57 protein-coding genes and 1 tRNA gene (1 of these 58 only partly in view) are annotated in these 55,221 nt (G+C 61.3%); 33 read left to right on the top strand and 25 right to left on the bottom strand.

Annotated features, from left to right (window positions below; translation table 11 throughout):
* Positions 1 to 70: 70 nt before the first annotated feature.
* Positions 71 to 155: transfer RNA gene (locus V7S54_RS22495), tRNA-Leu, on the top strand.
* A gap of 327 nt (positions 156 to 482) precedes the next feature.
* On the top strand, positions 483 to 1,667 hold the full coding sequence (locus V7S54_RS22490) for a serine hydrolase domain-containing protein (RefSeq protein WP_065376181.1): 1,185 nt from the start codon (positions 483 to 485) through the stop codon (positions 1,665 to 1,667).
* Positions 1,668 to 1,722: 55 nt separating this feature from the next.
* Here the strand turns inward: V7S54_RS22490 and V7S54_RS22485 are convergent, their stop codons facing one another.
* Both V7S54_RS22485 and V7S54_RS22480 read right to left on the bottom strand, forming a co-directional pair.
* Positions 1,723 to 1,992, bottom strand: a complete 270-nt coding sequence (locus V7S54_RS22485) for a hypothetical protein (RefSeq protein ID WP_065376180.1) — start codon at positions 1,990 to 1,992, stop codon at positions 1,723 to 1,725.
* A gap of 51 nt (positions 1,993 to 2,043) precedes the next feature.
* The gene (locus V7S54_RS22480) at positions 2,044 to 2,553 is read right to left on the bottom strand and encodes a peptide deformylase (RefSeq protein WP_065376179.1); all 510 of its coding nucleotides are present in this window, start codon (positions 2,551 to 2,553) and stop codon (positions 2,044 to 2,046) included.
* A gap of 390 nt (positions 2,554 to 2,943) precedes the next feature.
* Here V7S54_RS22480 and mgtE point away from each other — a divergent pair, with 390 nt between their 5' ends.
* Together mgtE and V7S54_RS22470 are read left to right on the top strand one after the other, a co-directional pair.
* Complete coding sequence (gene mgtE, locus V7S54_RS22475; RefSeq protein WP_065376178.1) at positions 2,944 to 4,365, top strand: magnesium transporter; 1,422 nt, start codon at positions 2,944 to 2,946, stop codon at positions 4,363 to 4,365.
* Between the two features lie 175 nt (positions 4,366 to 4,540).
* Positions 4,541 to 4,927, top strand: a complete 387-nt coding sequence (locus V7S54_RS22470) for a MerR family transcriptional regulator (protein WP_065376177.1) — start codon at positions 4,541 to 4,543, stop codon at positions 4,925 to 4,927.
* Positions 4,928 to 5,013: 86 nt separating this feature from the next.
* On the opposite strand, the gene V7S54_RS22465 is transcribed toward V7S54_RS22470, so the two are convergent.
* The 3 genes from V7S54_RS22465 to V7S54_RS22455 all read right to left on the bottom strand — a co-directional run bounded on the left by V7S54_RS22465 (position 5,014) and on the right by V7S54_RS22455 (position 7,324).
* A complete protein-coding gene (locus V7S54_RS22465; RefSeq protein ID WP_065376176.1) occupies positions 5,014 to 5,487 on the bottom strand; it encodes a methyltransferase family protein in 474 nt (157 codons plus the stop codon).
* 3 nt (positions 5,488 to 5,490) lie between these two features.
* Positions 5,491 to 6,501 carry a heparan-alpha-glucosaminide N-acetyltransferase gene (locus V7S54_RS22460; RefSeq protein ID WP_065376175.1) on the bottom strand — a complete coding sequence of 337 codons (1,011 nt, stop codon included), beginning with the start codon at positions 6,499 to 6,501 and terminating at the stop codon, positions 5,491 to 5,493.
* Between the two features lie 130 nt (positions 6,502 to 6,631).
* A complete protein-coding gene (locus V7S54_RS22455; protein ID WP_065376174.1) occupies positions 6,632 to 7,324 on the bottom strand; it encodes a DUF599 domain-containing protein in 693 nt (230 codons plus the stop codon).
* Between the two features lie 746 nt (positions 7,325 to 8,070).
* Here V7S54_RS22455 and V7S54_RS22450 point away from each other — a divergent pair.
* Together V7S54_RS22450 and V7S54_RS22445 are read left to right on the top strand one after the other, a co-directional pair.
* Complete coding sequence (locus V7S54_RS22450; protein WP_065376173.1) at positions 8,071 to 9,471, top strand: L-serine ammonia-lyase; 1,401 nt, start codon at positions 8,071 to 8,073, stop codon at positions 9,469 to 9,471.
* Between the two features lie 74 nt (positions 9,472 to 9,545).
* Entirely contained in the window at positions 9,546 to 9,983 is a 438-nt protein-coding gene (locus V7S54_RS22445) for a DUF1489 family protein (protein ID WP_065376172.1), read from the top strand.
* Positions 9,984 to 10,108: 125 nt separating this feature from the next.
* Here V7S54_RS22445 and V7S54_RS22440 read toward each other — a convergent pair whose 3' ends face one another.
* From V7S54_RS22440 to V7S54_RS22415, 6 genes are all read right to left on the bottom strand, one after another.
* Entirely contained in the window at positions 10,109 to 10,378 is a 270-nt protein-coding gene (locus V7S54_RS22440) for a hypothetical protein (RefSeq protein WP_058320548.1), read from the bottom strand.
* A 78-nt stretch (positions 10,379 to 10,456) separates the two neighbouring features.
* Positions 10,457 to 11,998, bottom strand: coding sequence for an SPOR domain-containing protein (locus tag V7S54_RS22435; protein ID WP_065376171.1), 1,542 nt, complete (start codon positions 11,996 to 11,998; stop codon positions 10,457 to 10,459).
* 182 nt (positions 11,999 to 12,180) lie between these two features.
* Positions 12,181 to 12,915: a hypothetical protein gene (locus tag V7S54_RS22430; protein ID WP_065376170.1), complete on the bottom strand. Its 735-nt coding sequence runs from the start codon at positions 12,913 to 12,915 to the stop codon at positions 12,181 to 12,183.
* Positions 12,916 to 13,295: 380 nt separating this feature from the next.
* Complete coding sequence (locus tag V7S54_RS22425) at positions 13,296 to 13,904, bottom strand: transglutaminase-like cysteine peptidase (RefSeq protein ID WP_058328550.1); 609 nt, start codon at positions 13,902 to 13,904, stop codon at positions 13,296 to 13,298.
* A 676-nt stretch (positions 13,905 to 14,580) separates the two neighbouring features.
* Complete coding sequence (locus tag V7S54_RS22420) at positions 14,581 to 15,189, bottom strand: PilZ domain-containing protein (protein WP_057255615.1); 609 nt, start codon at positions 15,187 to 15,189, stop codon at positions 14,581 to 14,583.
* 108 nt (positions 15,190 to 15,297) lie between these two features.
* The gene (locus tag V7S54_RS22415) at positions 15,298 to 15,927 is read right to left on the bottom strand and encodes a PAS domain-containing protein (RefSeq protein WP_065376193.1); all 630 of its coding nucleotides are present in this window, start codon (positions 15,925 to 15,927) and stop codon (positions 15,298 to 15,300) included.
* A gap of 362 nt (positions 15,928 to 16,289) precedes the next feature.
* On the opposite strand from V7S54_RS22415, the gene V7S54_RS22410 reads away from it, so the two are divergent.
* Together V7S54_RS22410 and V7S54_RS22405 are read left to right on the top strand one after the other, a co-directional pair.
* Positions 16,290 to 17,021 (top strand): rhomboid family intramembrane serine protease, encoded by a 732-nt coding sequence (locus tag V7S54_RS22410; RefSeq protein WP_065376168.1) that lies wholly within the window; start codon positions 16,290 to 16,292, stop codon positions 17,019 to 17,021.
* A 263-nt stretch (positions 17,022 to 17,284) separates the two neighbouring features.
* Positions 17,285 to 17,713, top strand: a complete 429-nt coding sequence (locus V7S54_RS22405; RefSeq protein ID WP_065376167.1) for a CBS domain-containing protein — start codon at positions 17,285 to 17,287, stop codon at positions 17,711 to 17,713.
* A gap of 288 nt (positions 17,714 to 18,001) precedes the next feature.
* Here V7S54_RS22405 and V7S54_RS22400 read toward each other — a convergent pair whose 3' ends face one another.
* The 3 genes from V7S54_RS22400 to folE all read right to left on the bottom strand — a co-directional run bounded on the left by V7S54_RS22400 (position 18,002) and on the right by folE (position 20,460).
* Positions 18,002 to 18,967 carry a patatin-like phospholipase family protein gene (locus V7S54_RS22400; RefSeq protein WP_065376166.1) on the bottom strand — a complete coding sequence of 322 codons (966 nt, stop codon included), beginning with the start codon at positions 18,965 to 18,967 and terminating at the stop codon, positions 18,002 to 18,004.
* Between the two features lie 398 nt (positions 18,968 to 19,365).
* Positions 19,366 to 19,818 carry a phosphoribosyl-AMP cyclohydrolase gene (gene hisI / locus V7S54_RS22395; protein WP_065376165.1) on the bottom strand — a complete coding sequence of 151 codons (453 nt, stop codon included), beginning with the start codon at positions 19,816 to 19,818 and terminating at the stop codon, positions 19,366 to 19,368.
* A gap of 24 nt (positions 19,819 to 19,842) precedes the next feature.
* Positions 19,843 to 20,460 carry a GTP cyclohydrolase I FolE gene (gene folE, locus V7S54_RS22390; RefSeq protein WP_065376192.1) on the bottom strand — a complete coding sequence of 206 codons (618 nt, stop codon included), beginning with the start codon at positions 20,458 to 20,460 and terminating at the stop codon, positions 19,843 to 19,845.
* Between the two features lie 340 nt (positions 20,461 to 20,800).
* Here folE and V7S54_RS22385 point away from each other — a divergent pair, with 340 nt between their 5' ends.
* The 6 genes from V7S54_RS22385 to V7S54_RS22360 all read left to right on the top strand — a co-directional run bounded on the left by V7S54_RS22385 (position 20,801) and on the right by V7S54_RS22360 (position 25,726).
* On the top strand, positions 20,801 to 21,247 hold the full coding sequence (locus V7S54_RS22385) for an iron-sulfur cluster assembly scaffold protein (protein ID WP_065376164.1): 447 nt from the start codon (positions 20,801 to 20,803) through the stop codon (positions 21,245 to 21,247).
* 1 nt (position 21,248) lies between these two features.
* The gene (gene yidD / locus V7S54_RS22380; RefSeq protein ID WP_065376163.1) at positions 21,249 to 21,623 is read left to right on the top strand and encodes a membrane protein insertion efficiency factor YidD; all 375 of its coding nucleotides are present in this window, start codon (positions 21,249 to 21,251) and stop codon (positions 21,621 to 21,623) included.
* Positions 21,620 to 22,048, top strand: a complete 429-nt coding sequence (locus V7S54_RS22375; RefSeq protein WP_065376162.1) for a DUF2267 domain-containing protein — start codon at positions 21,620 to 21,622, stop codon at positions 22,046 to 22,048. The genes yidD and V7S54_RS22375 overlap by 4 nt, the downstream gene beginning before the upstream one ends.
* Before the next feature lie 11 nt (positions 22,049 to 22,059).
* Positions 22,060 to 22,599: a DUF1697 domain-containing protein gene (locus V7S54_RS22370; RefSeq protein WP_065376161.1), complete on the top strand. Its 540-nt coding sequence runs from the start codon at positions 22,060 to 22,062 to the stop codon at positions 22,597 to 22,599.
* Between the two features lie 225 nt (positions 22,600 to 22,824).
* Positions 22,825 to 24,807, top strand: coding sequence for a threonine--tRNA ligase (thrS, locus tag V7S54_RS22365; protein WP_065376160.1), 1,983 nt, complete (start codon positions 22,825 to 22,827; stop codon positions 24,805 to 24,807).
* A gap of 79 nt (positions 24,808 to 24,886) precedes the next feature.
* The gene (locus V7S54_RS22360) at positions 24,887 to 25,726 is read left to right on the top strand and encodes a lysophospholipid acyltransferase family protein (protein WP_065376159.1); all 840 of its coding nucleotides are present in this window, start codon (positions 24,887 to 24,889) and stop codon (positions 25,724 to 25,726) included.
* Between the two features lie 34 nt (positions 25,727 to 25,760).
* Here the strand turns inward: V7S54_RS22360 and V7S54_RS22355 are convergent, their stop codons facing one another.
* On the bottom strand, positions 25,761 to 26,765 hold the full coding sequence (locus tag V7S54_RS22355; protein ID WP_065376158.1) for a hypothetical protein: 1,005 nt from the start codon (positions 26,763 to 26,765) through the stop codon (positions 25,761 to 25,763).
* A 100-nt stretch (positions 26,766 to 26,865) separates the two neighbouring features.
* Between V7S54_RS22355 and V7S54_RS22350 the strand changes: the two genes are divergently transcribed.
* A complete protein-coding gene (locus V7S54_RS22350) occupies positions 26,866 to 27,450 on the top strand; it encodes a nitroreductase family protein (RefSeq protein ID WP_065376157.1) in 585 nt (194 codons plus the stop codon).
* Positions 27,450 to 28,052, top strand: a complete 603-nt coding sequence (locus V7S54_RS22345) for a flavin reductase family protein (RefSeq protein WP_065376156.1) — start codon at positions 27,450 to 27,452, stop codon at positions 28,050 to 28,052. Before V7S54_RS22350 ends, V7S54_RS22345 begins: the two co-directional genes overlap by 1 nt.
* A gap of 27 nt (positions 28,053 to 28,079) precedes the next feature.
* Here the strand turns inward: V7S54_RS22345 and V7S54_RS22340 are convergent, their stop codons facing one another.
* The gene (locus V7S54_RS22340) at positions 28,080 to 28,778 is read right to left on the bottom strand and encodes a hypothetical protein (RefSeq protein ID WP_065376155.1); all 699 of its coding nucleotides are present in this window, start codon (positions 28,776 to 28,778) and stop codon (positions 28,080 to 28,082) included.
* Between the two features lie 74 nt (positions 28,779 to 28,852).
* Here V7S54_RS22340 and V7S54_RS22335 point away from each other — a divergent pair, with 74 nt between their 5' ends.
* Positions 28,853 to 29,986 carry a DUF2336 domain-containing protein gene (locus V7S54_RS22335; protein ID WP_065376154.1) on the top strand — a complete coding sequence of 378 codons (1,134 nt, stop codon included), beginning with the start codon at positions 28,853 to 28,855 and terminating at the stop codon, positions 29,984 to 29,986.
* Between the two features lie 270 nt (positions 29,987 to 30,256).
* On the opposite strand, the gene V7S54_RS22330 is transcribed toward V7S54_RS22335, so the two are convergent.
* On the bottom strand, positions 30,257 to 30,670 hold the full coding sequence (locus tag V7S54_RS22330) for a hypothetical protein (RefSeq protein ID WP_065376153.1): 414 nt from the start codon (positions 30,668 to 30,670) through the stop codon (positions 30,257 to 30,259).
* Positions 30,671 to 30,897: 227 nt separating this feature from the next.
* Between V7S54_RS22330 and V7S54_RS22325 the strand changes: the two genes are divergently transcribed.
* Positions 30,898 to 31,368 carry a GNAT family N-acetyltransferase gene (locus V7S54_RS22325; RefSeq protein WP_065376152.1) on the top strand — a complete coding sequence of 157 codons (471 nt, stop codon included), beginning with the start codon at positions 30,898 to 30,900 and terminating at the stop codon, positions 31,366 to 31,368.
* A gap of 129 nt (positions 31,369 to 31,497) precedes the next feature.
* Here V7S54_RS22325 and parE read toward each other — a convergent pair whose 3' ends face one another.
* Entirely contained in the window at positions 31,498 to 33,567 is a 2,070-nt protein-coding gene (gene parE, locus V7S54_RS22320) for a DNA topoisomerase IV subunit B (RefSeq protein ID WP_065376151.1), read from the bottom strand.
* 241 nt (positions 33,568 to 33,808) lie between these two features.
* On the opposite strand from parE, the gene V7S54_RS22315 reads away from it, so the two are divergent.
* The 6 genes from V7S54_RS22315 (at position 33,809) to V7S54_RS22290 (ending at position 40,585) form a co-directional block, all read left to right on the top strand.
* Positions 33,809 to 34,693, top strand: a complete 885-nt coding sequence (locus V7S54_RS22315) for an alpha/beta hydrolase (RefSeq protein ID WP_065376150.1) — start codon at positions 33,809 to 33,811, stop codon at positions 34,691 to 34,693.
* 126 nt (positions 34,694 to 34,819) lie between these two features.
* Complete coding sequence (locus V7S54_RS22310; RefSeq protein WP_065376191.1) at positions 34,820 to 36,262, top strand: UbiA family prenyltransferase; 1,443 nt, start codon at positions 34,820 to 34,822, stop codon at positions 36,260 to 36,262.
* On the top strand, positions 36,259 to 37,581 hold the full coding sequence (locus V7S54_RS22305) for an FAD-binding oxidoreductase (protein WP_336408785.1): 1,323 nt from the start codon (positions 36,259 to 36,261) through the stop codon (positions 37,579 to 37,581). Before V7S54_RS22310 ends, V7S54_RS22305 begins: the two co-directional genes overlap by 4 nt.
* Before the next feature lie 93 nt (positions 37,582 to 37,674).
* Positions 37,675 to 38,115 carry an EamA family transporter gene (locus tag V7S54_RS22300; protein ID WP_065376148.1) on the top strand — a complete coding sequence of 147 codons (441 nt, stop codon included), beginning with the start codon at positions 37,675 to 37,677 and terminating at the stop codon, positions 38,113 to 38,115.
* Positions 38,112 to 39,122 carry an NAD-dependent epimerase/dehydratase family protein gene (locus V7S54_RS22295; protein WP_065376147.1) on the top strand — a complete coding sequence of 337 codons (1,011 nt, stop codon included), beginning with the start codon at positions 38,112 to 38,114 and terminating at the stop codon, positions 39,120 to 39,122. Before V7S54_RS22300 ends, V7S54_RS22295 begins: the two co-directional genes overlap by 4 nt.
* 11 nt (positions 39,123 to 39,133) lie before the next feature.
* On the top strand, positions 39,134 to 40,585 hold the full coding sequence (locus V7S54_RS22290; RefSeq protein WP_065376146.1) for an aspartate aminotransferase family protein: 1,452 nt from the start codon (positions 39,134 to 39,136) through the stop codon (positions 40,583 to 40,585).
* A 34-nt stretch (positions 40,586 to 40,619) separates the two neighbouring features.
* On the opposite strand, the gene V7S54_RS22285 is transcribed toward V7S54_RS22290, so the two are convergent.
* Together V7S54_RS22285 and V7S54_RS22280 are read right to left on the bottom strand one after the other, a co-directional pair.
* Entirely contained in the window at positions 40,620 to 41,219 is a 600-nt protein-coding gene (locus V7S54_RS22285; protein ID WP_065376145.1) for a YceI family protein, read from the bottom strand.
* Positions 41,216 to 41,836, bottom strand: a complete 621-nt coding sequence (locus tag V7S54_RS22280) for a cytochrome b (protein WP_065376190.1) — start codon at positions 41,834 to 41,836, stop codon at positions 41,216 to 41,218. The genes V7S54_RS22285 and V7S54_RS22280 overlap by 4 nt, the downstream gene beginning before the upstream one ends.
* Before the next feature lie 109 nt (positions 41,837 to 41,945).
* On the opposite strand from V7S54_RS22280, the gene V7S54_RS22275 reads away from it, so the two are divergent.
* From V7S54_RS22275 to V7S54_RS22250, 6 genes are all read left to right on the top strand, one after another.
* Positions 41,946 to 42,527 (top strand): hypothetical protein, encoded by a 582-nt coding sequence (locus tag V7S54_RS22275; protein WP_141679517.1) that lies wholly within the window; start codon positions 41,946 to 41,948, stop codon positions 42,525 to 42,527.
* A gap of 191 nt (positions 42,528 to 42,718) precedes the next feature.
* Positions 42,719 to 43,204 carry a GNAT family N-acetyltransferase gene (locus tag V7S54_RS22270; RefSeq protein WP_065376143.1) on the top strand — a complete coding sequence of 162 codons (486 nt, stop codon included), beginning with the start codon at positions 42,719 to 42,721 and terminating at the stop codon, positions 43,202 to 43,204.
* Between the two features lie 59 nt (positions 43,205 to 43,263).
* Complete coding sequence (locus V7S54_RS22265; protein WP_065376142.1) at positions 43,264 to 44,586, top strand: GNAT family N-acetyltransferase; 1,323 nt, start codon at positions 43,264 to 43,266, stop codon at positions 44,584 to 44,586.
* A 128-nt stretch (positions 44,587 to 44,714) separates the two neighbouring features.
* The gene (gene tpiA / locus V7S54_RS22260) at positions 44,715 to 45,485 is read left to right on the top strand and encodes a triose-phosphate isomerase (protein ID WP_065376141.1); all 771 of its coding nucleotides are present in this window, start codon (positions 44,715 to 44,717) and stop codon (positions 45,483 to 45,485) included.
* 130 nt (positions 45,486 to 45,615) lie between these two features.
* Positions 45,616 to 46,098 (top strand): preprotein translocase subunit SecG, encoded by a 483-nt coding sequence (secG, locus tag V7S54_RS22255; protein ID WP_065376140.1) that lies wholly within the window; start codon positions 45,616 to 45,618, stop codon positions 46,096 to 46,098.
* 138 nt (positions 46,099 to 46,236) lie between these two features.
* Positions 46,237 to 47,874, top strand: a complete 1,638-nt coding sequence (locus tag V7S54_RS22250; RefSeq protein ID WP_082616291.1) for a CTP synthase — start codon at positions 46,237 to 46,239, stop codon at positions 47,872 to 47,874.
* 98 nt (positions 47,875 to 47,972) lie between these two features.
* On the opposite strand, the gene V7S54_RS22245 is transcribed toward V7S54_RS22250, so the two are convergent.
* From V7S54_RS22245 to V7S54_RS22225, 5 genes are all read right to left on the bottom strand, one after another.
* Entirely contained in the window at positions 47,973 to 49,160 is a 1,188-nt protein-coding gene (locus V7S54_RS22245; RefSeq protein WP_065376139.1) for a DUF418 domain-containing protein, read from the bottom strand.
* Positions 49,161 to 49,397: 237 nt separating this feature from the next.
* Positions 49,398 to 50,054, bottom strand: a complete 657-nt coding sequence (locus tag V7S54_RS22240) for a CDP-alcohol phosphatidyltransferase family protein (RefSeq protein WP_336408784.1) — start codon at positions 50,052 to 50,054, stop codon at positions 49,398 to 49,400.
* Positions 50,038 to 50,442, bottom strand: a complete 405-nt coding sequence (locus V7S54_RS22235) for a hypothetical protein (RefSeq protein ID WP_065376137.1) — start codon at positions 50,440 to 50,442, stop codon at positions 50,038 to 50,040. The genes V7S54_RS22240 and V7S54_RS22235 overlap by 17 nt, the downstream gene beginning before the upstream one ends.
* Entirely contained in the window at positions 50,439 to 51,389 is a 951-nt protein-coding gene (locus V7S54_RS22230) for a phosphatidate cytidylyltransferase (protein WP_065376136.1), read from the bottom strand. Before V7S54_RS22230 ends, V7S54_RS22235 begins: the two co-directional genes overlap by 4 nt.
* Positions 51,386 to 52,033, bottom strand: coding sequence for a lysophospholipid acyltransferase family protein (locus V7S54_RS22225; RefSeq protein ID WP_176707601.1), 648 nt, complete (start codon positions 52,031 to 52,033; stop codon positions 51,386 to 51,388). Before V7S54_RS22225 ends, V7S54_RS22230 begins: the two co-directional genes overlap by 4 nt.
* Before the next feature lie 545 nt (positions 52,034 to 52,578).
* On the opposite strand from V7S54_RS22225, the gene V7S54_RS22220 reads away from it, so the two are divergent.
* The 3 genes from V7S54_RS22220 to kdsA all read left to right on the top strand — a co-directional run.
* Entirely contained in the window at positions 52,579 to 53,385 is an 807-nt protein-coding gene (locus tag V7S54_RS22220; protein WP_065376135.1) for a class I SAM-dependent methyltransferase, read from the top strand.
* A gap of 548 nt (positions 53,386 to 53,933) precedes the next feature.
* Positions 53,934 to 54,824, top strand: a complete 891-nt coding sequence (locus tag V7S54_RS22215; RefSeq protein WP_065376134.1) for a VOC family protein — start codon at positions 53,934 to 53,936, stop codon at positions 54,822 to 54,824.
* A protein-coding gene (gene kdsA / locus V7S54_RS22210; protein WP_176707600.1) for a 3-deoxy-8-phosphooctulonate synthase crosses the window boundary here: on the top strand, positions 54,824 to 55,221 show its start. Its footprint extends 445 nt past the window's final position; only the first 398 of its 843 coding nucleotides appear in the window; its start codon is at positions 54,824 to 54,826; its stop codon lies off the right edge, out of view. The genes V7S54_RS22215 and kdsA overlap by 1 nt, the downstream gene beginning before the upstream one ends.

The raw sequence follows: 55,221 nt of genomic DNA, 5'->3' as shown, positions 1-55,221 counted from the left end.
CCATCTCTTGTGCCCTGCGGGGGCTTTTGCTACATGCAGCCCGCCGGCGCAGGCCGGCATCTACCACGATGCGGTCGTGGCGGAATTGGTAGACGCGCAGCGTTGAGGTCGCTGTGGGGCAACCCGTGGAAGTTCGAGTCTTCTCGACCGCACCAAAAACCGGCTTCGGCCGGTTTTTTCGTTTTTATGTCCGGCGCTTAGCTCTTGAGCCCATCGCGCGCCTCAGCCTCGGGCCGAAGCTGCAAGCCCGCAAACCTCAACACACATTCCGACCGCACTTCGGCGTGCATAGCGTTTGCCCGCCGCGGAAAAAGAGTGAACGAGCACCGCCACGTTGCAGGCGAAATGGCTTGGAATGTTATTTGGTGCTAACCTTTGTGGGGTATTCCAGAACGAGGGGCGGGCTGGAAGCAATTTTCTGGGCGCGGCGGTGGTTGGGCGACCTGCACCAATGACGAAGCCCGTTTGCTTGGGAGGTTCCTTTGGGCGGCGATCTCAAGACTGTAGCCGATGCAATCCTCAATACCGTCGTCAGCGTCGCGGATGGCGTGCCCGGCGTCGTCGCGATTGCCACAGATAGACGGGGCGACATCTACACGGGTGCAGCCGGAAAGCGAGCATTGGGTGGCGATGCGGACATGACCGCCGACAGCGTCTTCGGGCTCTTCTCGATGACGAAAGCGATCACCGGCACTGCCTGCCTGCAACTGGTCGAGGAGGGCAGGCTCGATCTCGATGCTCCAGCGAGGCGATACGCTCCCGATATCGGCAAGCTGCAGGTGATCGATGGCTTTGATTCCTCCGGGAACCCGAAGCTCCGCCCGCCCAAACGGGATATCACAACACGCATGCTGCTTTTGCATACGGCTGGCTTTGGATACGACTTCTTCAATGAAACCTACGCCAGGTTGGCCCGCCAACATGGGCAGCCGAGCGTGATCACGAGCTCCTATGCATCCATCCGAACGCCATTGCTGTTCGACCCAGGCGACGACTGGGAATATGGAAGCAACCTGGACTGGGCTGGACAGGTGGTGGAGGGAATAGCCGGTAAGCGACTGGGCGAGGTGATGACGGAGCGAATCCTTCAGCCGCTCGGTATGGACGATACCGGTTTCGCATTGACCCCAGCGATGGCCTCACGCGTGGTCACGCTGCATCAGCGGGACGATGCCGGGCGATTGCAGCCGTTGCCCGATTTCCGGTTCCCCCAGGAACCCGAGGTCCAAATGGGTGGGCATGGCCTCTACTCGACAGCTACCGATTACTCAAAATTTATTCGCATGTGGCTGAACGACGGGATGGCACCCGGCGGACGCGTGCTGAAACCCGAAACCGTCGAAATGGCGGAAAAGAACGGCCTCGGAGAAAAGAAGATCAAAAAGCTTCCCGGGGTGATACCGAGCCTTTCGCACGACGCCGAATTTTTCCCCGGAATGCCGAAATCCTGGGGCCTTAGCTTCATGATCAACGATGAAGTCGCGCCGACAGGTCGACCGGCCGGCGCGCTGGCTTGGGCTGGGCTTGCAAACCTCTATTACTGGATAGACCGCCAAAATGGTCTCGGCGGCCTATGGGCGACGCAGATATTGCCCTTCGTCGACCCGGCCTCGATCGGGGGCTACCTCGACTTCGAAACGGCGGTCTACTCCGCCCTTCCAAGGTAACCGGCCCGAAACGCCAAGCTTAGGCCATGCGCTTGCCCGCTCTGCGTCCGCGTCGTCAGCTGTTGCCTTGCGGTCCACTCTGGTCCATGCGGCGGCGGATAAGCTTAAAGCTGTGATCGGGCTGGACCTCGTAGCTTTCGTAGACCATCTGCCCCTCATACATGAAACGGTGCTGGATCATGGTGCCGGGGGCGGCCTGCGTCTTTCTTTTGCTGACGTTTTCGCCGTAGGTCAGGCTCTCGGGCAGGGGCTCGAGGCTTTGTTGGGCAGTGTTGCAACCGGCGAGGGCCAGGAGGCCGATGACTGCAAGATATGCTGGCTTCATTGTTCGATCCTTGGTGAACTGGGAGTCATTTGATGCTGTCCGCGGGAAGTCCTAGACGCGCGTCTGTTCCCTTGTCAGCTTTTCGAATTTCTTGATCGCCCGATCGCGTTTCAGGCGCGAGAGGCGTTGGGTCCAGAAAATGCCGTCGAGCTGGTCGATCTCGTGTTGCAGGCAAATGGCCATCAGCCCTTCGGCTTCCTCTTCGATCGTTTCGCCTGAAAGGGTCTGATAGCGAACGCGCACCGTCTGCGGTCGCTCGATGTCTTCCGAAACCCCAGGCATCGAAACACTGCCTTCCGCATGTCTCATGACTTCGGCGGAGTTCCAGACAATCTCGGGATTGATGTAAATCCCGACGCCGCTCTCCCGGTCAAGCTCGATCACCGTCACCCTTTGCAGGACACCGACATGCGGAGCGGTGATGCCGATACCCGGTGCCGCTCTCATCGTGTCGAGAAGGTCGTCCGCAAGGGCTTCGAGCGCCGCATCAAAGTGGGTAACGGTGTCCGCCTTCTGGCTCAGTAAGGGACTGGGAAAACGGACAATGGGACGGATCGCCATCAGAAGTTCCTCGGCTGCAGCGTTTGCGGTGCCGTGCCTCCCGTTGAGGAGCGCAAGAGGCGCCGTAAACCTTGGGCTGCTGTTTCGTTCTCTGATATCGATTCCGGTTCCAGGGAACGAAGAGAAGTGCTAGCCGATCGCGCGATCGATGTCGACACTGTCGAGATGCAGCCGGTTTTTCATGTATTTGCAACAGCTTGAATAAATCTGTTGTCGCCGCTCACAGGGTGCTATCTGTGCTGTGGACCTCGACGGGGCTTTGCGCTAGCAGGGCTGTAGGACCCAACTTCCGGAGCACGGCAGCGGAAGAGGGCACCAACCGTCAGTGACGCATTCTTTCCGGCCCGTATGATGGAGCACCGGAAAGCAGCAATCGTTTCGAGGGCGCCCATGAGCAATATCGGCGACGACGACAGCGGTATCGAAGACGTCAAGACCTTTGACGGCTCGGACATCTATGCCGACGACGGCTCGGTCCGTTCCGATTTCCTCATGCATGTCGGCGCCGCGATCGCCGATCGCGATACGATCTATCTGCGCCAGCACGTCGCCGGTCTGCATTCGTCGGAACTCGGCGACCTGCTTGAAGCGATCCAGTCTGACCAGCGCCTGGCGCTGGTCTCACTGCTCGGCAAGGAATTCGACCTTTCGGCACTGACCGAGGTCGACGAGGCCATCCGTCTCGATATCGTCGAGCATATGCCGAATGAGCAGATCGCCGAGGCCATCGGTGAAATGGACTCGGACGACGCCGTCTACATTCTCGAGGACCTCGACCAGGAAGATCAGGACGAGATCCTGGCGAAGCTTCCCTTTACGGAACGGGTTCGCCTTCGCCGCTCGCTCGATTATCCGGAGAGCACGGCCGGCCGGCGCATGCAGACCGAGTTCGTGGCGGTGCCGCCGTTCTGGACCGTTGGCCAGACGATCGACTACATGCGCGAAGACGAGGACCTGCCCGAGAGCTTCACGCAGATCTTTGTCATCGACCCGACCTTCAAGCTGCTCGGTGCCATGGACCTCGACCGCATTCTACGGACCAAGCGGTCGATCAAGGTCGACGCGATCATGCACGACACGAGCCATGCCATTCCTGCCGAAATGGACCAGGAAGAGGCAGCCCAACTGTTTGAGCAATACGACCTTCTCTCCGCGGCGGTCGTCGATGACAACGGAAGGCTCGTCGGCGTGCTTACCATCGATGACGTCGTCGACGTCATTCAGGAAGAAGCGGAAGAAGACTTGCTGCGCCTCAGCGGCGTTGGCGATGAGGAGCTCTCGGACTCGGTTACCGAGGCATCGCGCTCGCGCGTGCCGTGGCTGTTCATCAATTCGATGACGGCGTGCATGTCCGCCTCGGTCATCGGTCTGTTCGATGCGACCATTCAGCAGATCGTGGCGCTCGCCATTCTGATGCCGATTGTCGCCGGTATGGGCGGCAATGCCGGTTCGCAGACCATGACGGTTACCGTCCGGGCGCTGGCAACCCGTGGCCTCGACATTCACAACGCGCCGCGCATCATTCGGCGCGAAGCCGGGGTCGGGCTCTTGAACGGCATGATCTTCGGCACGCTGATCGGCCTGCTCGCCGGTCTCTGGTTTCAGGACCCGAACATCGGCGGTATCATCGCCACGGCCATGCTGATCAATATGATGGCCGCAGCACTTGGCGGCATCCTCGTCCCGCTCTGCCTGGACCGCTTCGGTGCCGATCCGGCCGTGTCTTCTGCCGTTTTCGTGACGGCCATCACCGACATAACCGGTTTCTTCAGTTTTCTCGGCATCGCCACGTGGTGGTTTCACGTCACGTGAGGTGAACGCCGTTGTTTGACTTTTACGTCAAGGTCAACGATAGTGTATACGCATTACAGCGCGCGCGTCGTCCATGACACGCTGAGATCGCTGTAACACTTTGACCTGCTGCATAATTTTGACCTTAGATCGATACCGATTTTAGGAACGATGCAGTAAATCATGGAATGGCAGCGTGAATAAATATTATAGCATCACCGAATTGACGCGGGAATTCGGCATTTCCACCCGAACGCTGCGGTTCTATGAGGACGAGGGCCTCATTCATCCTGAACGCCGTGGACGCACGCGCCTGTTCCGGCCTGCGGATCGGCGGCTGATCCAGGAAATTCTGCGTGGCCGGCGCATCGGCTTCACGATTGCCGAAATCCGCGAAATCATCCAAGTCTACAAGGATCCGCCCGGCGAGATGGGCCAGCTTCAGCTCTTGATGAGCCGTGTCGAGGAAAAGCGCGAGGAACTTCGGCAGAAGCGCAAGGATATCGAAGACACGCTGGCAGAGCTCGACAATGTCGAGGAGGCGTGCCTGACGCGTCTCGCAGAGATCGGCGTCGGTACCTGAGCAGGCAGGCGTATTCTTAAAAGCGAAGGTTTCGAAGGGTGGCGTCCGCGCTGCCCTTTTTTGTTTTGGGTTTTACGGTCTCTTGGTCAGATCCAGCGGCTGGTGTGCCGGCAATAACGCTCGAACTCGAAGCCGAAGCGCGACAGCAGATGCCGCTCTTCGTTGCGAATGGCAAAGAGAGTCGTCAGCATCACCGCTGCGATCGCCGTGATGAAGAACCACGGATTGAGCGTCGCCAGACCGAAGCCGACCATCATCAAGGTGTAGCCGAGATAGATCGGGTTGCGTGTGAAGCGGAACGGGCCGTAGGTGACGAGGCACGTCGCCGACCGGTAGGGCATCACGGCCGTGTGCCGGTCGAGTAACGTCTTGACTGCCCAGAGATCCAGCCAGATGGCGACGATGATCAGAGTGCCGCCGCTGATCCAGGGAAACCAGCTGTGTCCGTGTGCGACGGGGATGGGCGAATATCGTGCCAGAACAAGGGCCGCGAGCGTGGCGACGCCGTAGAGCAGGGCGGGCCACGGGAAATTCAGCGGCTTGGCACGATAGGCATTCATGTCCTAGTCCCCTGATTGCACGTCCATTGTGCACTGTCGCGCGATTCGCGCAATGCGTTCATCGGTGCTGACGTTGATCTCTCCCCTGTTCAGGCTGTCGAACAGGTTCTGTTGCACCAGAAGGTCGAGCGTGCAGCCGCAAAAAGCGTCGCACGGCACGGCCGGGTTCCCCAGGTTGCAGGCCGCGACGCAATTGCTGCGGTAGGCTTGCTTGGGATCCGGCAATGTCGGCGGTGAAATCAGCGAGAAGAGATAGACCAGTCCGATGAGCACGGGCTGGTGAATGAGGTATATGGCCAGACTGTGACGGCTGCCGAAGACGAAGGGTCTCGTCCACAGCTTGCCTTTGTCGCCTGTGGACGGACGGTTTGCGAGGGCCGCAACGAGCCGCGCGTGGAAGAGCTTGGCTGCGGCAAGGCCGAAGAGGAAAGGCCCGATCCACGGCAGCAGCGGCACATAGTCGTTGGAACGTGGCAGTGTTTCCGACAGTCCGACCCACCAGAGCCAGGGTGCATCGAAGGCCGGCGAGCGCAGGTAAAGGGGCGCGGCGATGGCCGCGGCCGCCGCAAGCAGCGAGACGACGGCCGGAAGCCGCAGAAACACGAGGCCGATCACGCTTGCCGCGGCGATCGCATGCAGGATGCCGAAGAAGATGAAGGTGTCCGGGAACGCGAAATAGGTCGCGATGGTGATCAGCGCTGCCGCACCGGCGATTTTGGCAAAGCGCCGCATGAACGGATCGAGGCGAAGCTTCGGCCATTGTCCGAGCACAAGGCTGTACCCGGCGAGAAACAGGAAACTGCTGGCGATGAGCCGGGCAAAGATCTTCCAGCCGCCGGTGCCGGCGGTTCCCGCGGCGACGTAGCCGAAGAACTCGAGATCCCAGACGAAGTGATAGGTCGCCATAGCGAGCAGTGCCAGGCCGCGCGCGACGTCGATGAAGGCGAGCCGCCCCCGTGCGGCAGATTGAGCCGGTATCTGTGTCGTCGGTGAAGTCACATTGCTGTCGGACATGGGCATTCGCCATCCTGTGGGCGTGAGGTAGAGTGACATGTTTGGCTTGTGCCAAACACGCGTCGTTGGCTCATGGTGGAACTGGAGAGGCTCGGTCTGTTTCCGTTCAGCGCGATGGATGCGCGTGCTGTCAGGGCGTTGCGTCCGGCAGCAGCGCCGCGCGTGCCTCCGAGAAGAACTGCCTGCGGGTCAGCACGAAGATGACGAAGACGGTGAGCCCGACGAAGACATAGGGGCTGATGAACCAGCCGAGATATCCGATCGACAGGAAAATCGCCCGAAGGCCGGCGTTGAAGTGCTTGGCGGCCAGCACGTTCATGCGGATCGCCCGTTCGGCTGCCTTCTCCGCCGCCTGCGGGTCGCGTTGCATGTCGGCGGTCATTGGGATACCGCCCATCAGGATCGAGCAATAGTTGAACAGCCGGTAGGACCAGCCGAACTTGAAGAAGGAATAGCCGAAGAGGCAGGTGAGGCCGCCGACCTTCAGTTCGAACGCGGTCCGACCGCCATGGAAGACATAGGGCATGTCCGCGAAGATCATCTGCACCTGTTCGGTTGCGCCGAGCAGAGCGAAGCAGCCACCGAGGGCGAAGATCGTCGTCGAGGCAAAGAAGGCGGTGCCGGCCTGCAGCCCCGCGATGATCTGCGTATCGATCATCTTCAGGTCGCGGTTGAGCGAATTGCGGATCCAGCGGCCGCGATGCTCGTTCATGAGGCGGGTGAGACTCACCCGCTTGAAGCCGCGCGTGCCGTCGGTCGCCCAGCTGAAGCCCGCCCAAAGCAGAATAAACACGACAAGCGCTATGTAATCTTCGAAGGTCATACACGTGTTTTTGGCATGGCTTTTGGAAATTGCAAGGTGGCCGCGGTGGCCCGGGAATCGGCGGCGCGTCAACTACTGTGATGAAATTGCGGCGGAATTTCTCATCGCCCCGCCCGGTGGTTTGCGCGGTTTTCACCAGTTTACCGATCGGCGCGGCCGAGGTTTGACACCTTTCCGCCACATTTCCCCATTGCGCATTCACACTTTCTTCAATATGCAAGGCTCCAGACGCGGGCGCCACATGTGCTGCCCGCGGCCGTTGAGAGTGTTTTCGGAGACATCATGGACAATACAATTCAGAAGTCTTGCTGGGGCGTGACTGCTCGCGCCGTAGCTGGTTTCGTTGGCGTTCTTGTTCTTGCTTATCTTTTCGGCGGCCTTTGATATCTAGTATCTAAAAAAGTCCACTGATTGACGGCGCGGCTTGCCAAAAGCCGCGCCGTTTTTGATTCCGGGCAACCGGTGGCGGCACGCCGGAGCCTGCCCGAACGGTAATGTCGCACGGATGGGATCGAATGTCGGTGGACCGCCTGACCGTTTGCTATGGGATCGCTTAGGCTTCGTTCCTATATTTGTTGCGGATTTCCTTAAATCGGGACCGATCTGAGGATAATATCGTGCAGCAAATATGAGGATAGCGCGCCGGTTCGCACAGACCGTGAAGCGTGATATCGAGGCAATCGTGAATGCGGTGCTCGGGCGATCATGCCTGTGCGCCGCTGGTCAGTCTCCGGGGCAGGCAGCTTATGTTTCTTTCCGTCTTCGACGTGTTCAAGATCGGTATCGGGCCTTCGAGCTCGCATACGATGGGGCCGATGTCGGCCGCCAACCGCTTTCTCGATCTCATTCTTTCCGACGACTGGCCGCGCCCGTCCCATGCTGCCGTTGCGGCGATCAAGGTCAGCCTGCACGGTTCGCTGGCCCATACCGGTATCGGCCACGGCACGGGCAGGGCGGTGATCCTTGGTCTCGTCGGCGAACGCCCCGATCTGGTCGATCCTGATCGCATGGACGCGTTGATCGACGAGGTCGAGCGCAGTGGCCGCATTTCGCCGCCTGGGCATCCGTCCTATGAATTCCAGCCGAAGACGGACCTGGTCTTCGACAAGAAGGTGCCGCTGCCTGGCCATGCCAACGGCATGTCCTTCTCCGCGCTCGACCGCGACGGCCGGCTGCTGTTGAAGCGGATCTATTATTCGATCGGCGGCGGCTTCGTCGTGACCGATACGGAACTCGAGGCGATGCGCGCCTCGAAGAACAAGGCGACTGGCGTCAAGGTGCCATTCCCGTTCTCCTCGGCGCAAGAGATGCTGGACATGGCAGCCCGCTCCGGAATGACGATCGCCCAGATGAAACGGGCGAACGAAGAAGCGACCATGTCGCCGGATGAGCTGAATGCCGGGCTCGACCGCATCTGGGGCGCGATGAGCAACTGTATCGACCGTGGGCTGAGCCAGGAGGGCATCATGCCCGGTGGCTTGAAGGTCCGCCGCCGCGCACGTTCGATCCACGACAAGCTGCAGGAAGAATGGCGCTCCAACAAGACCAACCCGCTGCTCGCCAATGACTGGCTGAGTGTCTACGCGATGGCGGTCAATGAAGAGAATGCCGCCGGCGGCCGCGTCGTCACGTCGCCGACCAACGGTGCAGCAGGCGTCGTCCCCGCCACCATCCGCTACTACATGCATTTCCATGACGACGCGGATCAGGAGGGCATCCGCGACTATCTGCTGACGGCTGCCGCAATCGGTGGCATCATCAAGCACAACGCCTCGATCTCCGGTGCCGAGGTCGGCTGTCAGGGCGAAGTCGGCTCGGCGTCCGCCATGGCCGCTGCCGGCCTTGCTGCCGTCATGGGCGGTACGCCCGAGCAGATCGAAAATGCCGCCGAGATCGCACTCGAGCACCACCTCGGCATGACCTGTGATCCGGTCGCCGGCCTGGTTCAGGTGCCGTGCATCGAGCGCAACGCGCTCGGTGCGGTCAAGGCGGTGACGGCAGCCTCGCTGGCGCTCAAGGGCGACGGCAAGCATTTTGTGCCGCTCGATGCCTGCATCGAGACGATGCGCCAAACCGGCGTCGACATGAACGAGAAGTACAAGGAAACATCGACCGGCGGTCTCGCGGTCAACGTCGTCGAATGTTGAGCCGCCACGGTGATTGTGGATGAACAGCGTCTGGCCGCTTGACCGCAACGGCCGGACGGGTGTTCAAAACAGCTATGTCTCTGCATCTCATAAAGCTCTGCGTCGGAGCGGAATCGATCGAGGACCTGCGCGAATGGGTTTCGCGCAAGGCGATGGCCGCCATGGCCGCTGGCCTCGAGCCCCATTCCTTCCACACGACCCGCATGGTGCCGAAACGGGTGGAGGAACTGCTGAACGGCGGTTCGCTCTACTGGGTGATCAAGGGGACCGTGCAGGCGCGGCAGCCTTTGATCGGTATCGAGACCTTCACGGATGGCGAGGGTATCGGCCGCTGCAATCTGCTGCTTGGCCCGGAAGTGGTCGAGACGGAGTTGCAGCCGCGGCGTGCCTTCCAGGGCTGGCGCTATCTCACCGACAAGGATGCGCCGCGCGACCTGGCGTCGCTTTCCGCTGGCGGTGCCGAGATGCCGCTCGAGCTGCGCCGCGAACTGGCGGAACTCGGACTTCTCTAATCTTCAATATGGATGAGCTGACGGCCCATCATAGCGCTTGTTGCGATGCTGGCACGTGCATGGTTGCGGCGGCATCGCAACAAGAAAAAGGCGGCACAGGCCGCCTTTTGCAATCTCATGAACGTTCAGGTGATCCGCATCTTCAGGGGATGGCGCCGGTTCGGCCCCGTCACGTGAAGATGAATGCCGGCACGCGGCTGCGTCGATCGCCAGGCGCGGGCTCCGTGCGTCAGGAGCATCCCGACCAGATCGCGCGTCTTCGCCTTCGATCGGTTGAGCCCGAGATCGGCAATGCGCATGGCCGCCTCGTGCAGGGGATGCAGGTTGATGCGCGACGGCTTAGCGCGCCGTCCCGGCAGCGGGGTGACACCCGGAACGTTTTCGTTCATCGCCATGATTAACCTCGTTACGCTGTACAAATCCGAGGAAGGCGGCCGGAAAACAAACACATCCGGTCGCCAAAACTTTTGACCTTACTGCTGGCTCGCCCAGCAGGAGATGCCTTTCTTCTTCAATGCCTTGCAGGCGTTGACGGCTGCATTCTGGTCGTCAAAGCCGCCGAAACGGGCGCGGTAGACCTGGCCGAAGGCCACGGTGAAGGGCGTTGCTTTGCGCAGGGCCTTGCCGCCCTTGTCCTTGGCATTGCCAAGAAGGGTCATGGCTTGGTCCTTGTCCGGCGTCGCGCCGATCTGGATTACCCAGCCTTGCGGCTGAGCCGGCATCGCTTCGGCCTTTGCGACCTCGACCGGCTCTGCCTTGGCGGTGGTGTCGGCTGCGTCGGCCTTCTTCGGAACGGAGTTGGTGATCTGGGCGTCGACCATGCCGGCGGCAACAGGCTGACGGAGCTTCAGGCTCTGGGCGTCGAGCGTGTTGGGAACGATCTTCGGGGAAAGAACGGGGTTGTCCGACGCGCGCCTGTTGCCGGCATAGGCCATCTGCACGCTGCTCGCGCTTTCGCCGTTATAGCGGATGCCAGGAACCGGGCCGGTGTTGGGCAGGTCGTGACCGCTGGCAGCGGCCGCGACGACGGGCGTTTCCGCAACGGGAGCCGCCGCTGCAACCTGGGTCTCTTCGGCCGGAACGGCGGTAGGCTTGGTCTCGGCAATCAGATTGCCGTCGCCACGCCGCGATGCGGACGGCATGTACTTTGCGACGAGCCGGCGCATCTGCGCATCACGGCTGGCGCCGGAGGTGCCGCCCATGACGACGGCGACGATGCTGCGACCCTCGAGCTGAGCCGAGGTCACGAGATTGAAGCCCGACGCGCGGGTATAACCGGTCTTGATCCCGTCGACGCCGCGGACATTGCCGAGCAGACGGTTGTGATTGCCGATCGTCTGCTTGCCGAAACGGAAGCTGCGGGTGGAGAAGTAATCGTAGTATTGCGGAAAATGCTGGCGAAGCGCGAGGCCGAGGCGGGCCTGGTCGCGCGCGGTCGTGCGCTGTTCCGGGTTGGGCAGGCCGTTGGCATTGCGATAGGTCGTGCGTGTCATGCCGAGCGCCCGGGCCTTGTTCGTCATCATGCGGGCAAAACGCTGCTCCGAACCGCCGAGATATTCACCGAGCGCCGTCGACGCATCGTTCGCCGAGCGGGTGACGAGCGAAAGGATCGCCTGTTCGACGGTGATCGACTGTCCGGCACGCACACCAAGCTTCGATGGCGGCTCGGCGGAAGCGTTCTTCGAGAAGGGGATGGGGGTAGACTTGGTGATCCGGCCGGCTTCGAGCGCTTCGAAGGTCAGATAGAGCGTCATCATCTTGGTGAGAGACGCGGGATAGCGCAATTCGTCGGCATCCTCGCCGTAAAGAACCTTGCCGGTCTTGGCATCGACGACGATGCCCGAATATTTCGGATTGGCGTAATTCGAGGCTGCGAAGGCCGGCGCTGCAAAGGCGGCCGATGCAATGGCGCCTGCAAGGACGACCCGTCCTACCATCTTTGAAAGAGCACCTAACGGGCGCTTCGCGAGATCAAAAAAACCGGATTGGGACACTACGCTACTCTTTATTCTCATGTCATGGGGTTGTCCGGACGCCGCCTCCGGGAACGACCGTTCTCGAGACAGTATCGGCATAGCGTTACCAATCGGTTTATGATGAATGATTGGTTTCCGGAATCGAACGCATTTGTACCAGGGCGATGCCGGTGTAGCGCAATGGCGCGGCGGCCTGCCTGCACCACACCAGTTAGACGAAATCAGGGCACGAGACGGTTTTTGACGAAGGTCGCGATCGCTTGATCGATTTCGCGCCACTGCGGCAGCAGTTTGTTGGAGAATCTGTAGAGCACGGCGAGGTCCTTTCCGGCGTGAATGTCGCGCTGGCAATCGGCGCTGGTCGAGATGGATTGTGGGCCGGACTTGAGGCAACGCACGACATAGGGCGCTTGGGTGGGCGTCTCAGCGGTAAAGAACACTTCGCCCGCATAGCTGGATGTCGGCTTGACTGCGTGCTCCGTCAGGCCGCCCGGGCCGGCCGCAGGCGCGCCGTCGAAGACCTGCGAATAGATCGGCCCAAGCCGCCCGGACATGTCGCGCGACATCGTGCTTTGGGAAATCTGCAGGAAAATGAGGCTTTCGGGTGCGTCGATATTGTTGAAGAGGGCCCGGCTCTGGTCGCTGTAACCTTCGAGCCCCGGCCAGGTCAGGTAGAGATCGACGCGCTCGACGATCGAGGTGGCGCGCTGAGCCTCGAAGCGGATCATGTTGGCCGGCAGGCGCAAGTGATCCTGGCCGATGAAGATGTCGAAAACCTCGTTGCTCGCGGTGTGGCCGGCAAGGGCGAGATTTTCGCCGAACCAGCGCCCTGCAAATGAGATGGCAGCGGTCAGCGCCGCAAGCACCGCGACCGCTGCCATAACCCGGTAGACGAAGCCGGGCGACAGCAGCGGTCGGAGTTCCGGTTCGTGAATGTCGTTTGAAGAACTGCTCATCGTTGGGCTGTCCCGTCGCGATGGCCGAACCCCGGCGGTCCGTTGTTCGGCTCACGCATTCCCGCGCATCGTAGGATGGACGACGTCGCTTGCCCGACGCTGGTCGAGGATGGTTAATTTTCTGTGAACTCCTCTTCGATCTGCAAAAGCGTGTCGCGCAAAAGTGCGCAGCGTTTTGCGAAAACGGCATGCGAAACATCAAAAACTTAAAGAAAGATCGCGACGCGGTTTGGCGCCGGGAATGCCGCTCATAAAAACGGCCGGTTCCGAGGGGCGCGGAACCGGCCGAGGCTCGGTCTGGACGGGGATGTTTATGACCGGAGCCCTGTAATGGTGGAGGCTGCTGCGAAAGGCGCGCCCGCCTCCCATGTCTTCTGTGCTTACTGCGTCCGTACGCTGCCGACGGCGACGGTGCGGCCGTCCTGGAGCTTGACCCAGCGACCGGAGTGTTCGGTCGATTGGCGTTTGAGGTAGGTGTATTCGGTGTCCGACCACAGCAGCACCTTGTTGCGCATGTTGTCGAGAATGAAGTCGCCCCGGTCGGTGCGCACGGTGAGAACGGCATGGCCGTCACCGTTCGGCTGCAGAACGACTGTGATCAAGAGGTCCGATGGAGAGAAACCGTTCTCGATCAGCTTGCGGCGCTTCAAGAGGACATAGTCTTCACAGTCGCCAACCGTGTCCGGATAGGACCACTTCTCCTCGACACCATGAATTTCCATGTCGGTCATCGGGGTGACCGCCTGATTGACGTCGTAGTTGACCTCGAGAATCTTCTGCCAGCCTTCGCGCGTCAGCATCATTGGGCCTCGGTCCTTGCCGTTGGAGGTGCACTCCGACGGATAGATCTTGCAGAACTCGTAGTGACCGATCGGCGGGTTGGTTGCACCGGTGACGACCATGTTGGCCGGAAGCGCCAGCGCCGTTTCGATCAGGCCGCCGGTGAAAAGGACCGCAACCGCGATCATCTTGGTGATTGTCTTGAGCATGATTGTCTCCCCGTTGTGGTTCGACAATGGCACAGACGTTTTTATCGCTCGCGAACTTGCGAACTAAAAACAAGTACAAATGAAAGTCGTATAAGAATAAAATAAGAATAGAATTTGATTTTTATTTAAATCGAATTTGAGTCAAATTTTATCGATTTCCCGACGGAGCGATCTTCCGTTCATGTTTGCTTGACGATCTAAGTGATTGTAATCAATGGACCTATGTCGATCCGCAGAGCGACAGGAGCAGTGGCTGCCGGAAAACCGCGGTCGCGATGCGTGGCGCCAGGGGCGGATGACGTCGATCTTGTTGCTGCTTTTCGACTTCAAATATGCGTCGCGCCTTGAATTTGTTCGGAAAAATATTTGTAGCGGTCAGAAGTCGAGTTTGGATCGAGATGTTCCGAAATGAGGCAGTCGCCGTCGACGAGGCGATGCCGGTCGCCCAGCCCGCGCGGACAGCTTCGTCGCGGGGCAGGTCTACTGTGAAAGCCGAGGTTGGTTTCGTGCCGCAGGATCGGGCCAGCGATTGGCTGGTCTGTCGTTGCGCATGTCGGGGCGGCCGGCAATCACGCGCAAGAAGTGGCGCGGCGCCTCAGGAGGCTGGTGCGCGATCGGGGTGACAAGGCAACGTTCTTGATCGGGGCAGGCCAGCGAGGGTCGCGCGTACACGCCCTTAGAGGAATTCCGTCAGTGCTTCGCGCGACTGTACGCCCGAGAACTCGATGGCGCAGCCTTCCTGGAAATGGCGAACGATCTTGCCCTTCATGTTGCCGAGCAAGACCGGTGTGCCGATCGGCGGGCGGTTCTCGATATCGACGGCCGCGCCGGAGAGCGAGAGGTCGATGATGCGGCAAGGGAATTTTTCGCCGGTGTCCAGCGTCAGCTCGGTTGACGTCTTGCGCGGCGCAAGGCGGTCATGGCGCCGATCCTCGGGCAGACCGAGTTCGTGTTTGTTGGCGATCCAGGTAAGCTGCGCAGCCAACTTCTCGCGCTTGCGTTCGGTGGCGTTGAGCTGAATCACGAAGGCATCGTCGGCGATGCGCGACACGGTGCCTTCAAGGCGGCCGACATGGTCGATATAGGCGATGATGCGCTCACCCGCCCGCGGCCGTGCCGGGGAGGAAAGCAGCACGTCACCCGGCGACATGTCGACGGCGGTGCAATCATATTCGTCGCGATTGGCCAGCATCAGCCGTCCAGCAAGGTTCACGGAAACGCGCTGGAACGCACCTTCGTGATGCGGCTTCGGAGCGGTATTCTGAGCGTGCTGGAATGAGAACATTGTGACTCTGCATGGCGTATTTTGGCAGGCAGAGTTTAGAACGTTCGGGTTAATAGAATGTTCGTCCTGCGGTTGGTCCCGGTGGCCAACTCGGGACACAGGCGGCGATCATTCGCGTCGTCCGCCCTCCAGAATGCGAAGATGTCCGACACGACGGGACTCTCCCAAAAGCCCTTCGCCAGCGCGGGATTCTGCACGCGGGGAGACATGTTCCACCGCCGGCTCTTCGCGAAACACGGCTGTGCGGTCGGGGTCGAGGATTTTCATGCCGGTGACGTCGAGGCCTTCCACCGATGTCGCATGCAACCAGTACGGGCGGGAAAGTGGCGAGAGCGCGCCAAGGATTCGGTCGCTTGCACCCTCGGTTGAGGCGAGCGGCAACAGCAGCATTTCGACCTCGACCTCGCGCGCATCGGCCGTGCGCCCCTTGGCGGACAGCATCACCGGCACCCGGTGCGTCATCACCTGGCCGGCGATGCGCTGGGTCTTGGCCGCCTGCGAGTTCAGCCACAGCATGCCGAACTGTCGCCCGCGCAGTTCAAGACCGAAGAGTGCGCAGACATGGGTCCCGGCCAGACGAAACGAGATGCCGGCGTTGCGATCACGCTCGAGAATGAACAGGTTGGGCAACAGTGCGCGAATGTCCCCCGGCTCGAGTTCGTCCCGACAGGGGAGGTCGCGCTTGCCGCGAATTGTGTTCCAGTATCGGAAAAGCTCCGTCGTCGTCTTGCTGCGCATCTTGCGTTCATTCCACTTCTGCGGCCCGCTTGTGCCGGTCTGGCACATGTTTGGCCGATCAATTGCAGTCTTGAGATCAATGGAGCGAAAAGCATGCCAGCTCGAAATTAAGGTTAACGAATGGTTTCGATTGCGCTGGAGCACTGCGACTGGCACTGAAAGACATGACTTCACGAAGCGTTGGCTTCGGCACTTGAACTGGAGCTCGGATCTGAGCTTGGCGACCGTTCAGTTTTTACTGGACGGTCTTTTTTTGTTTGCTTATGGCTGGTCGCCCCAGTCCGGTCGGAATTCGGCGATGTCATGCCATCGCCTCGATCGAATGCGATCGAACGGACCAATCGATGGAGAAAGCAGCAACCATGGAACGAGATCAGACGGCAACGCCACCGGAGACGGACCGGGACAGCGCCGCCAATCCGTCACGTGAGCCTGCTTTCAATCTGCCGGCCGGGCTTACCGGCATTCTGCTGTTTCTGATCGCCATTCATGCCTTGCGCACCTATGTTCTGCCGCCTGCGATCGATCAGGAGATCATCTTCAACTTCGCCTTTCTGCCGGCGCGCTACGATCACCCCCTGGCCGAGCAGGGGCTCGCCTGGCTCTGGAGTCCCATCACTTATTCGTTCCTGCATGGCAGCTGGGAGCACCTGATCTTCAATATCTTCTGGATGGTCGCTTTCGGTGCGCCGGTCGTGCGCCGCATCGGCATGGGACGGCTGGCGGTATTCTGGTGTCTTTCGGCTGCGGCCGCAGTTGCGCTGCACACGGCATTTCACTGGGGCGAGATGATCGTGGTCGTCGGTGCCTCCGGCGTCGTTTCCGGTTTCATGGGCGCGGCGGCGCGTTTCGTCTTTTCGCCAAGCGGGCGGATCAGCCGGCAATTTGCCCATCTCAACCGGCGGCTGCCCGTCAGTGAGGCGCTGGCAAATCGCTCTGTCGTGATTTTCGCCGGGATCTGGTTCCTCACCAACTTTCTGATCGGGCTCGGCATGTTCACGCCTGGGGGTGCGGGTAGCATCGCCTGGGAAGCGCATATCGGTGGGTTCCTCTTCGGCTTCCTTCTCTTCGGCCTTTTCGACCCCCGCGACTGACGACGTCGAAAGATCGGCGGACGGCGCTTGTGAGCGCTTGATTTCCCCGGAGCGCTGGCGCACCATTTGTTACGGTCGCCGATTGTCGAAAGGCTAGGCGGCCCGTGAAGGCCGGGTACAGAAAGCCCGTCCGCGTCTGAGGAGCACGCGGGCAGGCGATCATAAGCGGCCAGGGTACAGGTTCCATCGCCCGACCGTACCGCACGAGAGACGGCTGGACCTTGCCCTGCCGACCCGGAGTTGTCGCAACGGGAGATGTGCGCATGTCAGTAAAAGCAATACTCGATGAAAAGGGTCGCAACGTCGTAACGGTCGGCCCGCAGATGACAGTCCAACAGGCTGCCATTCTCTTGCGTGACAATCATATCGGTGCGGTCATCATCGTCGATGCGGATGATCAGATCGCAGGCATCCTCACCGAGCGCGACATCGTCGCAGCGATCGCCAAGCAGGGAGCGACCTGTCTCGAAAGGTCGGTCGCGGCCGTCATGTGGCAGAATGTCTACTGCTGCACCGAGGAAATGTCCGTCCAGTCCCTGATGGAAATGATGAGCAAGCTCAGGGCCCGCCACCTGCCTGTCGAAAAAAATGGCCAGCTCGCCGGCATTGTTTCGATCGGCGACGTGATCAAACACCACATCCGTGCGATCGAGCACGAGACCGAGCAGATCAAGGCCTATATCGCCGGCTAAATGGGAAGGCGGCCTGCGCCGCCCCCTATCCACCTCAGGTACTTTGCCCTGTTCGTGCCCACTGCATGTCTCCTTAAATCGACCTCGATTTAAGGAGACATGCAGAAAATCAAAGTGCTACAGCGACCTTTGCGCGTCTGATAAGGCGCGCGGCGCTGTAGCGATCGGGCGACAAGGCCTTATGGCGCGACGCGGCCTGATTGCGGTTCGCGACGCATTCCCCGAAATGAGACCCCGCGCGCAATCGCTGCGCGGATAGCCCGCAAAAGATCGATGGAAGATCGCTCGTCAGCGCACGAGGGCGTCCTGCATCCGGCGGATCTCCAGGAGCTTGGCCTTGGCTTCGTGGTAGCCTCGGTCGATCGCCTCACCTGCACGGTGAAACTCCGATAGGCCGATATCGTTAAGCTTGGGGTGCAAGGCTAGGTCCGGAGGGTCGCCGGCAAGACGAGCACGGGAAATACGATCCTGGATGATATTGAAGGCTTGAACCATCACGCCGGTCATGCCGAGGCGGGAGTGAAGGGTCGCTTCCTTTTCCTGCGCCGGGGCATCCGGCGTTTCCATGCCGGCGCTGTGTTTGACGACAGCTGAGCGGCCATAGAGGTCGTAGTTGAGGTTCACGGCGACGACGAGTTGCTGTTCGTGAGCGCGGCAGACAGAGACCGGGACGGGGTTGACGAGCGCGCCGTCGATGAGCGTGCGTCCGTTCGCTTTGATCGGCTCGAAGATGCCCGGCAAGGCGTAGGAAGCGCGGATCGCGGTGATGAGCGATCCTTTTTCGAGCCAAACCTCGTGCCCACTATGCACTTCGGTCGCAACGGCAATGAATGGCCTGTCGAGGCCTTCGATGCTGAGACCCCGCAGATGCTCCTGCATGCGCTTGGTCAGCCTCAGTCCGCCAAAGAGACCGCCGCCGCCAATAGCGAAATCGAGCAGTCCCGCGATCCGCCGGACGGTGAGGGAGCGTGCGAAGGTCTCGAGTTCGTCGAGCTTGCCGGCAAGATAGCAACCGCCGACGAGCGCTCCGATCGAGGTGCCCGCAATCATGCCGACTTCGATGCCTTCTTCGTCGAGGGCACGCAGCACGCCGATATGGGCCCAGCCGCGCGCGGCGCCGCCCCCAAGGGCAATTGCGATCTTCGGTCTCTGCGGAGGTGTCGCAGGTTCTGGTGGTGTAGTTGAAATCGATGTGCCGTCCGGGCCGGACAGATCTGCAATCTGGTTGCTACGCGTAAAAGTCCAATTCAACATCCGGCACCTCCAACACCGCCGAATACTCCGCAGCGCGACACGTCGATGAGAATGCGCGAAGGTCGCTGTGGCAATTCATCATTGACTTAACTTCCCAGGATCGGGCTCGATCCTGGAGAGAGGCAAATTGCTGCGCGCGTCTTGGTGAGGCTCCGCCAAGCCGGCGCAGGTGCCGGCCTCGTCCTGTCCATCGCTGAAAGACTGGCACCGTTCTTAGGTATATCATCGATCCCGTCGCCGATTGCGGCAGGATCGATAAACATTGGATACAGTTTGCAATACAGCTGGGAACGTTGCCGTTCCCTCGTAGCGCCGCATCCTTGCTATAGGATTAGGCGCTCGCTTGGTTTCCAAAAGATAAATATAGCATGTGCCCGCACCAAAAAGATGCGCGGTGCTTAATTTTTATCATAGATCTCTGCGGGGTCGAAGTGCCTGTGGTCGTCGGTGATTTCGACCGTGGCCTTGCCGTCTTCGGCGCTGACCGTGCGGTAGAAGCAGGACCGGCGGCCGGTATGGCAGGTGGCGTCGTGACCGGCGACGGACACTTTCAACCAGATCGCATCCTGGTCGCAATCGGTGCGGATCTCCTTGACCGTCTGCAGGTTGCCGGAGCTTTCACCCTTCTTCCAGAGGCTCTTGCGCGAACGGCTGTAATAGTGCGCGACACCCGTCTCGATCGTCAAAGCCAGGGCCTCGGCGTTCATGTGGGCGACCATCAGGAGCTCACCGTCCCGCGCATCCGTGACGACAGCGGTGATCAACCCCTTTTCATCGAAGCGCGGGGTGAAGGCCGGACCGGTTTCCAGTTCAGCCTTGTTGGAGGAGGGAGCGTCGAAGGTGAGCGTCATGGAAAGGCTCCGTCTGTCGGAGCCTTACTTGAAGCCCCTGAGCATCGTCATGAACCGGGCCTGTTCAGCCGGCTCTGTCTGGAACGTACCCGTAAATGTGGTGGTGAGCGTTGTCGAGCCTTGCTTCTGCACGCCACGCATCGCCATGCACATATGTTCGGCTTCGATCATTACCGCGACGCCGCGCGGGGCAAGCGACTCGTCGATCGCCTTGGCGATCTGCGCCGTCATCGATTCCTGCGTCTGCAGCCGGCGGCCATAGATATCGACCACGCGGGCGATCTTGGAAAGGCCGAGCACGCGGCCATTGGGCAGATAGGCGACATGCGCCTTGCCGATGATCGGCACCATATGATGTTCGCAATGCGAATAGAACGGGATGTCCTTGACGAGCACCATGTCGTCGTAGCCGGCAACCTCTTCGAAGGTCCGGCCGAGCACGTCTTCGGCGGCAAGATCATAGCCGCTGAAAAGTTCGCGATAGGACTTGGCGACGCGCGCCGGCGTGTCCAGCAGCCCTTCGCGTTCCGGGTCTTCACCGGCCCAGCGCAGGAGAACGCGCACGGCTTCCTCGGCTTCCTTCTGGGTCGGCCGGCCGCTCGCATCGTCGAGCACGGGAAAATTCTTCACTATGGCGTCCACAATGGCCTCTTTTAGCAATACGGGATTGCTTGACGTTTTATCTTTCGGACAACTCGCCACTGGCCATTCGCCTAACCCTGCAGGCTTGGGTTCCGTTGGCGGGCTCCGGGGCTTTCCGGTCCTGGCGTAGCAGTGCACTGGACCTTCCGGCACGGTTTCCCAAACAACAGGCGACATTGTTCCTCTTGCGGAACTGTCGCCCCAACACGACATAGCATATAGTATGGTGCCACAGAGATGAAAGAGGCGGAGCGTGTCGCGTCGTGCTTTTTTCCTGCCTACCGGAGAAAATCATGCGTCGATCACTCAAAACCGCGAAAAATCAGCCGGATCGCGTCAAATGATGGATGACATCTACAACAGCCGAATTCTCGAATTTGCCGGCAATATTCCGCGCATCGGAACAATTGTCGACGCCGACGCGGACGCGACCGCGCACTCGAAGCTCTGTGGTTCGAAAGTGCATATCTGGCTGAAGATGGACGGCGACGTGGTCACCGATTTTGCCCATGACGTGAAGGCCTGCGCGCTTGGCCAAGCCTCGTCCTCGATCATGGCGCGCCGTGTCGTCGGCGCCGGCGCGGAAGAAATCCGACAGGCGCGCGCGGACATGCTTGCCATGTTGAAGGCGGACGGCGAGGGCCCGTCCGGGCGCTTCGAGGATATGCGCTTCCTGCGTCCGGTGAAGGATTACAAGGCGCGTCACGCGTCGACGATGCTGACCTTTGATGCCGTCGTCGATGCCATCGAGCAGATCGAGGCCAAGCGACTGCTGGCGGCGGTCTGACATGTGCGGCGAACCGAATTGTCGGCATACGCCGGATGACGGTGCGAAGCCGGCAGTGCGTGGCCGAAACTGGGATGGTCCGTTTCGCAAGACGCCGGGGCGGCTGATCGGGATGGCGCTGATCCGCGTCTATCAGCTCACGCTTTCGAGCTTCATCGGCAATTCGTGCCGGCACCTGCCGACCTGTTCGGAATACGGCTATGAGGCAATCGCCCGCCATGGCTTCTGGGCAGGAGGTTGGATGACGCTGTTTCGCGTGGCGCGCTGCGGTCCGGGCGGGACGCACGGCTTTGATCCGGTGCCGGAGCAGCTTGAGGCTCGCCTAACCTGGTACGCGCCGTGGCGCTACTGGCGGCCACGGCCGAAGGCTGGATGACCACCATGACCATGCCGATGGAATACCGTCAGGCCTCCGCGGATTTCGAGCGTTTCATCGTCGATGCGCGCGACCTTGCCGGGCTGCAGACGACGAACCAGGCCTACACAATGGTGCAGGCCGTGCTGCAGACATTTCGCCGGCGGCTGGAACTGGAGGATGCCATCCTGTTCGCAGATGTCTTGCCGCCGGTGCTACGCGCGATCTTCGTGGCCGAATGGGACCTCGAAGAACCGAGGGTCCTGTTTTCGGGCCGCATCGCCATGACCCGCGAGGTGCAGTCGCTGCGGCTGGATCACAATATTTCCCCCGATAGCGCCATCGCCGACGTGGCTGGCGCCTTGCGTCGCAACCTCGATGAGGCGAAGCTCGACCGGGTTCTTGCCCGGCTTCCGGCAGGCGCTGCCGATTTCTGGCGAGCCTGAAGGGAGGGTGGATGAACAGCTACGTTGCCTTGCTTTACAGCATTGTTCTTGGTGCCGGGCGACGTGTCGTGATGGCCGACCTCAGAGAGATGGCCGAAGGCCTCGGCTATCGCTCGCCGCGAACGCTGGTTGCGACCGGCAATCTTGTGTTCGAGACCGGACAAACGTCCATCGGTGACTTAGAATTGCCGCTTGAGAAGGCCTTCTCCGAGACATTCGGTCGGCATGTCGACATCATTGTTCGTTCCGGTGCCGGCTGGCTGAAGCTTGCGGCATCCAATCCATTTCGCGACGAGGGCGAAGAGGATGCCACGCGCGTGCATGTCCGCGTTATGCGCGACCCGCTCACCGAAGCCACGCTCGAAGGACTTCGGCGTTACTGCGCCGCTGGCGAACGTCTGGCAATTGTCGATGGCGATCTCTGGGTGCATTTCCCCGGCAAGGCCAGCGAATCGAAACTGCTGGGTGCAATGACGACCAAGCGTTTGGGCATCGGGACGTTTCGCAACTGGAACACCGTGAAGGGGCTCGCCGAGATGCTGCGCGGCTAGGCTCTGTCGCAGCCTTCAACCTTTACTCACTTTCGAAAACCCTTTATCAGGCTACGGCGTGTTTTCCTGGGCTGTCTCGGTTTAGGGGCAAAACATGCAGCAATCCAAAGCACTACAGCGACCTATGCGCATCTGACGGATGCGACGCTGTATCGTCAATTCACCGGTCGTTTCCGGTCAACCATACCACCCGCATTCGTTGGCGGGACTGGATAGGAGATCATCATGTCGAATCCTGTTTCCCTTACATTTCCAGATGGCTCGGTGCGCGAATATCCCTTCGGCACGACCGGCCGCGACGTGGCAGAATCGATTTCGAAGTCGCTCGCCAAGAAGGCGGTAGCGATTGCGCTCGACGACGAGCTGCGCGACCTGTCCGATCCCGTGACCAATGGCCGGCTCGAGATCGTCGTGCGCGACGACAAGCGTTCGCTTGAGCTTATCCGCCACGATGCCGCACACGTGATGGCCGAGGCCGTGCAGGAACTGTGGCCGGGAACGCAGGTGACCATCGGCCCGGTCATCGACAACGGCTTCTATTACGACTTCGCCAAGAACGAGCCGTTCACGCCCGACGACCTGCCGCTGATCGAAAAGCGGATGAAGGAGATCATTGCCCGCAACAAGCCTTTCACCAAGGAAGTCTGGTCGCGTGAAAAGGCCCGCCAGGTCTTTGCCGACAAGGGCGAGGCCTACAAGGTCGAGCTCGTCGATGCGATCCCGGAGGGCCAGGATCTCAAGATCTATTACCAGGGCGACTGGTTCGACCTTTGCCGCGGCCCGCACCTGGCCTCGACCGGCCAGATTGGCACCGCCTTCAAGCTGATGAAAGTGGCCGGCGCCTATTGGCGTGGCGACAGCAACAACGCGATGCTGACCCGCATCTACGGCACGGCCTGGCACACCCAGGAAGAGCTCGACCAGTACCTGCACGTGCTCGCCGAAGCCGAAAAGCGCGACCATCGCCGCCTGGGCCGCGAAATGGACCTGTTCCATTTCCAGGAGGAAGGCCCCGGCGTCGTCTTCTGGCACGGCAAGGGCTGGCGCATGTTCCAGACGCTGGTCGCCTATATGCGCCGGCGGCTCGCCAACACCTATCAGGAAGTCAATGCGCCGCAGGTGCTCGACAAGTCGCTTTGGGAAACCTCGGGCCACTGGGGCTGGTACCGCGACAACATGTTCAAGGTGACCGTTGCCGGCGACGAGACCGACGACGAGCGCATCTTCGCGCTGAAGCCGATGAACTGCCCCGGCCATATCCAGATCTTCAAGCACGGCCTGAAGTCCTATCGCGAGCTGCCGGTGCGTCTCGCCGAATTCGGCAACGTTCATCGCTACGAGCCTTCGGGCGCTCTGCACGGCCTGATGCGCGTGCGCGGCTTCACCCAGGACGACGCGCACGTCTTCTGCACCGACGAGCAGATGGCGGAAGAATGCCTGCGCATCAACGACCTGATCCTCTCGGTCTACGAGGATTTCGGTTTCAAGGAAGTGGTGGTCAAGCTCTCCACCCGTCCTGACAAGCGCGTCGGTTCCGACGAACTCTGGGATCGCGCTGAAAGCGTGATGATGGACGTGTTGAAGACCATCGAAGCGCAGTCGGAAGGCCGCATCAAGACCGGCATCCTGCCAGGCGAGGGCGCCTTCTACGGTCCGAAGTTCGAGTATACCCTGAAGGACGCGATCGGCCGCGAGTGGCAGTGCGGCACGACGCAGGTCGACTTCAACCTGCCGGAGCGTTTTGGTGCCTTCTACATCGACAAGGAATCGGAAAAGCGCCAGCCGGTCATGATCCATCGCGCCATCTGCGGTTCGATGGAGCGCTTCCTCGGCATTCTGATCGAGAACTTCGCCGGCCACATGCCGCTGTGGGTTTCGCCGCTGCAGGTGGTGGTCGCGACGATCACCTCGGAAGCCGACGACTACGGTCGCGAGGTTGCCGAACTCCTGCGTGACGCCGGCCTCACCGTCGAGACCGACTTCCGCAACGAGAAGATCAACTACAAAGTCCGCGAACATTCGGTAACGAAGGTTCCGGTCATCGTCGTCTGCGGCAAGCGCGAAGCTGAGGAGCGTTCGGTCAACATCCGTCGTCTTGGCTCCCAGGCCCAGACCGCAATGTCGCTCGACGAGGCAATCGCGTCGCTCGCCTTCGAGGCCACGGCACCGGACCTCAAGCGCAAGGCAGAAAAGAAAGCCCGGGGTTGATACCCCGGGCACTTGCTTTGTCAGCAAACTGTCATATTAGCGGAATATCCGGATAAGATCGTATCCATCGGAGATTTCCGTGCAGTTCAAAGAGCTGTCCTACGCCAATGAAAACGACCGGCGCCTGAAGCGCTGGTTCATTCGCTCCATAGAAGGCCTGTCGGGCCGCAACCGCTACGCAAAGCTTTACACGCGCTGGCGGTCCGACATTGTCGGCAAGAGCGATCGGGTCTTCGGTGAAATGCTGCAGCTGATCGATGTGAAGCTGCGAACCGAGGGTGAGTGGCCGCCGCGGCACTTGCCCGATACGCCGATCGTCATCATCGCCAATCATCCCTTCGGCATTGGCGACGGCATCGCTGTGCTGGCGCTCGCGGAACAGCTCGGCCGGCCTTTCCGCGTGCTCATCAACAATGAACTGCTGAAGGTGCCAGAAATGGCGCCTTATTCCTTGCCGGTGTCGTTCGAGGAGACGAAGGAAGCGCTCGCCGTCAATATGGCGACCCGCCATGAAGCGCTGCGCCTGTTGAAGGAAGGCGTGACGATCGTCATCTTCCCTGCCGGCGGCGTTGCGACCGCGCCGAAAGGCTTTGGCCGTGCCGAGGACCTGCCCTGGAAGATCTTTCCGGCGAAGCTGATCCAAGCTGCGCGGGCGAGCGTGATCCCGATCTATTTCGAGGGACAGAACGGTCCCATCTTCCATCTGGCGAGCAAGATTTCGCTGACATTGAGATTGTCGCTGCTGATCCGCGAGTTCCGCCGTCTGTCCGGCACGACGATCGCAGCGCGCATCGGCCGTGTGCTGACGCCCGAGGACCTCGGTGCCTGTGGCGATCGCAAGGACTTGCTGGCCCGCATCTATGAAGCGGTCTTCTCCATGGCGCCGCCGCGCCGGCGGTTCATGAGACGGGTGGGCTGACGTAGCGTCAGTTGGTTGAAGCTGGAAGAAGATCCTAGTCCGCTGCGTCGGAAATCGCGCCCGGGCTCGCATCGTTGCCGCCGCTGCTGAGCAACACTTCCACATCCGTGTTGACGCCGGCCTTTACGGTGAAGTCGCGTTCGTAGATCTTGTCCTTGTAGCGTGCGACGGCGGAGTAGCTGCCTTCGAGCAGAACCAGCGTCGGGAAGGCGCCGTTTTCTTCGTCAACCGTGTCGCCCGCGGAAGTCAGGATCGTCCATGCGGTATTGGCAATCGCTTCGCCGCCGGGCTCAGAGACGAGCTTGAGCGTCAGCTTGGCGGCGCGATGCTGGATGGTCGCTTCCGTCAGCTTGCCGGCTTCGACCTGGATGTCGGCGGCCGTCGAGGCGTTGGTGGCACCGTAGCTCGAGGTTACGTGATAGGTTCCGGCGCCGAGCCGGATCACCGTGTTCGCCTTCACGTCAGACATGATGAGCGCCCGTTCGCCATCGCTCTTGGTATCGGCGGAATAGACGGAGAAGCTGAGTTCGGCCGGTGGTATGCGCACATCGCTGCCGGAAACGGCGTTCAGCTTGATGCCGCCCGCATCCAGGACCAGAACCTGCTTTTCGAGCGTGCCGTCCTGGGGAACGCGGATCTTGCGTGTCGCGGAGGCACGTCCGAACGAAACGTTGACGAAATAATCGCCCGGCACGACGTTGAACGCCGTCGATCCACCTTCCGACGTTGCAAGAAGCGGCAGCTTACCGTCGCTTCCGGGGATCGGGCTGAACACGCGCCAGGTCAGGCCGGCCTCGACGGGGGCGCCTTTCTCGGTGAGCAGCGCCTCGAGCTTGACATCCTTCAAGGTACCGCCGGCGATCGGATCCGTCGTCATCGGGCTGAAGCCCGTAAGCTTCGGCATTTTGCGCGGGCCGGCGATCGAAGGAAAGCTCTCGAAGGCCTGGGTCGCATCCTCGGCAAGCGCGCTTCCTGCAGCAGCGCCGGCGACAAGGATCGCGAGCCCGGTTCTGAGGAAAATACGAGAGCATGCACGCATGAGAGCAGTTGACTTCCTGACTGAGTGACTCCACTTGGGACGCCGATATGGCATTTTCGTGGCTGCCGATGCTGCGGCAAATTAGTGGAATTCATCCGACATGAAAACCGAAATTAAGCTTGTTGATTATCTCGCGTCCCGTCGCTCGATCCCCGCATTCCAGATGGGCGAACCCGGCCCCAGCAAGGCCGAGGTCGAGGAGATGCTGAAGCTCGCCTCTCGCGTCCCGGACCACGGCAAGCTCGCACCCTGGCGCTTCATCGTCTATCGCGGCGAGGAGAGGGCGCGCATCAGTGCCGAGTTGAGGGCGATGGCACTCGCAGCGAAGCCCGACCTCTCGGAAGAAATGATCAAGGTCGAGGAAACGCGGCTGACGCGGGCTCCGGTCGTGGTCGCCGTGGTCAGCACGGCTGCGCCGCACTTCAAGATTCCGGAATGGGAGCAACAGATGTCTGCCGGCGCCGTGTGCCTCAACCTGCTGATGGCAGCGAACGCACTTGGCTACGCCTCCAACTGGCTGACCGAATGGTTTGCCTTCGACGAGCGCGCCTATCCCTTGCTGGGCGTCAAGCCGGGTGAGAAGCTAGCCGGCTTCATTCACATCGGCACTGCGATGGTGCCGCCGACGGAGCGGCCGAGGCCCGAACTTGAAGAGATCGTCACCTGGGTCGGCGAGGGCGCCTGATGTTCTACGATACGGCCTCGAACCGTCACGGCTTGCCGCATGACCCCTTCAAGGCCATCGTCTCGCCGCGGCCGATCGGTTGGATCGGCACACGTGGGCGCGACGGTTCGCATAACCTCGCGCCCTATTCTTTCTTCAATGCCATCAGTGATCGGCCGAAGCTCGTGATGTTCTCGTCAAGCGGCTACAAGGATTCGGTCCGCAACATCGAAGCAACCGGTGAGTTCACGGCGAGCTTCGCCAGCCGCAGTCTTGCCGAGGCCGTGAATAAGACGTCAATTCCCGCGCCGCACAGCGAGAGTGAATTCGAGATCGCCGGGCTCACGCCAGTCAACGGCACTCTGGTGAAGGCGCCGTTCGTCGGTGAGGCTTTTGCTGCGCTCGAGTGCCGGATGACGGAGATGTTTCAACCGAAGGGCCTGGATGGCGCAGTGTCCGACAACTATGTCGTCATCGGTCAGGTCGTCGGCATTCATATCCGCGAGGAAGCAATCCGTGACGGCCGCTTCGACATGGCGACGGTCAAGCCGCTCGCCCGTCTCGGTTACATGGACTATTGCGACGGCGGCGATGTCTTCCAGATGATCCGCCCGACACGTTGATATCAGCGACTTTGCGCGCCTGATAGGTCACGCGTTGCTTACGATGGTTGCCTGTTCGATCGCGTTGCAAATGACCGAGGCAAAGCCGTTGTCTCGGCTCAGCGAGTGCGCCCACCGTGTCGCGGTTTCGTCGGGGGTGGCAGGCAGTATTTCGTAGGCGGGCACACCAGCTTCGTACGCCCTCAGGACCACATATGCTCGTCCAGCAAGGATCGGCGCTGCGACGCGCTGATGGGGAGCGCTGGTCGGTTCCAGACAGCCAAGGGACTTGGCCAACGCAGCACCGTCGAAGATCAGCGCTTCCAGGCGGGGCGACGAACCTATCAGCGGATGGGGCGATAACAGGGCCTCCGGCGCGCAGCCGTATTCCGCATAGATCCGGATTCGGTTGGGCGCGATGCCGTTGGTGGCTTCCGCAACCCGCAACATCACGTCGAGCCGTTGTATGTCGGCGCGACCGCGGCAGCCGGAAAGCACGACACCGTCGGCGCCGCTGTCGAGCAGCCGGTTCAATGCCTCTTCGTCCAGCCGCTCCAGCGGTTCGACGCGCGCAAGAAGGGCGAAGCTGCGCCCTGCCAAACGCGCCATGCTGCGCACTAATTCTGTGTCGCAACCGATATCCATGATGACACCGGTGAGCGCATTGAGCGCAGTGACGTCCATGGCCGGCACCGTACCATTAACGATCAGCAGCGGCTTCATGGTTTGCAAGCGGTTAACAGACATGGTGAACCAATCTTAAACCTTTGCCCGCTAGGGTTTGAACATCGGTGGCATTGGCGTGGTCTAGTGGGGCGTAGGTGATCATACAAGCATTTCTTCGCTGGGTGGAAACGGCGAGAACGGGTGAACGCACCCGCGCCGCCAGTGCGCTCGGTCGGGCCTATGTCGACGCGCAGATGAATGGCCTCGATCGCCGCGCCGCTGAGATGGCGATGACATTCCTGCTCGACGATCCGTCGCCAAAGGTTCGGCGCGCGCTCGCCGATGCGCTTTGTGGCTGCTCGTCCGTTCCGCGCGGCATCATTCTCGGCCTTGCCGAAGACCAGCCGGAAATTGCCTATGTCGTCATATCCCGTTCGCCGGTATTGATGGATGAGGATCTGGTGGACCTTGCTGCCAGGGGAACGCTCGAAACGCGCGCTCTGATCGCGGCGCGCAGTTTCGTCTCCCGTGCCGTATCGGCCGCAATCGCTGAAATCGGCGGTGAGGAAGAAATTCTGATCCTCCTGGAAAACGCCGGCGCCAACCTATCGCGCCGATCGTTGAAACGCATTGCCGAGCGTCTTGGCTGCTTCGCAGCCGTGCGCGACCTGTTGCTTGCTCGGCCGGACCTGCCAAGCGATGCCCGCCACACGCTCGTTGAAGAGGTCGGTGCGGCACTGGCCGCCTTCGGCCTCGTGCAGATGGCAATCGGCGAAGCCCGGGTCCAGCGGATCACGCGGGAAGCTTGCGATATTGCTGCCGTCGGCATGGCCGGGACGCTGGCGGTGGAGGAGTTGCCGGGCCTCGTGGTGCATCTGCGTGATACCGGTCGATTAACCCCAGCCTTCCTGCTGCACGCGCTGGTGACCGGCCGTGCGGAGTTTTTCTCGGCCGCGATCGTCGATCTCTCCGGCGTTTGCGAGAAGCGCGTGCGCTCCATCCTGTCCGGCGGCCGCGTTCATTCGATCCGTGCTCTGTTCGAGAGCGCCGGCCTCGGCCACGATGTCAGCGAAACCTTTGCTGCGGCCGTGCTTCTCTGGCGCAAGGACACTTCAGCTGGAAACGACAGCACGGCTTCCGTCTCCACGGCGCTGCTCGCGCGGCTGCGGAATGAGCGCCCGTCATCGGTCAATACTGCGATGATCGACCTGCTCGAACGCCTGGCATTTGCCGAGGAACGGCAGTCGGCTCGCAATTATGCGGAACTTGCGGCGCGGCAGGCCGCCTGACTTCAGTTGCGGCGGATTGTATCCGCGACGTATCCACCCAATTTTGCTGGCGGCGCGATGATTGCGGGTTCGCCCTGCGTTTCCCGCGCATGCCGCCAAGCTGCCAAAGTTCATTCTGCCGAACTGGCTGGCAGGCTTGGCTGCTACGCGACTCCCACATTTCCAACGAGAAGGCGCGTCGCGTTCTGGGCTGGCAGCCGCGAACCGCAGAAGAGGCGGTCACGGCCAGCGCCGAAAGCCCGATCGGCACTGGTCTGGTATGAGCGTGCCCTAGTTGGTGAAGCGGCGAGCGACCCAGGAATAGCCGTCTTCGATGTAGTGCACCGGCTTCGTGACGATGGTCTTGAGCTTCTCACGGTCCGGCATGGCGCCCGACAGGAAAGCCAGCGTCCGTTTCGGCAAGGTTGGCTCCGGCTCCGGTTCCGTCACCTGCGGGGGCGGCGTCTGGCTCTGTTGGGAGCCGGCCGGCGGCGGGGTCAGGTCGGCGAGGGCCGGGCCGGTGCTTTCGCAAACGGCGACGACGACCGGATAGTTGGCGTTCGAAAACTTCGGCAGTCGCGCCTGCGAGTCCGTGTCGCATTGGGCGATCGATGGCCATGTGCCGTTGACCGTCGAGATGTACTGGCATTGGCTGACATCGTGGTCGCAGCCGAGAATGGTCATGACAATCAGCGCCGCTTGCATAGTGTTCCTGTCGGTCCCTGGAGGTTGTGATGCGATCAACCTATGTCTGTGCGATTCTCCCCGAAATAGGGCGGCGTTGCCGGTGACAGGGAACAAATTGTTTCAGCCCGTTAGCCGGATTGATAGGGCGGCACCGGGCGCGCCTGCGTCATTTGACGTATTGGCTGGCGGAACGGGTGGCACTAACGTCCGGCCGCAAACAGTAAAGATCGACAAGGACGAAACAATTGCGCGCTGTAACCATAGCCCTGGAGTCGCCACGCCAAGCGCAGGTCGTGCGTCTGCTGGAACTCTCCGACGCCTATGCCGCTTCGCTCTATCCCGCCGAAAGCAACCACATGGTCGACCTTTCGAGCCTGGAGCAGTCGGGGGTTTCCTTCTTTGTGGCGCGGCGTGACGACAACATCGTCGGTTGCTGCGCCCTCGTTGAAGCAGGCGACGGTACGGCCGAGATCAAGCGCATGTTCGTCGATCCGGAGGCGAGGGGGCTGAGGGTCGGCAAGCATTTGTTGCAGGCATTGGAAGCGCGCGCAGGTGAACTCGGTTACACGGCAGTTCGCCTCGAAACCGGCATCTATCAGCCCGAGGCGATCGGGCTTTACAAGGCAGCCGGCTATGTCGAGCGCCCGCCCTTTGGCGACTATCAGCCTGATCCGCTAAGCCTGTTCATGGAAAAGCCTGTTCGCCAGGCGGCATGATCTCGCCACGCCGAGTGGTGCCGTGAGCTGAAAATCAAAACGGCGGCGCGAGGGCCGCCGTTCTCAATCTTGATTGCTCGGGGAGTGTGGGGCGCAAGAACGTCATGCGCCTTCGCATCCATCGCCCAATCAGATGTCCAGGTTTTCGGCGAATACGGCGCGCTCCTGGATGAAGCGGAAGCGGGCGTCGGCCTTCGTGCCCATGAGATTGTCCACCGCCTCGCGCGTGCCCTCGAAATCAATCTCGTCGATCTCGACCTTGAGCAACGTGCGGAACTTCGGGTCCATCGTCGTTTCCTTGAGCTGCGCTGGCAGCATCTCGCCAAGACCTTTGAACCGGCCGATCTCGACCTTGCCGCGACCGGCGAATTCGGTCCGCATCAGCTCTTCGCGGTGCGCATCGTCGCGGGCATAGAGCGTCTTCGAGCCCTGGCTGATGCGGTAGAGCGGCGGCACGGCGAGATAGAGGTGACCGCCACGGATCAGCTCTGGCATCTCCTGATAGAAGAAGGTGATGAGCAGCGAGGCGATATGCGCGCCGTCGACGTCGGCGTCGGTCATGACGACGATGCGTTCGTAGCGCAGATCCTCTTCGCGGTACTTGCTACGCGTGCCGCAGCCAAGCGCCTGAATGAGGTCGGTGATCTGCTGGTTGGCGCTGAGCTTTTCGCGGCCCGCGCTCGCGACGTTAAGGATCTTGCCGCGCAGCGGCAGAATCGCCTGGTTGGCGCGGTTGCGCGCCTGCTTTGCCGATCCGCCTGCCGAGTCCCCTTCGACGATGAAGAGTTCCGCGCCTTCGGCCGTGTTCTGCGAGCAATCCGCAAGCTTGCCCGGCAAGCGCAGTTTGCGCACCGCCGTCTTGCGGTTGACTTCCTTTTCCTTGCGCCGGCGCACGCGCTCTTCGGCGCGCTCGACCACCCAGTCGAGCAGCTTGGCGGCTTCTCCCGGATTGTCGGCAAGGTAGTGATCGAAGGGGTCGCGGAGCGCGTTTTCGACGATGCGCTGTGCCTCGACCGTCGCGAGCTTGTCCTTCGTTTGGCCGACGAATTCCGGTTCGCGGATGAAGACCGACAGCATGCCCGCGGCCGAGATCATCACATCGTCCGTGGTGATGATCGCCGCGCGCTTGTTCTGTGTCAGCTCCGCATAGTTCTTCAGGCCCTTGGTCAGCGCGATGCGGAAGCCCGCCTCGTGCGTGCCGCCCTCGGGCGTCGGGATGGTGTTGCAATAGGAATGGACCTGTTGGTCGCCGCCGTACCAGGTGACCGCCCATTCGATCGAACCGTGGCCGTTCGACTTTTCCGACTTGCCGGCGAAGATCTCGCGGGTGACGGTGAACTCCTTGCCGAGCGTCGCAGCCAGATAGTCCTTGAGGCCACCGGGGAAGTGGAAGACCGCCTTGTCCGGAATTTCCGAACCTTCCTGCAGGAGCGACGGGTCGCAGGACCAGCGGATCTCGACGCCGCCGAAAAGGTAGGCCTTCGAGCGGGCCATGCGGAACAGCCGCCCCGGCTCGAAATGGGCGTGCGGTCCGAAAATATCCGGATCCGGGTGGAAGCGTACGCGCGTGCCGCGGCGATTGTGCACGTCGCCGAGTTCTTCGAGCCCGCCCTGCGGAATGCCGCGGGAGAAGCGTTGGCGATAGAGCTTGCGGTTGCGTGCGACCTCGACTTCGAGCGCATCGGAGAGCGCATTGACGACGGAGACGCCGACGCCATGAAGACCGCCAGAAGTTTCGTAGGCCTTGCCGTCGAACTTGCCGCCGGCGTGCAGGATGGTCATGACGACTTCGAGCGTCGACTTGCCGGGGAATTTCGGATGGTTCTCGACCGGGATGCCGCGGCCGTTGTCGGTCACCGTCAGGAAGCCGTCGGCATCGAGATTGACTTCGATGAAATTCGCGTGACCGGCGACCGCTTCGTCCATCGAGTTGTCGATGACTTCGGCAAACAGGTGGTGCAGCGCCTTCTCGTCGGTGCCGCCGATATACATGCCGGGACGACGACGAACCGGCTCCAGCCCTTCGAGCACCTCGATCGCCGACGCATCGTAGTCGCTGCCATCACTGCCTTTCGGGGCAGGGCGCGGTTCGTCGCTGCCTGAAGCGGGCGCAGTCGGCGGCTTGCGCGGCGGAGCTCCAGCTTCGGCAGGCTTCGGCTGTAGGGGCGCGGAGGAGAAGAGGTCGCTGTTGTCGTCCATGGGGTCGTTCGGATCGTTCCTGTCACTTGGGGAGAGGCCATAGCAAGACCTCGACTTTGCCGCCATCCCCCGGCGGTCGAATCACCTGAATTCTGCCAGACTCCCGCCGAAAGAGCGAACAAAAGGAGAATGCTGGCATCGCTCGCAGATGAAATGCCGCCTTTGCGGCCCTGTTACGGAGCAAGTGTTGCGTTGGCGTCCGTGCGATGGCAAGGCTTCCGGCCAAAGAGGGAGCCCGTCATTGGCCGTGTCCACAACTGTTTTTCCGTTTCGCCGGCTTTTTCTGGCTGCGGCCTTCGCCGCAGGCGCTTCCGCGGCTCAAGCGCAGACGTTGAAGCCCTTCAAGGACGAGCTTTTCTCCTATGCCAAGGTGCTGCAACAAAACGATGGCGGCGACGACCTGACGGTGGAATATCAGGAGCTGCGCGATATCAACGAACGGGACCAAATTCCGGAACGCCGGGTGAAGCGCGCCTATGTTTCGCTGGGCGTGAAAAGCGAGCAGGTCAACGAGACGCTCGACATTGGTGGTCGCTCGCTTGACGTGACCCGCGTCGGTCCGGATCGCGGCGCTGCCTTCACGGTGATCTTCATCCATGGCCGCGGCGGTGATCGCCGGCTCGGCACCAACGATTTTTCCTTCGGTGGTAACTTCAACCGGCTGAAGAACCTCGCCGTCGCCAATGGCGGCGTCTACTATGCGCCGAGCGTCCGCACCTTCGACACGGCAGGTGCTGCGGATGTTGCCGGCCTGGTCAAACAGGTTTCCGAGCGTTCCGGCGGCCGCCCCGTGGTGCTGGCCTGCGCCTCGATGGGAAGTTTCATCTGCTGGGGCGTTTCGCGCGATGCCTCCGCGGTCTCGGCTCTCGGCGGCATGATGGTCATGGGGGGCGTCAGCGACCCCGATTTCACCAAGAGCGCTGCTTACAAGGCAAAGTTGCCCGTGTTCTTCAGCCATGGCAGCCGAGACAGCGTCTATCCCGCCGAGAGCCAGAAAGCGCTCTATCGCAGGCTGAAGGGCCAAGGCTACCCGACACGCTTCGTCCTCTTCGAAAGCGGCTCGCACGGCACCCCGGTGCGCATGACCGACTGGCGCGATGCGTTGAACTGGATCGGTCGCCACTGACCTTTGTCCGCGCCGCCGACATTTGTTAACCAGCCCGACAGTTTCCGGGCGAGATTGTGGCCCGTGTTTCCACTCTGGAAAGTTGAAGACGTCATCATGCCGGCAATTATGGCTGGGATGGAAATCATGGACGCGCGCACCGAGACACGGCACATTCCGCTGTGTGTGGATCTGGACGGTACTTTGTTGGCCGCCGATACACTGTGGGAAGGTGCGGCGATCATTCTCTTGCGCAATCCGCTGATGCTCTTTCCCATGCTGTTCTGGCTGGTGAAGGGCAAGGCGCGGCTGAAGCATGAGGTAGCCTTGCGTTCCGGCCGCAAGGCTCAGGACTGGCCCTACCGGCAGGCCGTCATCGATCGGCTCGCCGAGGAGAGAAAGACCGGCCGCGAACTGGTGCTCGTCACCGGTGCCGCGCCGTTGGTCGCCAGAGACGTTGCCGATCATGTCGGACTTTTTTCCTCGGTTATGCATTCGACCGATGCGCTCAATCTGACGAGCAGCCGCAAGCGCCAGGCGCTGGTCGAACGGTTCGGTGATGGCGCCTTCGATTACATGGGCAATAGCCGCGACGACATCGCCGTTTTCGAAGTGGCGCGTCGAGCGATCGTGGTTGCTCCGGATGCCGCGGCGGAGAAGTGGCGCCGCAATCATGACGCGGAACGGCTTGAGACCGGCAAGGTGAGCGCGCTTGCGCCGTTGAAGTCCATCCGCGTGCATCAATGGGCGAAAAACGTACTCATCGGCGTGCCGATGATCCTCAATCATGAAGTCCTGCACGTCGACGCGATCATGAGCGTCATCGTCGCCTTCTTTGCATTCAGTTTCCTCGCCTCGGCGGTCTATGTCATCAACGATCTTTCGGACCTCGCCAATGATCGCCGCCATGCGAAGAAGCGTCACCGGCCGCTCGCAAGCGGTCAGATGTCGGTGCCGACGGCGCTCATTCTTGCCGGCTGCCTCATCCTGGCATCGCTGTCGCTGACGTTCTTGCTGCCATGGAAATTTGCCGGTGTGCTGGCGTTCTATGCCTGCGCGACGACCGCCTATACCTTCGTACTGAAGCGCAAGCTGCTGGTCGACGTCTTCACGCTCGCCGGCCTCTATACCACGCGCATCGTTGCCGGGGCCGCGGCAACAGGCACGGAGCTCTCTTTCTGGCTGGTCTCCTTCGCCATCTTCTTTTTCCTCAGCCTGGCGCTCGTGAAGCGCTATGTCGAGTTGCACGAATTCGACGACAAGGACGGCGGCAACGTTCCGGGGCGCGGCTATCTCGCTGTCGATTTCGAGATGGTGGGGCAGGCTGGCGTTGCTTCCGCTTTCACCGCGGCTCTGGTCCTTGCGCTCTACGTGCACAGCAAGGAACTCCAGGAAATGTACACCACGCCCTGGGCGCTGTGGCCGCTTTGCCCGCTGGTGCTCTATATGTTGTTGCGCATCTGGATGCTCGCGCGTCGCGGCATGCTGCATGAGGACCCTGTTGTCTTCATCATGCGTGACTGGCGCAGCCAATTGACCATGCTGGTGGGCGCGCTGTTGATCCTGTTTGGAGCCATCGGGCCGCAATGAGTTTGCAAGACCATGAAAGCTGGGGCCGCCTCGACAATCGCGCGCGGCCTGCCATTTCGCCTGACGACTATGAGGATCGCCTCGGCAACCTGGAGGCGGAAGGTTACTTGCCCTTCGGCAATGGCCGCAGCTACGGCGACAGTTGCCACAATGACCGAGGCACGCTGATCGAAAGCCGCCGGCATGGCCGGATCATCGCCTTCGATCCCGGCACCGGCATGATGTCTTGCGAGGCCGGCGTGACGTTGCGCGAGGTGCTCGAACGCGCGATCGAGCATCGCTTCTTCCTGCCTGTCACCCCCGGCACGGCTTTCGTGACCGTCGGCGGCGCACTTGCCAACGACGTGCACGGCAAGAACCACCATGCGCGCGGCACCTTCGGCAATCACGTGACAGGTTTCACGCTTCTGCGCTCGAACGGGGATCGGTTCACCTGTTCGCCGGGAGAGAACGCTGAACTTTACGCTGCGACGATCGGCGGCATGGGACTGACGGGTTTGATCCTGACCGTGGATTTGCGGCTGATGAAGGTGCCGTCGCCGCACGTGCAACAGCATGCGATCCGCTTCGATAATCTCGACCAATACTTCGCCCTCGTCGATCGCGTCGACGAGGAGCACGAATATTCCGTTGCCTGGATCGACCAGCTCGCAACGGGAGCCCGCACTGGCAGGGGCGTGCTGCTGGCCGGCGACCACGCCGACGGTTCCTGCGAACTGCCCGATATTCCCAAGGGATTGAAGCTTTCGGTACCCTTCGCGCCGCCCTTCAATCTTCTGAACCGGACAACGCTCAAGGCCTTCAACGAATATTACTTCCGCAAGGAGAAGCCGGGCGAAACCGTGACCACGGTTCCCTGGACCTCCTATTTCTATCCGCTGGATGCAATCGGCGCCTGGAACCGACTTTACGGTCCGCGCGGTCTCTACCAGCACCAGAGCGTTTATCCTGTCGAGCGCGCGCCGGAGATCACCGCGCAACTCATGGAAACGGCCCGCAAGGCCGGCCATGCGTCGTTCCTGACGGTTCTCAAGCGTTTCGGCGACATCGGCTCGCACGGCGTTCTGTCGTTCCCGCGACCCGGTTTTACTTTGACATTGGACTTCGCCAATCAAGGTGAACGAACAGTAAAGCTGCTGGATGCGCTCGATCGCATCGTGGTGGAGGCAGGCGGTGCGGTCAATCCGTACAAGGATGCTCGCATGAGCCCGCAAGTCTTTGAAATGTCTTTCCCTTCCTGGAGGAAGCTTGAGGCGTTGCGCGATCCTGCGCTCGTTTCCAACTTCTGGAAGCGCACGGCTCTGGCTTTGCCAGAATGAGAATGCAGACAATTTTATTCAAATAAACTTTCAAACTTCACGGAAAATCCGTCTCTTGCCCGTAAGTACATTTGCGGGACTGGGAGTAAAACAATGAAATATATTATATTCATTCTCTTTACGGTGCTTACCAACGCTGCCGCTCAGCTCATGCTGAAACAGGGCATGCTGACGCTCGGACCGATTTCGATGACCGCTGAAACGGCGATCGTCCGGCTGTTCCAGATCGTCTTCAACCCCTGGGTCTTTGCCGGCCTCGCGACCTTCGTCATTTCGATGGCGTCGCATCTCTACGTGCTGTCCAAGGTCGAGCTTTCCTTTGCCTACCCGTTCCTGAGCCTCGCTTACGTCGCCGTCGCGGTCTTCGCCTATTTCGTTTTCCGCGAGGACCTCAATGCCTGGCGCATCGCCGGCATCGCGCTGATCTGCGCAGGAACCGTTCTTATCGCCCAGTCGGGCATCTCATCCCACGCCGATGACAAGCCGGCGGATGCAGCCGGGGTGAGCACCGCAGAATTCGGGAGCAAGTCATGAAACACATCATCTTTGGTGGCGACGGCTTCGTTGGCCGTCACCTGGCGGAACGTCTCGTCAAGGACGGCGAGGACGTGGTGATCGCCGATATCGTCAAGTCCGACCTGCCGCATTACGGCCGCGCCCGCTTCGTCCATTGCGATGTCACTGACCTGGAGGCTGTACAGAAGGTCGGCATCGGTCCCGATGACATGGTCTACAACATGGCGGCCAAGATGCTGTCGCCGCTGCAGATACGCTCGAAGCGCTGGGAATTCTTCTGGCCCGTCAACTATTACGGTGCCGAAAACATCATGAAGGCCATGGGCGCGGCCGGCGCATCGCGTCTGGTGCAGTTCACCACCGACATGATCTATGGGCACACGGTCCAGTCGCCGCAGACCGAGACCCATCCGGCAAAGCCGCTTGGCGAATACGGCAAGTCGAAATGGGCGACCGAGCAGCTCGCGGTGCAATGGCGCAAACAGGGGATGAACATTTCGATCTTCCGCCCGCGCCTGATTATCGGGCCCGGTCGTCTCGGCATTCTCGAGAAGCTGTTCAAGCTGATCGACATGAACCTGCCGGTGCCGATGATCGGCTCGGGCAAGGTGCCCTACCAGTTCATCTCGGTCTTCGATTGTGCCGAAGCTGCACGCCTTGCCTGGAAGGGCGGCGTGCCGAACGAGGCCTACAATCTCGGCTCCGACAATCCGCCTTCGGTGCGCGACCTGCTCGGCAACCTGATCAAGCATGCCGGTTCCAAGTCCTTCCTGCTGCCGACGTCCGCCTTTGCGGTCAAGCAGACGCTGGCCTTCTTCGACCTGATCAACAAGCCGATCATGGATCCGGAGCAGTATCTGATCGCCGACGAGATGTGCGTGCGTGAAACCGGCAAGCTGAAGCGCGAGCTCGGCTGGCGTGCGGAGTACAATGATGGCGACATGCTGATCGCCGCCTATGACGAATATCGGGCAAAGAAAATGGGCGCCGTGGCCACTGCTGCCGTCGCCCTGCCGGCCGAATGAGGGGAGACACCATGTTGGACATACCGAACCGTATCGCCGTTGCCGCCCCTTCGCTCGATGGTGGTGTGACAAAGCCCGAATTGATCACCGTGGAACAGGCAAAGGCCATGTCGATCGGCGACATCACCACGGCTTTCAAGGAGCATCTTAACCCCGGACAGCTTCACTTCATGAAGCTTCTCGGCTTCCACAAGGTGAAGATCGAGAGCGCCGAGGGCATGTTCTACACCGACCAGAACGGCCGCAAGATCCTCGATTTCTTCGGTGGCTTCGGCTCGCTGGCCTTCGGCCATAACCATCCCCGCATTCTTGAAGCGCGGCAGAAGTTCCAGGACGAGAAGCGTCACGAGATCGCCATCGCCTTCATGTCGCAATACGCGGCGGCGCTGGCGAAGAACATTGCTGCCTGCTCGCCGGGTGACCTCGACATGGTCTTCCTCGGCTCGTCCGGTTCGGAAGCGATGGAGGCTGCCGTCAAGCTTGCCGAGCGCGCGGCCGGTCCGAAGCGGCCGAAGGTCGTCTATGCCGAGAATTCCTTCCACGGTAAGACCAAGGGTGTGCTCGCCATCACCGACGGCCAGCTCTATCGCGCCGACTTCAAGCTCACCGACAACACGGTGCGTGTTCCCTTCGCCGATATCGACGCGGTGGAAAACGCCTTCAAGTCCGATCCGGAAATCGGCGTCATCGTGCTCGAAACCATCCAGGGCGGCGGCGGCATCATCCAGGCGCCGGCCGAGTATTGGCAGAAGCTTCGCGCGCTCTGCGACAAGTACGGCGTGCTCTGGGTCGCCGACGAGGTGCAGTGCGGTTATGGTCGCTCGGGCCGCTTCTATGCCTTCGAGCACTATGGTGTCGTGCCTGACGTGACAGCGCTCGCCAAGTCGCTCGGCGCCGGCAAGGCAGCCGTCGGCGCGATGATCGCGCGTCGCGAAGTCTACATGAAGGCCTACGGCACGTCGAAGACCGCAATGATCCATGCCATGGCGACCTTTGGTGGCATGGGCGAGGCTTGCGTGACGGCGATCGAAGGCATCAACGTGCTCTATGACGAGCACCTGATCGACCGCGCCGCCGACAGCGGCAACTATCTGCTCGATCGCCTGCAAGCGCTGAAGGAGAAACACCCGAAGATCATCAAGGACGTTCGTGGCAAGGGGCTTATGGTCGGCCTCGAGTTCCAGGACTTCAGCCAGACCCTGCCGATGGTGCTGCGCCCTGTCGTTTCGATGCTCGACGACAAGCTCAAGGGTTCGTTGTCCGGCTTCATCGGCGCGCTGCTCCTACGCGACTACGATGTGCTGGTCGCCTTCACCGAATACAATCGCAACGTCATACGGCTCGAGCCGCCGCTGATCTGCGAGCGCGCTCATGTCGACCAGTTCATCGCGGCGCTCGACGACCTGCTCGGCCGCGGTATCGTGCGCATCGTCAAGGATTTCGTCGGCAGCCAGATCGGCTGAGCCAAGGCCTTGCGTTCATAAAGGGGCAGGGCGTTCACCGCCTCTGCCCTTTGATGTTCATGTCGAACTCGACGACGTTGGAATAGATCGGCGTGCCGACATCCATGCCATAGGGCGAACGGTGGATGTTGCCGCGGATGTTGAAGGCGATCGAGCCGCGGTTCCAGTTAAGCAGCGTCACCGAGAAGCGTTCCTTTCGCGAAGTGCCGCGGGCGGTCAACGTTCCCTCGACCGCCGCCGTATCGGGGCCTGTTTGTTTCACATTCGTCGAACGGAAGGTGACGGTGCTGTAGTTCGCGGTGTCGAAGACGGCGCTGGACTTCAGGAAATCCTCGATCCGCTTCTCTCCCGTTTTCACACTTTCCGGATAGAGCGTGAACTCGACGGTCGAATGGTCGACATTGTTTCGGTCGATGCGGAAGCTGCCGGAAAATTTGCCGAAGTCGCCGACGATTCCTCCGCCGCCTGCTTGTGCTACCGTGAAATGGATACGGGAGGCGGGCGTGATGCCGTAGTTTCCGGCGGCATCGGCAAGGTCAGGCGCGGCGCCGACAGCGAGCGATGGGCTGACGGACACGGCCGCCAGCAGGGCGAGTGCAATTGCCCTGGGTGATGGTTGCAAGCGCAGTGTCATGGTTTCTTCCTTCCAGCGATGACCGGATCCGCGCCCGCCGTTTGGGAGCGTTTATGGCGGCGCGATCCGGTTGGCAGCATGCGGACGAGGACGTCGTCCCGCCGCGCAAAGTGGTGGTAGAGGGCGGCCAATACGTGAAGCGTGACAAAGGCGAGGAACAGATAGGCGAGCGTCATATGGACGAGCGTCCAGAAGTCCTCAGCCGGTGCCGATTTCGCCATCGGCAGATGCGGTATGACGAACCAGTTGAAATAGAAGCTTGGGATGTTCAGCGTCGAGGTGGATGCGACGGCCCAACCGGCAAGCGGGACAGCGAGCGCAAGCCCCATGAGCACGATATGAGTGACGCTGCCGGCGCGCTGTTCAAGGAGGCTGAGGCCTTCCGGCGGCTTCGGATGAAGCTCGACCACGTGCCAGAGGGCGCGCAGCGCCGCCAGGCCAAGCGCGGTGAAACCCAGCGACTTGTGCCACTGGTACAGCGAAAACTGCAGCACTGGGTCGATCGGAACCCGGCGCATGAAGAAGCCGAGGGCGAGCAAGGCAAGGATGATCGCCGCAATCGTCCAGTGAAGGATGATGGTGACCCAGCCGAACCCGGCCTTGTCGTTGCGCAACATGTTCGTCTCCGTGGTCGCCAGCCCCGGCCGCCACAACTCGGTTACGGCGGTGAGACCCATGAGCCCATGCTTTTATTCGCCGATAATACCGTAAAATTGCACTGTCATCTTGTTGACGCCGGCAAGCTGTGGTCCACTTGCGGTGGAAGGGGACACGGAGGGGTTGTTCCCGGAAGCAGTTGGGCTGGCGTACATGACGAAGAAAAAAACGACACCGAAGAAAAAAACGACACCAATGAGTCCGCATGAGCGGGAGGCTTATGAACTGGCTCGCACGGGCATCCGCCTTGGAACCGAAGGCAAATATGGCGAGGCGATCGATGCCTGGCGTCTGGCATCCGACATAGCCGATGCCCACCTCGCTTTCACGGACATGTATTACTGGGTCAAGAGCGGCTACGGCGCGGCACTTTGCGATGCCGGGCAGTATCGGGAGAGCATCGCCGTCTCGCAGCTGTCTCGGGAGTGGACCTTGGAGCGGCGCCAACCGCTTTCGTCGCTTTCGATCGCACGCTCCTACCTCGCTCTTGGCGAAGGCGAGGCGGCCACCCCTTACCTGCGCGAGGTTCACGGCTTGATCGGCGATGCGATTTTCGAGCAGTTCGACGAAGACCTGGAGGCGGACGTTCACGCGGCGATTGCCGGTTTGGAGAACGGCGGATCACAGCCGTCGGCAGGCCGACCAAAGTGACGCTGGGTTTCTAGGCTAGGGCCAGGACCATCTGCGAACCGGAGTTTACCGGCGTTCGCTATCGCGAACGGTCAGGCGTTTTCTCGCCATGGTTTCATCATACCTGCCGATTGCCCCTTTAGCGGGTGATTCGAAGCCGACCGTTCCGGTTCCGGCTCTTTTTAACATTTTGATTTTTTTAGGAGTTTCCAATGGGTGAAACCGTATTGCCGTCTGATGCCGAGATTACCCTTCGGCGCATTTCAGCCCTGACCGTCTGCGATGTCTGCGAGCTCAGCGAAACGCTAAGCGACGAACAGCGCAACATGGTGGCGGACAACGGTACCTCGATTGCCGAGGCGCATTTTTCCGAGAATGCCTGGTTCCGCGCTATCTACGCCGAAGAGACGCTGGTCGGCTTCATCATGCTGCATGAAGGATCCGACTGGGACGATGGTATCGATTGCCCCGGCGTCTATCTCTGGCGTTTCATGATTGCCCGCCCGTTCCAGGGCAAGGGCTTTGGCAAGCAGGTGATCGCCCTTGTCGTGCGCGATCTGAAGGCGCGTGGTCTTCGCGAACTCTACACGAGTTACGGACAGGGTCCCGGCAGCCCTGAAGGATTCTATCGTGGTCTCGGCTTTGAGCTGACGGGCGAGCACTATGATAACGAGCTTGAGGCCGTGCTGAAATTCTAGAACAGTGCAGACATGGGCGATCGGCCTCATGTTTGCGACAAGACCTTTAAGAGTAAACTATGAGTAACGATCTACACGAGGCCAATCGCCTCTCCTGGAATGCGGCGACGGTCGCGCACAACAGCCACAAGGGCGACCAGGCGGCCTTTTTCCGCGCCGGGGGCTCCACGCTCTATCCGGAGGAAATCGATCTGCTCGGTGACATCGCCGGGCTGGAGCTTCTGCATCTCCAATGCAACTCCGGCCAGGACAGCCTCAGCCTCGCGCGCCTTGGCGCGAGAGTAACCGGCGTTGATATCTCGGACGAGGCGATCGCCTTCGCCACGCGGCTTTCCGAAGAAAGCGGGATTGCTGCCATGTTCGAACGGTCAGACCTGTTCGAATGGTTCGAGCGTGCGCGGGCAGACCGACGGCAATTCGACCGGGTCTTTGCGTCCTACGGCACCATCTGCTGGCTGTCGGACCTCGGCATCTGGGCACGCGGCATAGCTGACGCGCTGAGGCCGGGCGGCCGTTTCTGCTTCATAGAATTCCATCCCTTCGCGATGGTCTTCGACCCAAGCTGGAAGCCGCACTATGACTACGCGCCGAAGGAACCGGTCGCCGAAGCGGGCGTTGGCGACTATGTCGCCGATTCCGGTGCCGGTCTTGCAGCTGGCGGCTACCAGGAGGGTGTCGTGGGCTTTAGCAATCCCCACCCATCCTTCGAGTTCAACTGGGGTATTGCGGATGTGATCCAAGCGCTCATCGATGCCGGGCTCCGGATCGAGCGCTTGACGGAGTATCCCTACTCCAACGGCTGGATCGGTTTCGAAGGCATGCGCGACCTTGGTGGCCGCCGCATGGCGCCGCCTGCAACCATGCCAAGCCTGCCCTTGATGTATGCGATTGCGGCGTCGAAGCCAGAAGGAAAGCAGGGCGTTGGCGACACCGCTGCCACCAAGCCCACCACTATTCGACCCTGGCGCATGGAAGAGAGCGAAAGGCTACTCGCAATCTGGCTTGCCGCCTCGCGCATCGGTCACCCGTTCCTTGGCGAAGACCGCCTGCTCGCCCAACAGCAGCTTGTGCGGGACACCTATCTGCCGATGGCAGACAACTGGGTCGCCGAGATCGATGGGCGGGTCGTGGGCTTCATCGGCCTGATCGAGAACTTCATCGGCGGGCTGTTCGTCGATCCGGACATCCACGGTGCAGGCATCGGCCGTGCGCTTGTCGAGGATGCCGCGACCCGCCTCCGGCAACTCGAAGTCAGTGTCTACGCGGACAATCAAGCCGCCGTCGACTTCTACCGCCGCCGCGGCTTCGTTGAAACCGGGCGCAAGGAGACGGATGACGAAGGACTCCCTTTCGCCGTGATCGACATGACGCGCAGAGCCTGACAATCGCTCGCGGCGGGGCAGGACAACTTGTCCCGCCGCACGGGAATAATCGCCGGTGGCGCTTTTATTTGCCGGCGGCATTTGCTAGGCCGCTTCCGGAGAAAAGCATAAGACCCGGAGGAAATTGCATGACGCCCGATGTCCGCCCGCTCGTCGCCGGCAACTGGAAGATGAACGGAACCCGCGCCTCGCTCGATCAGATCAAGGCGATGGCCGAAGGGGTCAAGGGCGAACTTTCCGCCAAGGTCGAAACGCTGATCTGCCCGCCGGCGACCCTGCTTTATGTGGCGACGGCGCTGTGCGACGACAGCCCGCTGCTGATCGGCGCGCAGGATTGCCATCAGAAGCAGTCGGGTGCCCATACGGGCGATGTTTCGGCCGAAATGATCGCCGATTGCTTCGGCACCCACGTCATTGTCGGTCATTCCGAGCGCCGCACGGATCATGCCGAAAGCGATGCGCTGGTGCGTGCGAAGACGGAAGCGGCGCATGCCGCCGAACTCGTGGCGATCGTCTGCATCGGCGAGACCGGTGACGAGCGCAAATCGGGCAAGACGCTCGACGTCCTGAAGCGCCAGCTGGCCGAAAGCCTGCCGGATGCGGCGACCGCCGAAAACACCGTGATTGCCTATGAGCCCGTCTGGGCGATCGGCACGGGCCTGACGCCGACGGCGGCTGACGTTGAGGAAGCGCATGCCTTCATGCGCAAGGAACTCGTGTCCCGCTTTGCCGACGCGGGAGCCAAGATGCGTATCCTCTATGGCGGCTCGGTCAAGCCTTCCAATGCGAAGGAATTGATGGGCGTCGCCAATGTCGACGGCGCACTGATCGGCGGCGCCAGCTTGAAAGCGGAAGACTTCCTCGCCATCTACCGGGCTTATGAAGAATTGACGGCCTGATCACCCGGGTTACCGGGCAGGGGCTTGGAATGGCGTACGGCTTGGTATAAAGAGGCGAAAAATTGCGCCCGGCCAGGCCGAGTTTGCGCATGGTTTGATTCGTGTGCCCCAAGGGCAGGACTGGAAGCTGATGCAGACCGTACTACTCGTCATCTATCTCATGGTGGTCGTCGCCCTGATCGGCGTCGTTCTCATTCAGCGTTCCGAAGGCGGCGGCCTTGGCATCGGCGGCGGCTCGGGCTTCATGTCCGCCCGCGGCACGGCCAACGCGCTGACCCGCACCACCGCGATCCTCGCTGCCCTGTTCTTTGTCCTGGCGCTTGCCATGGGCATCCTTGCTCGCTACCAGCCGCAGGCGACCGACATCCTCGACCGTATCCCGGGCACCAGCTCGAACGGCGGCGGCGTTCTCGATTCGCTCGGCGGCGGCAACACCCAGGCTCCGGCCGGTGGCGCCACGCAGCAGCAACCGGCAACCGGCAACGGCGCTGCGACTGGCAACGGTGGCCCCTCGACGGCGCCGGCAACATCGGGCGAAGCTCCGGCAGGCGGCGCAACGACTGAGACGCCCGCCAACAGCAATTCGGGATCGCAAGTTCCCAGCGGCCAATAAGGCCGCAATTCAGAAGAACCCGCCGGCGGATGTTTCATCCGCCGGTTTTGTTTTGTGTGAACTCTGCCTCCATCCCAAGACGAAAAGTTCTGGAACATGAATTTTTCGGTGGCGGAATCATTTGTTAAAAGGTATCCGGTGACTCCCATGGCGCGATATGTATTCATCACTGGCGGCGTGGTTTCCTCCCTCGGAAAAGGCATCGCTGCAGCGGCTCTCGGAGCATTGCTGCAGGCGCGTGGCTACCGGGTGAGACTGCGCAAGCTCGACCCCTACCTCAACGTTGATCCGGGCACCATGAGCCCGACCCAGCACGGCGAGGTTTTCGTAACCGACGATGGCGCGGAGACCGATCTCGATCTCGGCCACTATGAACGCTTCACGGGGCGTTCGGCGACGAAGACCGACAACATCACCACGGGCCGGATCTACAAGAACATCATCGACAAGGAACGGCGCGGCGACTATCTCGGCGCGACGGTCCAGGTGATCCCGCACGTTACCAACGAAATCAAAAACTTCGTTACCGAAGGCAACGACGACTACGACTTCGTGCTCTGCGAAATCGGCGGTACGGTCGGCGACATCGAAGCGATGCCGTTCATGGAGGCGATCCGCCAGCTCGGCAACGACCTGCCGCGCGGCACGGCGGTCTACGTCCACCTGACGCTGATGCCCTATATCCCGGCAGCCGGCGAACTGAAGACCAAGCCGACGCAGCATTCGGTCAAGGAACTGCAGGCGCTCGGTATTCATCCCGATATCCTGCTCGTTCGTGCCGACCGCGAAATCCCGGAAGCCGAGCGCCGCAAGCTCTCGCTGTTCTGCAACGTGCGTCAATCGGCGGTTATCCAGGCGCTTGACGTCGCCTCGATCTACGACGTTCCGATCGCCTACCACAAGGAAGGCCTCGACAACGAAGTGCTTGCCGCCTTCGGCATCGAGCCGGCGCCGAAGCCGCGCATGGAAGCCTGGGAACGCGTTGCCGATCGTATCCGCACGCCGGAAGGCGAAGTCACGATTGCGATCGTCGGCAAGTACACCGGCCTCAAGGACGCCTACAAGTCGCTGATCGAAGCGCTTTACCACGGCGGCATCGCCAACCGGGTGAAGGTCAAGCTCGAGTGGATCGAATCGGAAGTCTTCGAGAAGGAAGATCCGGCGCCTTATCTCGAGAAGGTACACGGCATCCTCGTTCCCGGTGGTTTCGGTGAGCGCGGCTCCGAGGGCAAGATCAATGCGGCGCGCTTCGCCCGCGAGCGCAAGGTGCCTTACTTCGGCATCTGCTTCGGCATGCAGATGGCGGTCGTGGAAGCGGCCCGCAATCTCGCCGGCATCGAGAAGGCTTCGTCCACGGAATTCGGCCCGACTAAGGAGCCGGTCGTCGGCCTGATGACCGAGTGGGTGAAGGGCAACGAACTCGAGAAGCGCTCGGCCTCCGGCAATCTCGGCGGCACCATGCGCCTCGGCGCCTACCGCGCGTCGCTCAAGGGCAGCACCAAGATCGCCGAGATCTATGGTTCGACCGATATTTCCGAGCGCCACCGCCACCGCTACGAAGTCAATGTCGATTACAAGGATCGCCTTGAGGCTTGCGGCCTCGTCTTCTCCGGCATGTCGCCGGACGGCGTGCTGCCGGAAACGGTCGAATATCCGGATCATCCGTGGTTCATCGGCGTCCAGTACCACCCGGAACTGAAGTCGCGGCCGCTCGATCCGCATCCGCTGTTTGCGAGCTTCGTCGAAGCGGCGCTGGAACAGTCCCGCCTCGTCTGAGGTGAGATTGAGCGAAACAAAGAAGGCCGGTCTCGCGACCGGCCTTTTTCATGTGCGCTCGTGTGCGGAACTGCTCCCGCGGTCAGTCGGAGATGTTGTCAGCGTGCCTCGACCGGTTTGCGCCATTGCGGCGCCCGCCAGATAGTGATGAAGCGCAGGACCCATTCGAGCGGGCCGTAGGCAAAACGCGCCATCCACCAGCGGCCGATGAAGAGCTGGGCCGTGAAGATACCAAGCGCGATCAGTACGGTTGTCAGTGGCGTGACTTGGCCGATGAGGCCAAGGCCGTAGCCGTGGAAGATCAGGGCGGCGATCAATGCTTGCGTGAGGTAGTTGGAGAGCGCCATGCGGCCGGCAGGCGCAAGCACGTTGCGCAGTCGTTGGCCAGCTTTCGTTCCGAAGAACAGCATCACGCCGCCGACATAGGCACCCGTCAGGAACGGCCCGGTGATCAGCCCGATCGAGAGCCCGATGATCGCGACAGGCGAATCGATCATCTCGACACTGGCATAGGCATAGACGATGGCGCCGGGCAGGCCGGTCCACAGGCCGGCGCGTAGCAGGCGTTGGAACAGCGCCTTGTTTTCTTCCGGCCGCGCCAGCGTCTTGTGACGCCCGGCGATGAGCCCGAGTACGAACATCGCGAGTGCCGAGGGCGCCTGCAGTAAGCCCAGGATCACCCAGACAGACGAAAGCTCCGTCAAGTGTTGGCCGATGATTGCCTGCCAGTCGCCTCGGAAGGCAAGTTCGGTTGCCTTGGCGGCGGCAAGGATGCCAGGCCGATCAAGCGGTGTTGGTTCCAGGATGGCAGCAATCCCGAATGCGCCCCAGGCGACGGCGACGAGAATCACCAGCCATTTCGCCAGGCGGAAAAGGGCGTCGTCGCTGCGGTTGCGCAGCATCAGCAGGACAATGCCGAGCACGGCATAGGTGGTGAGAATATCGCCGTGAAAGAGCAGAACCGCATGGGCGACACCAATCAGCCAAAGGCCGGCTTGCCGACGCAAGAGGCGCGGCACGAAGGCCTCGCCGGATTTTTCTGCCGAGCGCATCTGCAGGGTGAAGCTGTAGCCGAACAGAAATGAGAACAGCAGGTAGAACTTCATCTCGAAGAACAGCGCGATCACAAACTGCACGGTGCGATCGGCAATGCCGTTGAAGTCGGGGTCCGTGAGTTCCAGTCCGTAGAAGGCAGAGGCGAAGGCCATGGTGTTGACGAGAAGGATTCCGAGCAGTGCAAAGCCGCGAAGTGCGTCGACATCGTCGATGCGGTCGGGGTTGGTCATCCGTGTTCTCCGTTGCGGAAGGCGCTGGAGGATCACGCCGTAACCGATTGAAACAGAAGTCTTTTGCGACAAATGAACCTCTCGATCGCCAGTGGGTGCAGGCAACGCCGCTCCGCCCCGTCGAGTGTTCAAGTTTAATAAATCGACTAATCAATCTAGTAATTAACGCAACGAAACGTCAAGGGGCGCCTGCGGGTTATCGCGCGGGCGTCGTTCAATTGTTGCGGTCAGGAACGATCAGCCTTTGTGGGTGGCGTTGTGCCGGAGCCAGGCGATCTGGCGGCGAGCGCGAAAGAGGGCGGTCAGGGCCGCGCCGATCGAGATCAACAGCAGCGCGACCCAGAGGATTTCACCGTCGCCAAGCCAGAGACCTTCAAGGGCCGATAGGACCGCAGCCAGCGTCATTGTCGCCATGCGATGCTGCTTGGCCATCGGGCCGGAGAAGTCGCTCGGGGCGCCATTGGCGCGGCCGAGTTCGCGTATGTAGGCGGTCAGCACGGCCAAGGCGGCCGCGGCGAAGCCGAGAGCAGGGGCACCGATGGCAAATCCAGCCCCGACGAAGATGAAAATGTCTGCGATGCGGTCGGGAAATTCGTTCCAGAATGGACCGTCGGCTTCGCCCTTGCCGCCCTCGACGGCAACCATGCCGTCGAAGAGATTGCACAGCAGGCGCAACTGGCAGAAGAGCGCGGCAGCGATGAACAGCGTAACCCTCACGCCATCCTGGGTTTCGCCCGTCAGCCAGAAGGCCAGCCCGGCAAAGGCCGCGGCCAGCATGCTTGCCTGCGAGATCCGGTTGGGCGTGACATTCATCGATGCCAGGCGGCGGGCGATCGCTTGTGCCCAGCGGGTGTTGCGGCTTGCGAGCGGCCTGCGGTCACCGGTCTCGGTCATGCCCAGGCTCTCCTCGGCTGATGGAATAATTGTAGATGGCGGCGTAAGTGGTGGACACTGCCAGCGGCAGCGCGATCGTCCTCAGGATCTCCGGCGTGCCGCTCATCGTGTGGATTGCCACGAGCACTGCTGAAGAGCCGAGGCAGGCGAGGAGTGGTGGCAGGAACAATCGCCTGGTTCCACGGAACCGCCCGGAAAGCGCGTCGACCGCCGTCTTGAGGTAAAGCGTCAGAAGCCCCGAGAGCGTACCCTGGACGACGGCGGCAAGAAGCGGCTTGGGCATCGGGTGATGGCGATTGGCGAAAAGCGCCCAGCCACCCATGGCGAAAAAGGCGAATGCCACGTGCACCACGCCGCTGCCCGCCAGTCTCCTCAGCTTCGCGGTCATGTCAGCGACCACCAGTAACGCGTGAGATGGAAGAAGATCGGCGCCGAGAAGACGACCGAATCCAGCCGGTCGATCAACCCGCCATGGCCCTCGATTAGATGGCCCCAGTCCTTGACGCCGCGGTCCCGCTTGATCGCTGACATGACGAGCCCGCCGAAGAAGCCCATCATCGTGATGATGAACGCCATCAGCGCGGCCTGAGCGGGCGTAAAGGGTGTGATCCACCAGAGCGAGGCGCCGATCAGGGTGGCGCTTGCGACGCCGCCGACAAAACCCTCGACCGTCTTCGAGGGCGAAAGGGTCGGAGCGATCTTGGTTCGCCCAAAGAGCTTGCCCCAGACATATTGCAGAACGTCGCTCGATTGGACGACGATCACCAGGAAGGCGATCAAGAGAACGTTGCGTCCTTCGTAGCCCGGGATCTGTAGCGTCAGTAGCGCCGGCACATGCGAGGCGCAGAAGACGCAGATCATCAGCGCCCATTGCACCTCCGAGATCCTGAGCAGGAAGTCGCGCGTGTCGCCGCGCATCACCGCGATGATCGGCATCAGCAGAAAGGCATAGACCGGCACGAAGATCGAATAGATGCCGTACTGCTCCGCCCAAAGCAGGAAATAGTTGATCGGCAGCACGACGAAAAAGGCGGCTGCGATCGCCCAGTGGTCGCCGCGGCGGGTGTTGATGAGCGTGATGAATTCGCGCAGCGCCGCGAAAGAACAGAATGCAAAGAGCAGCAGCACACCGACCCGGCCGGCGACGAAGGCGATGGCGATCAACACCACCATCGCCCACCAGGCCCTGATGCGGGCGTTGAGGTTCTCGATCGCTCCGTTCGATCCGTCCGGTGAAAGCTTCTGCTTCAGCACGTAGCCGATGCTCGATGCCAGGACGAGAATGCCGCCGACGCCGAGAAGCAGTTTGAGCATATCCAGGCTTGCCGCGCTCATGCATCGTCTTCCGTCGAAGAGGGGGCGAGCGAGAGCAGGGCGGCCTCGGCACGGGCGATGAACTCGTCCTTCGTCTCCTGTGCCTTGAGGCGCATCGGTTCGCCGAAACTTACGGTACAGATGAGCGGGATCGGCACGAACTCCCCCTTCGGCATCACGCGGTTGAGATTGTTGATCCAGACGGGCACGAGCGCCACGTCCGGCCGCTTGCAGGCGAGGTGGTAGAGCCCGCTCTTGAAAGGCAGGAGCCGCGCCTCGGTCTGGTTGCGTGTCCCCTCGGGAAAGAGAATAAGCGACGAACCGTCGTTAAGGACGGCGGTCATCTGCTCGACCGGGTCTTGGGTGCGGGCCGCCGCGTCGCGCTCGATCAATACGGCGTCGAACACGTCGCGACCGATGAAGGCCGAGAGCTTCGATTTCAGCCAGTATTCGGCGCCTGCAACCGGCCGCGCGCGTTCCCGAAGCCAGGGTGGCAACACCGCCCAGACCAGCACGAAATCACCATGGCTGGAATGGTTGGCGAAGTAGATGCTCTGCCTTGGCGGCAGGCCGGTCTCATGCCAAATGGCGCGTGCGGCGGTCAGCGCGCGCGCAAACATCATGATGGCGATGGAAGCCAACTTGGCCATCAAATCGCGGATCATGCGGGCTCATGTCCAGATGATAAACAGGCCGTCGCACCGATGCGCTTTGCAGAGCGTATCGGTCCGGTCCAGATGCGTTTCATGCCTTGCAACAATAAGATCAAGCGCTGCCCCTCAGCCTGCGCCCGGCGTAACCCCAGGCTGCAATCGACCAACTTTACGCGATTGCGCCCGCTTCTCAAGCGGTTGAAATCACACGCAACGTGATAACGGACCAGGATCTCTGGATATTCGCTCCCGCTGAGAGGCGATCGATCGCAAAGCGATGCGACGCCACGCCACGGCCATCGACTGCAAAGTCGTCGTCGCCGACATTGACCGCCTGCAACCTAGCCGCTAGCTTGCGGTTGCAACAAGAGGAGCGTCGTCCAATGCGCCAGTAATGCCCGGTGAAAACCGAATTCGCCTCAACTTCGCTTGCGAAGGGGATGGACGATGGCATTGCTCGATCCGCATCGACGGACAGACGCCGAGGCATTCTTTGCCCACGATCTCTATTCCCATTCGTGAGCGGTCACATGTGGACATGTTTCCAGGGACCGAACATGCAAGATAAATCCAGTCTCGATATCATCGATCACAACCGCCAGGCCTGGGACAGGCAGGCAAGTCAGCACTGCGAGTGGTCGCGGCCGGTAACGCCGGAAATGATCGCCGCGGCTCGGGCCGGGCATTGGCAGGCGCGGCTGACACCCGGCGATCTGCCGAAGGGGTGGCTGCCGGACGTTCGCGGCAAGAAGATCCTGTGCCTGGCTTCGGCCGGCGGCCAGCAGGCACCCATTCTTGCCGCGGCCGGTGCCGAGGTCACCATCTTCGATATCTCCGAGGGCCAGCTTGACCAGGACCGGCTCGTTGCCGAACGCGAGGGGCTGTCCCTGACGGTTGTGCAGGGCGACATGCGCGACCTATCGGTGTTTGCTGATGATACCTTCGATATCGTCTTTCATCCGATCTCCAATCTCTACGTTCCGGACATCCAGCCAGTTTGGCCGGAATGCCACCGGGTGCTCAAGACGGGTGGTCGGCTGCTTGCCAGCTTTTTCAATCCGGTGGTTTTCGTTGGTGACCGGGATCCGAGCTATGCGGAAAACGGCCTCATTCGCCCGGCCTACGCGCTGCCCTTTGCCGAGGCTGAGCATCTCGCTGCCGATGTGGTAAAATCCAAGATCGAACGCGGCGAGGCGTTGGTGTTCGGGCATAGTCTGGCCGAACAGATCGATGGTCAATTACGGGCCGGCTTCGTGCTGGCGGGCTTCCACGAAGACTGGCAGCCTGTGCCACGCTTCGTGATCGACAGGTTCGTGCCGACCTTCATTGCCACCTGCGCCATCAAGAGCGATCTGCATCTTTGATGGGATTGGCCCGAACGTGCTGTTCGGGCCGAAAGCATAGGCGGAACGAGAACAACCGCAGCGGCCGACGCGACGCTGCGGTTGCGGATACGGCTCCCTTTGCCGCCTTGTTACGTCGCGTTACTGTTACGTACTCGCCAAATCACCGGTTTCATTCTTTTCTGTCCGTCAGCGAAACTGGAAAGGGGTCAATACCTATGCGCTTCATCGCTTCGTTGTTCGTGCCGTTGGCGGTCGTGCTGGGGCTTGCGGGCTGTGCCTCCACGTCCTCCTCGACCAATACCACCTACGCACAGCCGCAAGTCTCCGCCCCGGGTCTCGGGGCGGGAAATACGGCCAACTCTACGGCTGCTCCGGGCTACTACTGAGGTCCTGGCAGTCCGCCCATCTGGCAAGCGTGACTCTGCGGCGGGTGTGGCCCGGCGCGGAGCATTTCTGTTTGCGGCCTGTGTTCGGCCTCCAGCGGCCAATCGGCTCTGTGGCCGCAAGCCGGCTTGCATTCGCCGGCCAAAAGTTGCAAACAGCGGCGAACCATCAGGGAAAACGCCATGAGCCTCTCCAAGCGCACCACCCGCCCGCTCGATCACCTCGTGCTGCCGGTGGATACGCTTACGCAGGCACGGCGCCGCCTATCTAATCTCGGCTTCACGGTCGCTGAGGATGCCCGCCACCCCTTCGGTACCGAAAACGCCTGCGTGTTCTTTTCCGATGGCACCTATCTCGAGCCGCTCGCCATTGCTTCCCGCGAGGAATGCGAAGCCGCTGCACTCGAGGGCAATGCCTTTGTCGCGCGCGACCAGGCCTTCCGCTTCCGCCAGGGCCCGGAAGGTCTCTCGGCGCTGGTCCTCGGCACCGAGGATGCGGCGAGCGATCACATCCGCTTTCGGGCGCGCGGCATTTCCGGCGGTGACATGCTGGAGTTCTCGCGGCCGATGAAGCTGCCGGATGGCCGTGAAGGACTGGGTTCCTTCCGCCTTGCCTTTGCGGCAGACCTGCGCTCGCCGGATTTCTTTCTCTTCAACTGTCAGCGTGTCCGGGCGCTGCCGACCGACCGGGCCGCGCTGGAGCAGCATGAAAACGGCGTGATCGGGATTGCCGAGGTGGTTCTGTCGGAGACCAACCCCACCGATTTCCAGTATCTGCTGCAGGAAGCGGTCGATGAACGTGAGGTCGCGGCGCATTCCTTCGGCATGGATGTGTCGGCCGCCAACGCCAAGATTTCGGTGCTGAACGCCGCCGGCATGGAAGCCTTCTTCGGCCGTTCGGTGCGGGGTGCCGAGCGCGGACTGCGTGGTCGCGCCATCGTCTTCCGCGTCGCCGACCTCGAGGCGACCCGGGCATTGTTTGCTGAGAACGATATCGAATTTGCAGAAATGGGCGGACGCCTCATTGTTCCCGAAATGCCGGGGCAAGGGGTGATCTTCGCTTTTGGAGCTTGATGATGAAAACCAATGCCAGAGTAGTAGTCGGCAACGGCGCCCATGAGGTCGCCTTCGCGCAAACCGAGAAGCTGTCGCTGATCGCCGGCCCCTGCCAGATGGAGAGCCGCGAGCACGCCTTCATGATGGCGGGCGCTCTCTCCGAACTCTGCAAGAAGCTCGATCTCGGCCTCGTCTACAAGTCCTCCTTCGACAAGGCGAACCGCACATCGCTCTCCGGCAAGCGCGGCATCGGCCTGGATAAGGCGATGGAAATCTTTGCCGACCTCAAGAAGGAGTTCGGCTTTCCGGTCCTGACCGACGTGCACACCGAAGAGCAGTGCGCTCTCGTCGCCGAGACGGTCGACATCCTGCAGATCCCCGCATTCCTGTCGCGCCAGACGGACCTCTTGGTCGC

This window comes from Ensifer sp. CCNWLY38, assembly GCF_037120565.1.
GTDB lineage: Bacteria > Pseudomonadota > Alphaproteobacteria > Rhizobiales > Rhizobiaceae > Ensifer > Ensifer adhaerens_H.
The sequence above is the reverse complement of the archived record's forward strand: the minus strand, read 5'-3'. Positions and strand labels throughout refer to the sequence as shown.

Bases quoted from the DNA above. Each gene is read 5' to 3' on its own strand.
- V7S54_RS22440 (WP_058320548.1), bottom strand. From the start codon at position 10,378: ATGGCGATGAACGAAAACGTTCCGGGTGTCACCCCGCTGCCGGGACGG.
- V7S54_RS22220 (WP_065376135.1), top strand. From the start codon at position 52,579: ATGCAAGATAAATCCAGTCTCGATATCATCGATCACAACCGCCAGGCC.
- V7S54_RS22465 (WP_065376176.1), bottom strand. From the start codon at position 5,487: ATGAATGCCTATCGTGCCAAGCCGCTGAATTTCCCGTGGCCCGCCCTG.
- V7S54_RS22445 (WP_065376172.1), top strand. From the start codon at position 9,546: ATGTCTCTGCATCTCATAAAGCTCTGCGTCGGAGCGGAATCGATCGAG.
- V7S54_RS22295 (WP_065376147.1), top strand. From the start codon at position 38,112: ATGAAACACATCATCTTTGGTGGCGACGGCTTCGTTGGCCGTCACCTG.
- V7S54_RS22355 (WP_065376158.1), bottom strand. From the start codon at position 26,765: ATGCGTGCATGCTCTCGTATTTTCCTCAGAACCGGGCTCGCGATCCTT.
- V7S54_RS22330 (WP_065376153.1), bottom strand. From the start codon at position 30,670: ATGCAAGCGGCGCTGATTGTCATGACCATTCTCGGCTGCGACCACGAT.
- V7S54_RS22305 (WP_336408785.1), top strand. From the start codon at position 36,259: ATGAGTTTGCAAGACCATGAAAGCTGGGGCCGCCTCGACAATCGCGCG.
- V7S54_RS22350 (WP_065376157.1), top strand. From the start codon at position 26,866: ATGAAAACCGAAATTAAGCTTGTTGATTATCTCGCGTCCCGTCGCTCG.
- V7S54_RS22345 (WP_065376156.1), top strand. From the start codon at position 27,450: ATGTTCTACGATACGGCCTCGAACCGTCACGGCTTGCCGCATGACCCC.
- V7S54_RS22285 (WP_065376145.1), bottom strand. From the start codon at position 41,219: ATGACACTGCGCTTGCAACCATCACCCAGGGCAATTGCACTCGCCCTG.
- V7S54_RS22480 (WP_065376179.1), bottom strand. From the start codon at position 2,553: ATGGCGATCCGTCCCATTGTCCGTTTTCCCAGTCCCTTACTGAGCCAG.
- V7S54_RS22405 (WP_065376167.1), top strand. From the start codon at position 17,285: ATGTCAGTAAAAGCAATACTCGATGAAAAGGGTCGCAACGTCGTAACG.
- V7S54_RS22375 (WP_065376162.1), top strand. From the start codon at position 21,620: ATGACCACCATGACCATGCCGATGGAATACCGTCAGGCCTCCGCGGAT.
- hisI (WP_065376165.1), bottom strand. From the start codon at position 19,818: ATGACGCTCACCTTCGACGCTCCCTCCTCCAACAAGGCTGAACTGGAA.
- V7S54_RS22240 (WP_336408784.1), bottom strand. From the start codon at position 50,054: ATGACCGAGACCGGTGACCGCAGGCCGCTCGCAAGCCGCAACACCCGC.
- V7S54_RS22310 (WP_065376191.1), top strand. From the start codon at position 34,820: ATGGACGCGCGCACCGAGACACGGCACATTCCGCTGTGTGTGGATCTG.
- mgtE (WP_065376178.1), top strand. From the start codon at position 2,944: ATGAGCAATATCGGCGACGACGACAGCGGTATCGAAGACGTCAAGACC.
- yidD (WP_065376163.1), top strand. From the start codon at position 21,249: ATGTGCGGCGAACCGAATTGTCGGCATACGCCGGATGACGGTGCGAAG.
- V7S54_RS22425 (WP_058328550.1), bottom strand. From the start codon at position 13,904: ATGCTCAAGACAATCACCAAGATGATCGCGGTTGCGGTCCTTTTCACC.
- parE (WP_065376151.1), bottom strand. From the start codon at position 33,567: ATGGACGACAACAGCGACCTCTTCTCCTCCGCGCCCCTACAGCCGAAG.
- V7S54_RS22420 (WP_057255615.1), bottom strand. From the start codon at position 15,189: ATGTTCTCATTCCAGCACGCTCAGAATACCGCTCCGAAGCCGCATCAC.
- V7S54_RS22450 (WP_065376173.1), top strand. From the start codon at position 8,071: ATGTTTCTTTCCGTCTTCGACGTGTTCAAGATCGGTATCGGGCCTTCG.
- V7S54_RS22225 (WP_176707601.1), bottom strand. From the start codon at position 52,033: ATGATCCGCGATTTGATGGCCAAGTTGGCTTCCATCGCCATCATGATG.
- V7S54_RS22435 (WP_065376171.1), bottom strand. From the start codon at position 11,998: ATGAGAATAAAGAGTAGCGTAGTGTCCCAATCCGGTTTTTTTGATCTC.
- V7S54_RS22340 (WP_065376155.1), bottom strand. From the start codon at position 28,778: ATGTCTGTTAACCGCTTGCAAACCATGAAGCCGCTGCTGATCGTTAAT.
- V7S54_RS22235 (WP_065376137.1), bottom strand. From the start codon at position 50,442: ATGACCGCGAAGCTGAGGAGACTGGCGGGCAGCGGCGTGGTGCACGTG.
- V7S54_RS22215 (WP_065376134.1), top strand. From the start codon at position 53,934: ATGAGCCTCTCCAAGCGCACCACCCGCCCGCTCGATCACCTCGTGCTG.
- V7S54_RS22280 (WP_065376190.1), bottom strand. From the start codon at position 41,836: ATGTTGCGCAACGACAAGGCCGGGTTCGGCTGGGTCACCATCATCCTT.
- V7S54_RS22400 (WP_065376166.1), bottom strand. From the start codon at position 18,967: ATGTTGAATTGGACTTTTACGCGTAGCAACCAGATTGCAGATCTGTCC.
- V7S54_RS22300 (WP_065376148.1), top strand. From the start codon at position 37,675: ATGAAATATATTATATTCATTCTCTTTACGGTGCTTACCAACGCTGCC.
- V7S54_RS22290 (WP_065376146.1), top strand. From the start codon at position 39,134: ATGTTGGACATACCGAACCGTATCGCCGTTGCCGCCCCTTCGCTCGAT.
- V7S54_RS22430 (WP_065376170.1), bottom strand. From the start codon at position 12,915: ATGAGCAGTTCTTCAAACGACATTCACGAACCGGAACTCCGACCGCTG.
- V7S54_RS22455 (WP_065376174.1), bottom strand. From the start codon at position 7,324: ATGACCTTCGAAGATTACATAGCGCTTGTCGTGTTTATTCTGCTTTGG.
- V7S54_RS22460 (WP_065376175.1), bottom strand. From the start codon at position 6,501: ATGTCCGACAGCAATGTGACTTCACCGACGACACAGATACCGGCTCAA.
- V7S54_RS22385 (WP_065376164.1), top strand. From the start codon at position 20,801: ATGATGGATGACATCTACAACAGCCGAATTCTCGAATTTGCCGGCAAT.
- V7S54_RS22415 (WP_065376193.1), bottom strand. From the start codon at position 15,927: ATGCGCAGCAAGACGACGACGGAGCTTTTCCGATACTGGAACACAATT.
- V7S54_RS22410 (WP_065376168.1), top strand. From the start codon at position 16,290: ATGGAACGAGATCAGACGGCAACGCCACCGGAGACGGACCGGGACAGC.
- V7S54_RS22485 (WP_065376180.1), bottom strand. From the start codon at position 1,992: ATGAAGCCAGCATATCTTGCAGTCATCGGCCTCCTGGCCCTCGCCGGT.
- V7S54_RS22370 (WP_065376161.1), top strand. From the start codon at position 22,060: ATGAACAGCTACGTTGCCTTGCTTTACAGCATTGTTCTTGGTGCCGGG.
- secG (WP_065376140.1), top strand. From the start codon at position 45,616: ATGCAGACCGTACTACTCGTCATCTATCTCATGGTGGTCGTCGCCCTG.
- V7S54_RS22270 (WP_065376143.1), top strand. From the start codon at position 42,719: ATGGGTGAAACCGTATTGCCGTCTGATGCCGAGATTACCCTTCGGCGC.
- thrS (WP_065376160.1), top strand. From the start codon at position 22,825: ATGTCGAATCCTGTTTCCCTTACATTTCCAGATGGCTCGGTGCGCGAA.
- tpiA (WP_065376141.1), top strand. From the start codon at position 44,715: ATGACGCCCGATGTCCGCCCGCTCGTCGCCGGCAACTGGAAGATGAAC.
- V7S54_RS22245 (WP_065376139.1), bottom strand. From the start codon at position 49,160: ATGACCAACCCCGACCGCATCGACGATGTCGACGCACTTCGCGGCTTT.
- V7S54_RS22265 (WP_065376142.1), top strand. From the start codon at position 43,264: ATGAGTAACGATCTACACGAGGCCAATCGCCTCTCCTGGAATGCGGCG.
- V7S54_RS22230 (WP_065376136.1), bottom strand. From the start codon at position 51,389: ATGAGCGCGGCAAGCCTGGATATGCTCAAACTGCTTCTCGGCGTCGGC.